Genomic DNA, 55906 nt, shown 5'->3' with positions numbered 1-55906 from the left:
GCCGAACTCTGCGAGCACCCGGGCGCCGAGGATCGGTCCGAGCCCGGGCTGGGACAGGACGATCTCAGCGGCCGGGTGCGCCCCAAAATGGGCCTCGACCTGCCCTTGCAGGGTGGTGATCTGCTGGTTCAAGACGGTCAGGACCGCCACCAGCGCGCGGGTCGAGGCGGCGTAGGCCGCAGTGACCACATCGGGCTGGCCGAGCTGCTCGGTGCGCAGCGCCGATTGAATGGGCCGGGGACGCATCGCCAGATCGCCGCGGCGGTGGGCGCGTTGGAGCGCGCCGCTGATCTGGCTGATGGTGAGCTTGGCGGCCTCGGCCGGACTCGCCGCCCGCTCCAGCAGATCGAGCGCTTCGGGGGCGTGCAGATCCTCGAACGCTGCCAGCGCGGCGGGGAAGTACTCACGCAGCGCGTGCCGCAGCCGCTGCCCGGTCCGGGTGCGTTCCCAGATCAGCGTCTTATGGGTGCGGGCCACCACCTTGATCGCCTCGGCCTGCGCGGAGTCCCCGGCGATGGGCCGCAACTGGTGGGAGTCGGTACGGACCATGTCGGCGAGCATGTGCGCGTCGGCGGCATCGCTCTTGGATCCCGACACCGCCAGGCGCTCGCGATAACGCGATGCCTGCAGCGGGTTCACCGCGAACACCGTGTATCCGGCCGCGACCAGCGCCAGTACCCATGGGCCACGGTCGACCTCGATACCGGCCAGCACTTCGACCTCGTCATCAGCGGCCTGGCCGATCTGCTCGGCAACCATCGCGTGCAACCGCGCCATCCCGGCCACGCCTTCCGGCAGCCGAGCCTTGGCCAGCGTGCGGCCGGCCTCGTCCATGATCTCCACATCGTGATGCGCCTCGGCCCAGTCATCCCCGACGAACAACCGCAACAGTCCTGCTCCCTAACCTGTCGAACGCCTTACAGCAGCCAGCGGGAGAACCATCGGCGACCTAATCAAGCAGTGCTCACACCATCACGGTGGGCAACGACATCCCAGCAGCGATCAACTCTCCCGGCCGATCCAGCAGGGGCACTTTCTTTCGCCAGGACTCAAAGCCCAGGAGGAACCGGGGTGCTCACCTGCAGGACGGCTACCAACCAGCGAGTCTGCCCTAAAGCGACCCGCTATGACTGATTAGGAGGACCAGAGATGAGACACAGCTCAGCAGCAGCAGCCGTGGTTGTCGCCGCGGTGGTCGCCGCCCCCTTAGGGGCGTCACCGGCTGCGGCGGACACACGGGCCGCCTCCCGGGAGGCCAGGGCGGCCTGGGTCACGTTCTGCGAGGACCGTTCCGGCAACGGCTACCCCTGCGGCGAGTGGCGGCTGATCATGCGCGACAGCCGTACCGTGATCGTGCGCGACGCCCTCACCCGGGCCGCGGAAGGCGACGGCGCGCCCCTCTACGGCGAGGCGCCGTTCGCCGTCAGCGCCGACGGACGCTGGATCGCCTACGTGCGCGCTAGTGACCACCGCATGGTGGTACGGCGGGCCGCCGGTGGGCCGGTCACCGTACTGCCCGCGTCGCTGACGCCGAAGTCGCGCGGAACCGGGGACATGACCCTGCGCCTGTCGCCGCGCGGCGACAGGCTCGTCATCGACCACACGACAGGCAGGCGGCCGGGCACGATCGTCACCGTCAAGACGGGAGCGACGGTGAACATCCCGGCCGGAGAGGTGCCGCAGACCTTCAGCGCCGACGGGGACGAGCTCCTGACCGCGCGCAGCCTCAGCGACAGCACCATGGTCCTGACCGTGCGCCACCTGGACGGCGGCGCCCCGGTCAAGCGGCGACCGCCGCAGGTCGTGGCCGCGGCGACCGTCTTCGCCCTGGCGGCAGACGGCAGGAACCTCGCCGCGCTCACGCCCGGGGACTACGACGGGGGCAGCCCGCCGCGCCTGCGGGAGTACGACCTGGTCAGCGGCGAACTCGGCCCCTCGCTCAAGGTGGCGGTGAAGCGCGGCTACCATCCGGCCGTCGCCCACTACCGGGCCGATGACCGGCTGGCCGTCCTTTCGTACGAGGACGAGAGCCCGGCGGGGCACGCCCAGCTGATCGATCTGGAGACCGCGACGGGGGCGGTCACCCAGCACGACCACTACCCGGTCAAGAAGAACAAGTACACCGTCCGGCTGGCGGGAGCGTGACGACGATGAGGACCCTCCGGCACGCGGCCGCTCTGACGGCCGCCTTGACGGCGCTCTCGCTGGCCACGGCTCCGGCGGCCCAGGCCGACGATCACCGCCACGGCGAGTCCGTCCGCTACGCCTCGGTGAAGGGCTGCCCGGACAAGAACCGCGAGAAGCGCCCCTGCGGCCCGTGGCGCCTGGTCATGCACAGCGGCGAGATGACCCTGCTCCGCGACGCCCAGACCGTGGCCAGGCACGCCGACGGCACCTCCTCCGGCTACCAGGTGGCGCCCATCGCCGTGAGCGGCGACGGCCGGCGCGTGGCCTACTTCACGAAGCAGGGCCGTGTCGCCGTCCGCACGCTGGGCGGCGGCGTCAAGCTCCTGGCCGCCGACGCCCTCCCCAGGGCCGGGCAGTACGAGAGGGTGTTCAACCTCTCCGACGACGGCGCCAAGCTCGCCGTGACCACGTACGGCAAGCAGACCCGTGTCTTCGACACCGCCACCGGCGCCCAGCTCGGCTCGGCCGGCCGGGACGAACCGGTCGAAGGCTTCAGCGGCGACGCCGACGAGATCCTCACCCTGGCCGACGGCGAGGATTCGGTGACCGACCTGGTCATCTACCGCGACACCGGCGAACAGGCGCGCCGCGTCACCCCGCCGCAGCTCGTGTCCGGCAACGGCCCCCACGCGCTGGCCGCCGACGGCACCACCATCGCCAACCTGGCGATGGGCAAGAAGCCCGCGCTGGTCCTGTACGACAGCGCGACCGACCAGGTCACCGCCACGCCCAGGGTGAAGCTGCCCGCCGGGGGCGTGCGGCGGATCGACTGGACGGGGGAGAACCAGGTGACCGTCCATCTCGCGCTGGAGCGTGACGGCAGGCCGACCCGGATGACGGTCGTCCAGATCAGCGTCCCGTCGGGCGCGGTCAAGGTCCGGGACCGCTACACCGTGCTGGCCGACTCCTACGTCTTCGCCTCCTGCGGCGGCTGACGGGGTGCCGAGGGACCGGGGTACGGCGGAGGCCGGGGGGCTCCGCCGTACCCCGTCGGGCGTCGCCGTCCGGGGCCGTACGCTGCAAGGGTGGAGGTCCACTCAACCAAGGCGATGGCGGCACGGGCGGTAGCTCTCTGCGAAGCCCTCCTGTGGGGTGAGCCGACCCCCGACTCGGTGGCCGGCGTCCTGCGCGCCCACGGTGAACGCGAACCGCTGCGCCTTTCCCCGGCGGACGTGCGCGCGATGCGCTCGGCGGCCACGGGCCTGGTGGAGGTTCTCGGGGCGGAGACCCCGGCCAAGGCCGCGCTCCTGCTCAACGCCATCCTGGCCGATGCCGCCCATCCGCCCCGGCTGACCGACCACGGCGGCGCCACCACCTGGCACCTTCACGTGGACCGTGCCGACGACGGCCCGTGGGCCGAGTGGTTCCTGGCCTCCTCGGCGATGGCCTTCGCGGTCCTCCTGGCCGACCACCAGCGCGTGCCCGGCGGGCTGTGCGCCTCCGCCTCCTGCGGCCGGCCCTTCCTCCACCTGGGCGGGGGCAGCCCGCGCCGCTACTGCACCGCCCGCTGCGCCACCCGCGAGCGCGTCGCCGCCCACCGCGCCACCCACACCTGACCCAGGGCGGTGTAACGTCTCTTTCATGTTATGGCGTTACATGGCGGGTGCGGCCGGAGCGCGGACCGGCGATGACATGTCCGGACCCGCCCTGCTCGTCGTAGGTCTGGCCGTCAGCGGGTCCCCTGCGGTGGCGGGATGGCTGCTGGCGGGGCTGACCGTGTCGGCCTCCGTGGGCGGGCCGGTGCTCGGCGTGCTGCTCGACCGGTCACGGCGGCCGGGGCGCCTGCTGGCCTGGTGCCTCGCCGGGTACTCGGGCGGCCTCATGCTGATCCTGGGCCTCCTCGGCAGGGCGCCCGACGGGCTGGTGATCGCCCTGGCCGTCCTGGCCGGACTGCTGGGCCCGGCGCTCAGCGGCGGCTGGACGGCCCAGATACCGCTGGCCGTACCCGCCGGGCTCCTTTCCCGCGCCACCGCCCTCGACTCGATCTCCTACAACGTCGCCGCCCTCCTCGGGCCCGCGCTCGCCGGGCTGGTCGCCACCCTGGGCGGCGGCTCCTGGCCGGTGATCGTCGCCGCCGCGCTGATCGCCGCCTCGCTGCCCATCGCGCTGACCCTCCCCGCCCGCCACGGCGACGGCACGAGCGCGGCGGGCGGCCCCTCGATCGCGGCCGAACTCGCCGCGGGGATGCGCGCGATCACGGGGAGCGTGCCGCTGCGCCGCGCCACGGCCACCTCGATGGTCTCCATGGCCGGGATCGCCATGCTGGTCGTGTGCACGCCCCTGCTCGGCGAACGGCTGGCGGGCGGCGCTGGCCACGGGACGTTGCTCCTCGCCGTGACCGCCGCGACCGCGCTGGCCGCCAACGCGGTGCTGGCCCGGCTGGCGCCCGCCGTACGCCCGACGGGCGGCTGGTGGCCCGACGGCGCGCTCGTGTGGGCGACGGCCCTGCTCGGAGCGGGGATCGGCCTGACCGCGCTGGCCGACGGCGTCGCCCTCGCCGTGGCGGGCGCGGCGATCGCGGGCGTCGGTGAGGGGCCGCAGCTCACGGCCCTGTTCACGGTACGGCATCGCGACGCCCCCGCCCGGCTGAGGAGTCAGATCTTCACCACCGGCGCCAGCTTGAAGATCACCTCGTTCGCCGCCGGGTCGGCGGTGGCCGGGCCGCTGGCCGGCTACTCGGTGCCGCTGGCACTCCTGGCCGGGGCGGGGCTGCAGGCCGTGGCGGTGCTGGTCTACTGGGGGTTGTCGCCGCGGCGGAGCCGTACCGGGGAGATCAGCGCACCCCGCGCGGACGGAACTGCACGCTGACGCGCGGCCCGCACGGCCGGGCGGTCTTGGGGACCGCGTGCTCCCAGGTGCGCTGGCAGCTGCCGCCCATCACGATGAGGTCGCCGTGGCCGAGGTCGCGGCGGATGGAGGGGCCGCCGCCGCGCGGGCGCAGCAGCAGGCTGCGCGGGGTGCCGAGGGACAGGATGGCGACCATGGTGTCCTCGCGGCCGCCCCGGCCGAGGTCGTCGCCGTGCCAGGCCACGCTGTCGCGGCCGTCGCGGTAGAGGCACAGGCCCGCGGTGACGAAGTGCTCGCCGAGCTCGCCGGCGTAGTGGGCGTTCAGGGCCGAACGGGTGTCGTCCAGGACCCGGTCGGGGAGCGGGTCGCGCTCGCCGTAGAACTTCAGCAGGCGGGGCACGTCCACCACCCGGTCGTACATGACGCGGCGCTCCGCCTTCCACGGGACCGCCGTCACGAGCCGGTCGAACAGCGCGTCGGCGCCGCGGAGCCAGCCCGGCAGCACGTCGATCCACGCGCCGTGGGACAAGGTGGTGCGCGTGGGCGTCAGCGGGCCGAGGGCGCACGGCTCGTCCACGTCCAGCAGTGAAGCCTGGAATGCCACAGTCATGTGTTCGAGTTTAGTCGATGGCCAGAAATTGAGTTCGAATCCCGGTAGGGTCGCCTCGACGTCGCCGCCCCATCCCAACGAAGGAGCACGCCATGCTGACCACCGCGTTCCTGCCGGGTACTCCCGCCTGGATCGACTACGGAAGCCCGGACGTCCCCGCCACCGTCGCCTTCTACACCGGGTTGTTCGGATGGGGGCACCAGACGATGCCGGGCGGCGGCGACTACGGCGCCTTCCAGCACGACGGCAAGACCGTCGCCGCGGTCGGCTCGCTCACCGAGGCGGGCGCGAGCCCGGCCTGGATCCTCTACTTCCGCAGCACCGACGCCGACGCCACCACCAAGGCGGTGGAGCAGGCCGGCGGCACCGTCCGCATGCCGCCGGGCGCGATCGGGCCCGAGGGCAGGATCGCGCAGTACTCCGACCCCGCCGGCGCCCAGTTCGCGATCTGGGAGCCGGGGCGGCTGACGGGGCTGGAGCTCGTCACCGAGCCCGGTTCCCTGTGCTGGGCCGAGCTCTACACCCCCGACGCGGCGGCCGGGCGGAGCTTCTACCGGTCGGTCTTCGACTGGCAGGCCGAGGACATGGCGATGGGTGAGCTGACCTACACCGTCATCACCCCGGCCACCGGTGCCGAGAACGACAGCATGGCCGGAATCGTCCCGCTGGCCTCGGGGCAGGCGCACTGGCTGCCGTACTTCGAGGTGCCCGACTGCGACGCGGCCGTGGGCAGGGCACAGGAGCTCGGCGGGGCCGTGCTCGAGCCCGCCCAGACGGTGCAGGGCGTCGGCCGCTTCGCCACCGTCGCCGACCCGCACGGGGCCCGCTTCGCCGTCATGGCCAGTTCGTCCTGACCGCCGCGGGCGGCATCCGCCCTTTCCGGGGCTGAGGCCGGCCGGGGCGCGGGTTGAGCGGCCTCGCGTCTCCGGCCGGTCTCTTGGGTGTGATCCCGGGCAGGCCGGTCTCTTGGGCGTGATGCCGGGGCCGGGTGCGGGGGTGAGCCGGTGCGGGATGGAGCGAAGGGCGGGGCTGGGGCGGCGGCTTGGGGCCGGGTCAGGGGCGGGTGAGGGTGAGGCGGGCCACGCGGCCCTGCTCGCCGGCGGCCCAGCAGCTCAGGTCGCGCGTGCAGGAGACCGTGTCGAAGGAGCCGGTGTCGAAGGTGTGCCAGGTCCGGCCGCCGGTGAAGGAGATGTCGCTGCCGGTCGGGCCCACGGCGATCGCGGCCAGGGGCAGGAGGGTCACGCCGGAGCGGTAGGCGGGCGGGGGCGTGCGGGAGGGGCGCCAGGTGGCGCCGCCGTCGCCGGAGTAGGCGCCCGCGTTCGGCGAGGGCTGGCCGTCGCGGAAGTCGCCGCCCACCGCGATGCCCTGGTGCGGGGTGCGGAAGGCCAGGGCGAAGACGCCACGGGCCGGGTCGCCGGCCGGGATCGGGGTGTCGGCGACGGTCCAGGTGCGGCCGCGGTCGCGGGAGTGGAAGACCCTCGCCCGCTCGGCGCCGCCGCTTGCCAGCCAGACGTCCCCGCCGCCCGAGGTGACCAGGCACTGCCCGCTGGCTGCGAACCCGGCCTCACCCGGGAGAGCGTCCGGCATGCCCGCGCTGGGGAGGACGGCCCAGGTGCGCCCGCCGTCCGAGGTCGACAGGATGCGGAACCTCCCGTCCACGGGGTCGCTCATCGCCAGGCCGTGACGGCGGTCGAAGAAGGCCATGCAGTCGTAGAAGGCGCGCGGCTCGTCGTTGCGGAAGGTCTCGGCCCAGGTACGGCCGGCGTCATCGGTCCGGTACACCCGCGAGTCGGTGCCCTCGCCGATCGACAACGCGACGGCGGAGTCGGGGCCGAACGCCTCGATGTCGCGGAACTGCAGGGTGGCGGTGCCGGGCGGGGAGACGTTCTGCCAGGTACGGCCGGCGTCGGTGGTCCTCAGCACGGTCCCGGCGCTGCCGGAGGCCCAGACGACGTTCCGGCTGACCGGCGCCAGGCCGCGCAGGCGGGCGGTGACGCCGGTGTCCTTGAGGTCCCAGCGGAGGAGGTCGCCTCCGGCCGGCCGGGTTTCCGTGAGGTCGCCGAGGCCCGGGGTGTCGGCCTGGGCGGGCAGGGGGGTGGTCAGCGCGCAGGCCGCGGCTACGGCCGTGATCGCGATACGTAACCTCATGCCGAGCACCGTAGGCGAGCCGATCATCCACCGTCCACCCGTCGGCCCGCGGTCGTGCCGGTAGCCGGCCGTCTACCCGCCAGTCCGCGGTCGTGCCGGTAGCCGGCCGTCCATCCGCCGGTCCGCGGGCCGGGCCCGCGGACCGGCAGCGCGGGTCAGTCGCCGGACTTCCACTGGGCGAGGAGCTTGTCGTAGTCCAGGGTTTCCGGCTTGCCGCGTTCGTCCGCCAGTTTGGGTGCGGGGGCGCCGGGCTGGTCGAGCCATTGCTGGGCCGGTTGCTCGGGGTTCAGTTTGGGGGCGCAGTTGCCGCCGTATCCGCGCCGCTCCAGCCGGGACAGGATGTCGTCCTGCTGCTTGGCCAGGTTGTCCATGGACTGCTGGGCGGTGGTCTCACCGGTGACGGCGGTGGCGACGTTCTGCCACCAGAGCTGCGCGAGCTTGGGATAGTCGGGCACGTTGGTCCCGGTGGGGGTCCACTGGACGCGGGCCGGGGAGCGGTAGAACTCGATCAGCCCACCGTACTTGGGCGCGTTCTCCGTGAAGTACTGGCTGCGGATGTCCGAGTCGCGGATGAACGTCAGCCCGGTGATGGACTTCTTCAGCGAAACCGTCTTCGAGGTGACGAACTGGGCATACAGCCAGGCGGCGGCCCGGCGCTCCGCGGGGGTGTTCTTCAGGAGCGTCCACGATCCGGCGTCCTGGTAGCCGAGTTTGTTGCCGTCCTTCCAGTACGCCCCGTGGGGGCTGGGGGCCATGCGCCACTTGGGGGTGCCGTCGGCGTTGACGACCGGGAGGCCGGGCTTGGTCAGGTCGGCGGTGAACGCGGTGTACCAGAAGATCTGCTGGGCGATGTTGCCCTGGGCGGGCACGGGCCCGGATTCGCTGAAGTTCATGCCGGCGGCTTCCTTGGGGGAGAAGCGCTTGAGCCAGTCGACGTACTTCGTGAGCGCGTAGACGGCGGCGGGGCCGTTGGTGTCGCCGCCGCGGGTGACCGAGGAGCCGACGGGGCGGCAGTTCTCGACGCGGATGCCCCAGTCGTCCACCGGCAGGCCGTTGGGCAGGCCGGGGTCGCCGTTGCCGGCCATGGAGAGCCAGGAGTCGGTGAAACGCCAGCCGAGCGAGGGGTCCTTGCGGCCGTAGTCCATATGGCCGTACACCTTCTTGCCGGCGATCTGCCCGTTCCCGTTGACCTTGTTCGTGAAAAAGTCGGCTATATCCTCATAAGCCGCCCAGTTCACCGGCACCCCCAGGTCGTACCCGTAGGCCGCCTTGAACTGCTTCTTGATCTCCGGATCGGTGAACCAGTCGTAGCGGAACCAGTAGAGGTTCGCGAACTGCTGGTCGGGCAGCTGGTAGATCTTCTTGTCCGGCCCGGTCGTGAAGCTGATCCCGATGAAGTCCTTGATGTCCAGCGTGGGCGAGGTGACGTTCTTGCCCTCCCCGGCCATGTAGTCCGACAGCGGCACCACGTAGTCGCCGCGCGCGTGGGTCCCGATGAGGTCGGAGTCGTTGACGTAGGCGTCGTAGATGTTCTGGTTGCCCTGGATCTGGGTCTGCAGCTTCTCGACGACGTCGCCTTCCTGGATGAGGTCGTGCTTGAGGCGGATCCCGGTGATCTCGCTGAATGCCTTGGCGAGCTTCTGAGACTCGTACTCGTGCGTGGTGATCGTCTCCGACACCACGTTGATCTCCATCCCACGGTACGGCGCGGCCGCCTTGATGAACCACTCCATCTCGGCCAGCTGCTGATCCTTGGCCAGCGTCGACGGCGTGAACTCGCTGTCCACCCACGTGCGGGCCGCGGCCCTGCCGTCCTCTTCGCGGAAGTCGCCGGCCGGCTTGCTCGCCGTCGAACATCCCGCCAGCACCAGGGCGAGAACGCTCAGCCAGGCCGCATGCCTCTTGAGTGTGCGTGACAACGTCCGACTCCTCTCGAGAGAGTCAACCCCAAATCCCGATCACCGCCGCGACGGCGAGCGCGCACGCGAGCGCGAGCACCATCGACAGGTCGGTGAGGGCGATCCACCCGGCGAGCACCACCGCCGCGCTGATCAGTCCGATGTAGAGCCGGTCGCCCCGGTCGGTCTCGATGCGCAGGAAGCCGCGCCGGGCCACCGGCGGGGACAGGCGCGCCCAGACGGCCATGACGACCAGGAGCAGGGCCAGCCCGGCGAAGACCAGGGCGGTGGGCGTCGTCCAGACCATCCACTCCAGCACGCGGTCACACCCTCCCCAGCGCGAAGCCCTTAGCCATGTAATTGCGCACGAACCAGATCACGATCGCCCCCGGGATGATCGTCAGCACCCCGGCCGCGGCCAGCAGCCCCCAGTCGATGCCGGCGGCGCTGACGGTGCGGGTCATGGTGGCGGCGATCGGTTTGGCGTTGACGGAGGTGATCGTCCGCGCGATCAGCAGTTCGACCCAGCTGAACATGAAGCAGAAGAACGCGGTGACGCCGATGGCCGAGCGGATCATCGGCAGGAAGATCTTGACGAAGAAGCGGGGCAGCGAATAGCCGTCGATGGCGGCGGTCTCGTCGATCTCGCGGGGGATCCCGGACATGAAGCCCTCGAGGATCCATACGGCCAGCGGCACGTTGAACAGCATGTGCGCGATGGCCACCCCCAGATGCGTATCAAACAACCCCACGCTCTGATAAATCTGGAAAAAGGGGAGCAGGAAGACCGCCGGCGGCGCCATCCGGTTCGTCAGCAACCAGAAGAACAGGTGCTTGTCCCCGGCGAAGCGGAACCGGGAGAAGGCGTACGCCGCGGGCAACGCCACGATCAGCGAGAACACTGTGTTCAACGAGGTGTAAACGATGGAGTTCAGATAACTCGAGTACCACGCCGAGTCGGTGAAGAACGTCTGGTAGTTCTCCAGCGTCACCGTCCGCGGAATGAGCGAGAACGCGCCCACGATCTCGTCGTTCGGCCGGATCGACATGCCGAACATCCACAGCAGCGGCAGCATGAGCGTCGCCGCGTACAGCCAGAACACCGTCCGCGCCCAGGGCAGCCGTCTCATCTCCCGCTCCTCGTCAGCACGGTGAAGAACACGTAGCAGGCGATCTGCACGATGAGGAAGTACAACAGCGAGAACGCCCCGGCCGGCCCCAGGTCGAACTGCCCCACCGCGATCTTCGACAGCAGGATGCTGAGGAAGGAGGTGGCGTTGCCCGGCCCGCCGCCGGTGACCACGAACGGCTCGGTGTAGATCATGAAGCTGTCCATGAACCGCAGCAGGATCGCGATCGTCAGCACCCCGCGCAGCCGCGGCAGCTGCACGTGCCGGAAGGTCGCCCACGCCGAGGCCCCGTCGATCTGCGCCGCCTGGAAGTACGGCTCGGGGATCGAGCGCAACCCGGCGTAGGCCAGCAGCGCCACCAGCGGCGTCCAGTGCCACACGTCCATGACCAGGACGGTGATCCAGGCGTCGGTGGAGTCGAGCGTGTAGTTGAAGTTGATCCCGAGCACGTTGTTGATCACCCAGCCGCCCAGCCCGATGTCGCCGCGGGCGAAGATCTGCCAGATGGTGCCGACCACGTTCCACGGGATGAGCAGTGGCAGCGCCACCACGACCAGCGCCACCGAGACCCACGCGCCACGCCGCGGCATGCACACCGCCAGCAGCACGCCCAGCGGGATCTCGATGATCAGGACCTGCGCCGAGAACAGCAGCGTGCGCAGGAACGCCCCCCGCACCTCCGGATCCCGCGTGACCGACCGGAACCAGTCCAGCCCCACGAAGATCCGGTCGGTCGGGGTGAAGACGTCCTGCACCGAGAAGTTGACCACGGTCATCAGCGGGATGACCGCGGTGAAGGCCACCGAGACCACGACCGGCAGCACCAGCCACCAGGCGCGGTTGTTCTTCGGCTTGAGCTCCCTCGGCGCCTCGTCCGGCGGTACGGCGGGCGGCGCGACGATCTCGCCCGCCACCTGCGAGCCCGCCACCTGCGAGCCCGCCACCTGCGAGCCCGCCACCTGCGAGCCGGCCACCTGGGAGCCCGCTACCTGGGAGCCCGGCACCTGGGATCCGGCGGCGCCGTCCGGGACGTCGCGGGTGGTCATGGGCCGGTCCCTTCCAGAGCCGCGAGAGTGCCGCACCTGACCTCGTCCCGGAAGAGGTAGGCCCGCTCGAAATGGAAGTGCCCGGTTCCTTCGGCGAGGCCGCCGGGTTCGGTCTTGGCGACCAGCGTGCCGCCCTCCGCCCTGGCGCGCACGAGGTGGTAGGAACCCATCCGGTCCACGCCGGTCACCTGCGCGCTCAGCCCGGGGGAGCGGGGGACCGGGACGACCCTGACGAACTCGGGCCGCACGCCCAGCCGTACCGGGCCATCGGAAAGGGGGCGACCGGCCGGAGCGTCGTCGTCGGCGATCGCGAGGCCGGCCGGGATGCCGCCCACCCGCACGACGCCGCGCTCGATCGCGGCGTCGAGCACGTTCATGCCGGGTGAGCCGATGAAGTGGCCGACGAACTCGTGCGCGGGCGACAGGAACAGCTCGGCCGGCTCGCCGCTCTGCACGATCGCGCCGTCCTTCAGCACGACCACCTCGTCGGCGAAGGTCAGCGCCTCGGTCTGGTCGTGGGTGACGTAGATGAGCGTGTGCCGGGTGTCGCGGTGGATCTCCTTGAGCTTGCTGCGCAACGTCCACTTCAGCGCCGGGTCGATCACGGTCAGCGGCTCGTCCAGCAGGACCGCGGCCACCTCGGGCCGGACCAGCCCGCGCCCGAGGCTGACGATCTGCTGGCGGCCGGGGTCGAGGCGGCGGGAGCGGCGGCCGAGCACCTCCTCCAGGCCGAGCAGCCGGGCGACCGTGCGGACCCGCTGGTCGACCTCGGCCTTGGGGTAGCGGCGGTTGCGCAGCGGGAAGGCCAGGTTGTCGTAGACCGACATCTCCTCATAGAGCACCGGGAACTGGAAGACCTGCGCGATGTTGCGCCCGGCGGGCGGGATCCCGGTGACGTCGCGCCCGCCCAGGTGCACCCGCCCGCTGGAGGGGGTCAGCAGGCCGGAGATGATGTTGAGCAGCGTCGTCTTGCCGCAGCCGCTGGGCCCGAGCAGCGCGTAGGCGCGGCCGTCGGACCAGGTCCAGGTCATGGGCGCCAGGGCGTGGGTGCGGCCGCCGTCGTAGCTGTGGCCGACGTCGTCCAGGTGGATGTCAGCCATGCAGATCGACCTCCGCCGCGGAGCCGGCCAGCAACTCGCCGCCGGGCTCGGTGAAGACCAGGACGTGCCCGGGGTCCACGTAGGCGGTGGCCGCCTCGCCCGGGGTGAACACCTGCGTGCCGGGTAACTGGGCCACCAGATGGCGCCGGTCCGGCAGCAGCAGGTGCAGGAAGGTCAGGCTGCCGGTCACCTCCGCCAGCCGTATCTCGGCGGGGAAGGCCAGCTGGCCGGGCGCGGCCCGCGCGATGGTGACCTGGTGCGGCCGGATGCCGAGCACGACCCGCAGGCCGGAGGCGTGCGCGCCCGGCGCGGGCAGGGAGGCGCCCAGGCAGGTGATGCGGCCGTCCTCCACGACGCCGGGCAGCAGGTTGAGCGGCGGGTCGGACAGCGTGGCGGCCACGGCCAGCGACGGCGGCCGGTCGTACATCGCGGCCACGTCGCCGGCGTGCTGGACCCGGCCCTCGCCCAGCACGACGGCCGGCGCGGCGAAGCTCAGCGCCTCGGCCGGATCGGAGGTGGAGTACAGCACGACGCCCGGCGAGCCGCTGAACATCGCCTTCAGGTCGGCCCGTAACTGCTCGCGGAGTTTGTAGTCGAGGTTGGCGAGCGGTTCGTCCAGCAGCAGGACGTCGACCGGGCGGGCAAGCGCGCGGGCGATCGCGGTGCGCTGCTGCTGGCCGCCGGAGAGCTCGTCGGGGCGGCGCTCCAGCAGGCCGTCGAGGCCCATGAGCTCGGCGACCTCGCGCACCCGGCCGTCGACGTCCTTGCGCGGGAAGCCGGCCGCCAGGCGCAGGGGCGAGGCGATGTTCTCGTAGACGCTCAGCGAGGGGTAGTTGATGAACTGCTGGTAGACGAAGGCCACCGACCGCTTGCGGACCGGGACGGCGGTGACGTCGGCGCCGTTGACGACGACCCGCCCGGCGTCCGGGCGGTGCAGCCCCGCGATCACCCGCATCAGCGTGGTCTTGCCTGCCGCCAGCGGCCCGATGAGGGTCGTCAGGCCGCTGGAGAGTTCGAGGTCGATGTCGTCGAGCCACACTTCACCGCGTTGCCGTACGCGGACGCCATCAAGTATCAGCGCCACATTTCCTCCGGCGGTAGGCGAGTGGGCTGTCCTGAACCAACGAGCACTTCCATCTAACATCGCCATCAACTCTGCGCAAACAGCCAGGTGGTTCAGGAAAGCAGTCCCAGCTCGTATCCCACCGCCAGTGCTTCGGCCCTATTTCGGACATCTAGCTTGCTGAACAGGCGTGACTGAATGTTCTCCACCGTTTTCGTGGTAATCGCCAAAGCTTGGGCGGTCTGCCGGACAGAATGTCCCGTTGCGATGGAGCGCAAAATCTGCAACTCGCGGTCGGTGATCGCCGACCGCACCGCCGCCCGCCTGCTCATTTCCGGGTGTACGGCCCGGCCGAGCTCTCCGATGGGCACCACGGCGTCGGGCTCGGGGGAGCTGACCACCTGACCGAACCCGGTCTCGGTGACCACGACCACCCGGGCGCCGAGCGACTGCATGTGGTGCCAGGCCCCCGACTCGTCGATGATCACCGCCACGAGCGGGCGGCGGACCATGAGCGTGTCGTCCTCGTGGGTCCAGCGGTCACCGACGACGAAGACGGGGATGCGCTGGCGGATGAGGACCTCCACGACGGCGTCGCGGCAACTGCCGGGGCCGCCGAAGACCGCGGCGACCGGGACCCGGCGCGGCTGCGTGCCGTCCCGCCACAGCAGCCCGAGCCGGGCGGCCAGCGAGACCAGGTTGACCCGGTTGTGCACCTCGGTCTTGGCGAAGATGCGGCGCATGTGGTTCTCGACCGTGGCGGGGGCGATGCCGAGCATGCGGGCGGTCTCCTGCACGCTGTGCCCGGAGGCGGCCAGGGAGAGGATCTCCAGGTCGCGGTCCGTCAGGACGGCCGGGCGGATCGAGCGGGAGCGGGGCTCGAACGGGCATCGGCCGACGGCTTCGAGCAGTGCGGCCAGCCCCCGGGAGTAGGGCACGAGCACCAGGCCCGCGCTCACCGCCCGCACGACGTCACGCACGTCCATGCTGGCGTAGGTGAGCACGAGGCCACGCCCGCGTAATCCCGGGAGCTTGGCCATCACCTCCTCGAAGTCGCCGGCCACGTCGATGACGGCGACGTCGACTGGCCGGATCCGGCACAGCCGTTCGAGATCGGAGAGGTACTGGGTGAGTCCGGACATGCTCAGGCCGGGCTGTCCGGTCAGGGCGGTGGCGAGCGCTTCGCGTTGCAGCCTGTTGGCGGAGTGCACGGCCACGTGTATGGCCACACACCGAATGTACAAAAAACAACCTTTCTTGTCTGTAAACCGCCCTTACCCGAGTTGTCAGAAGTCACTGTCCGCGGCTGGCCGGGTCCACTTGCGCGAAGCGCAGCAGGTCAACCATGGTGAAGGTGCCCGCGGACCGGCTGGGCAGAGTTGGCACCCAGCTCGGATTGACCGTGAGGTAGGAGTTCGGATCCTTCTGCAGGAGCCCGATGAAGACCTCGCCGATCAGCCGCGCCCCGACCCCGACCAGCTGGACCCCGTCGCCCAAATCCTTGCCTTCCTTGAGGACGTAGTACCAGAGCGGCGCGTTGGTGGCGAAGCCGAAGGGCTCCAGCTCGGTGGTCTCCACCTGCGGGATGCCCATCGCGGTGGCCAGGCGCTGGCCCGAGGGCAGCGACCAGGTCAGGTGGCGCAGCAGGTTGCGCGTGGCCAGCGAGATCGGCGGGTCGTTGCTCGGGATCGTGGAGAGGGGGAGCTGGAACAGCGGCGTGGAGAGCGTGGTGTCCATGCGCTTGTTCGGCCTCAGCTGGCCGTCGTTGAAGTTGAAGAACGTCTGCCAGCCGATGAAGCGCCGCGGCGCCCGCCGGCCGCCGCGCAGGTCGACGGGGTCGGCCTGGCCCTCGGCCACCGGGTCGAAGATGAAGCCGAAGAACGGCTGGCCGTTGTCGCCGGCCAGGTTCGCCCGATACGACGGCCGGATCATGCTGTGGCCGAAGCGGTAGGCGATCTGGAACTCCACCGGGATGAACGGCGCCCCCGCCGGCCGGTAGAACTGGCGGCCGAAGGCGAGGATGTGGTCGACGAGCGGCCGGCCGATGATCTGTGGCAGGAACTCGTTCAGGATGATCCACTGATAGTGCCAGGTCACCGTACGGCGGGCCGTGGCGAACAGCTGGCTGGGCGGGGTGCCCTGCTCGCGCAGCCGTGCGACGACCCGGTTGTGGAAGAGCAGGAAGGCCACATGAAGCCCGGAGATCATCATGTTCTCGTCGTTGCGGTCGTCGCCGATGATCGCGCTGCCGTTGGCGTTGCGCGGCAGGTCCTCGAACTGGCCGCCGCTCTCGACCCGCATCGTGATCCGGTCGGCGTTGTAGAGCTGCGGGCTGCCGGTGGGGCCGCCGCCGTACACCGTGTCCAGGTCGAAGACCGGTGTGCGCTCGTTGGGGGAGATCTCCGGCCGGGTCGGCACGCCCAGGGGCGAGCGGTTGTCGAAGGTCATGTCGTGGTCGAGGAACTGACCGAGGAAGGTCGTCCCCGCGGTGTTGAAGGGGTTGTCGCGGTTGCCCGGGCTGAGCTCCGGGTTGGTGATCAGCCGGATCGGGCCTTCGTGGAGCGGGTCCTTGGCGTCCATGATGCCGCCAAGCTTGCCCATCTCGGTTAACGCGGCCCTGGTCTGGGCCGTCGCCGAGGCGAACGCGGGCAGGTTGAACACGCGGCCGAAGTTGTTGACCAGGGTGCCTTCCGCCTCGGCGCGGGCCGAGGCGGCGAAGGCGGCGTCGAGGTCGAGCGCGACGATGGCCGCGCCGGCCCCGACTCCGCCGATGAAGGCTCGTCTTGTGAACGAAGAGGTCAGGGGGTTGTCGGTGGTTTCCCGTTCTCGGCGCATCAGCTTCCTCCTCGTGCATGGGGGGTTCGGCGGGAAGCTCGCTGGTCGGACTGTGTGCTTGGCCCGAACCGGGCGCAATGGCCCTAGGGGCTACCGGCTTTCCCAAGGGCTTCGCCCCCTCCCAGGGGAGAAAGACGCCCCCAAGGGGTTTGGTGTCTTCCTAGGGAAATGACTGGTAGATCCGCATTTGTCGAGTTATCTTCGGGCTCCCCGGACCACACCCCCCGACATGAGGAGTGGCATGAGAAGACGTCTGCTCGCCGTACTCGCCACGCTCGCCCTGGTCTTAGCCGGCGGCCTGAACGCCGTGACCCCCGCGGCCGCGCTCGCCCCGCCCGACATCTCCCTGGCCAACGTCAAGGCCCACCTGACGCAACTGCAGAGCATCGCCACCGCCAACGGCGGCAACCGCGCCCACGGCCGCCCCGGCTACCTGGCCTCCGCCAACTACGTCAAGGGCCGCCTGGACGCCGCCGGATTCACCACCACGCTCCAGTCCTTCACCTACAACGGCGCCACCGGCTACAACGTCATCGCCGACTGGCCGGGCGGCAACCCCGACGACATCCTCATGGTCGGCGCCCACCTCGACAGCGTCACCGCCGGTCCCGGCATCAACGACAACGGCTCCGGCAGCGCGGCCGTCCTGGAGACCGCGCTGGAGGTCTCCCGGCAGGCGCTGCAGCCCACCAAGCACCTGCGCTTCGCCTGGTGGGGCGCTGAGGAGCTCGGGCTGCGCGGCTCGGCGTTCTATGTGAGCAACCTGCCCGCCGCCGAACGCGCCAGGATCAAGGCGTATCTGAACTTCGACATGGTCGGCTCGCCCAACGCCGGCTACTTCATCTACGACGGCGACGACTCCGACGGCACCGGCTCCGGCCCCGGCCCCGCCGGGTCGGCCCAGCTGGAGCGCGTCCTGCAGGACTACTTCGCCTCCATCGGCGTCCCCACGCGCGGCACCGACTTCGACGGCCGCTCCGACTACGGGCCGTTCATCTCCCGCGGCATCGCCGCCGGCGGCACGTTCACCGGCGCCGAGGGCATCAAGTCCAGCGCCCAGGCCCAGCTCTGGGGCGGCACCGCCGGGCAGGCGTTCGACGTCTGCTACCACCGCTCCTGCGACACCACGTCCAACATCAACGACAACGCCCTGAACCGCAACGCCGACGCCGTGGCCTACGCCGTGTGGACGATCGGCGCCGCCGTACCGCCGACCGTGGTGTGGGAGGACACCTTCGAGACCGACCGCGGCTGGACCCGCCTGTCCGGCACCGCGACCACCGGCCTGTGGGAGCGCGGCGACCCCGAGGCCACCACCTCCAGCGGCGCCAAGCAGCTCGGCACCACCACGAGCGGCGCCAACGACCTGGTCACCGGCCGGCTGGCCGGGGCGGCCGCCGGCGATCACGACATCGACGGCGGCGTCACCTCGATGCAGTCACCCGCCGTGACGCTGCCCAGCGGCACGGTGCAGCTGTCGTTCGCCTGGTACCTGGCCCACGGCAGCAACGCCAGCAACGCCGACTACCTCCGGATCAAGGTCGCGGGCACCACCACCGCCACGGTCTTCGAGCAACTCGGCGCGGCAGCCAACCGCAACGGCGCCTGGAACACCGCCACCGTGAACGTCTCCGCCTTCGCCGGGCAGAGCGTGCGCATCGTGGTCGAAGCCGCCGACGCCTCCGGCGCCAGCCTCGTCGAGGCGGGCGTGGACGACGTGAAGATCCTTCGATAGCCCCGGGTACGGCACAGCCCCAGGCCGACCGGCGGCCTGGGGCTGCTTGCTGGTGGACGATACTGGGATTGAACCAGTGACCTCTTCCGTGTCAGGGAAGCGCTCTCCCGCTGAGCTAATCGTCCGCGTATGCCGTTAGAGGTGGAGACGGGATTTGAACCCGTGTGGACGGCTTTGCAGGCCGCTGCCTCGCCTCTCGGCCACTCCACCGAGCGAGGCCCCAACGAAGCGGCCTCTCCGAGCGGAAGACGGGATTCGAACCCGCGACCCTCACCTTGGCAAGGTGATGCTCTACCACTGAGCCACTTCCGCGTGCGCCGCTTGTGTGCGGCGACACAGCAACTCTAGCGGGTTTTTCGAGTGGTTGCTCACTTGCGCAGCTGGCGGGCCACGCTGCGTTCCGTCGCGGGCAGGCCGAGGAAGATCTCCAGGATGCGGGTCAGGCGGTGCACCTCGATCCGGTGGAAGGCGGGGCCGTCGCCTCTGGCCAGCATCAACGTCAGCGCCAGCGGCGGCAGCGGCGCGTGGATCACGTGCAGGCCGGACTCCAGCGTGGCCGCGACCGGCCGGGGCGGGGTCTCGGCCGGGAACACGATGTCCTGGGGCGCCCGCCAGCTCGCGTACACCGTCGTGCCGGCGCCGGCCGCCGCGGCCCAGTCGGCGCTGAACAACACCGGCAGCGAGTCGATGAGCGTGGTCAGCGCCCGCTCGCCGGCGGTGGTGATGTACTTCAGGATCTCCAGCTCGGGATAGGTGCCCGGCGCCTCGCGCGTGGCCCAGACGCCATCGACGCGCACGCCGGGCACGCTCGACAGGCCCTTGGCCAGGGTCTCCTTGGGGGTGCCGTCCGGGCAGAACACCGTGATGTCGTCCACCGCGAGCCCGCCGCCGCGCTCCAGCACGGTCAGCTGCGTGATGTCGGCGCCGCTCGCGCCCAGCACCTGCGTCACCTGGCTCAGGGATCCCGGCCGGTCGGGCAGCACGAGTCGTAGTCGCAGCAGCATCCGTCGCCTCCCATGCTTCCCGGATCACAGCCTATCGGCCGCATCGCGTGAACCCCGCCCGCGCCGGGACCGTCGTTGTCGATGAGGCGCTCGCGAGGAGGGACATGGGACAGTACACGAAGACGGCGGCCCTGGCGCTGATCGCGGCGTCGCTGACCGCCTGCGCGGCGCCGGCCGCCCCGGGAGCCACCGCGCCGCCCGGTCCCGGTGGCGGCGCGGTCTACGCCTGCCATGACCGCCCGGTGCCGCTGGACGCCCTCACCGCGGGCCGGCCCGCGACGGAGCTGGGGCCCGACGGGCTCGCGGCGCTGAAGGGCGAGGAGGTCCGCCGCCCGCGCGATCTGGAGCGGTGGCGCATCGTCGAGGAGGGGCCGGAGCGCGTGGCGCTGATCGCCGGACGGGATCCGGACGCGCGGTACGCGCACCCCGCCCCCTACCGCTACCTGCTCATCGAGCGGTTCGGACCGCCGGGCCCGGACGGCCGGCCGGGCTGGCACCTGCGCTCGTCCGGCGGCTGCGACCTGCGCCGCGAACTGGACGGCCTGGGCAAGGCCACCCTGGCCCTGGGAAAGGTGTCGGGGAGGACCGTCGAGCTCCTGGTCAACGAGCTGGCCTGCGCGGGCGGCGCCGCCGCGACCGGCCGGATCCGGGTCGTGACGCTGGAGGAGGACGAACGGGAGGTGCGGGTGGTGATCGGCGTGGCGCCCAGGTCGGGGCAGGCGATGACCTGCCAGGCCAACCCGCCGACGCCGTTCACCGTCGAACTGGCCGCGCCGCTGGGCGGGCGCCCGGTGATGGACGCCGGGGTCCATCCCGTCAGGCGGGTCAGCCCGCCTCGATGATCGCCAGCCGGTCCTTCGCCCACAGCAGGGCGGCGTCGGGGTCTACGGTGCCGAGGACGGTCAGCCCGCCGGGGCCGGGGTTCTCCACGAGGTCGGCCAGCGCCGGGGTGCCCACCACGCTGGCGTAGCCGACGCACCACGCGGCGATCTCGGCCTCGCGCTCGGCCCAGAACGCGTGCACGATCTCCAGCGCGCCCTTCTCGGGGGCCTCGCGCCGGCTCTGGTCCACGACGACGGCGAAGCGCTGGTTCGCGGCCCGCGCCCGGGCCAGCACCTCGACCATGCCGGCGTTCAGCTCGTGGGCCTCCTCGACGGTGAGGCGCCCGTTCTGGGAGGCGGTGACCAGAGGCCACTGGCCGAGGTCGACAAGCTTGCCCATGGTGAAAGTGCTCCTTAGCCCATCAAGCATTGCAAAACCGCTAAAACCTATCGCATCCACATATGTGGTGATATTAGGTGAGGCTAACCTAAACACTCTGGTTGGAGGAAGAGCATGAGGCCACGCATCCCCGCCCGGCCACCCGCCGGCACGGTCTACGCCGCGGCTGACGAGGTGTGCTTCGGGTACGGCGGGGCCGAGGTGCTGCGCGGCGTCACGCTGAGCGTCGTCACCGGAGAGGTGCTGGCCCTCGTCGGGCCCAACGGCTCCGGCAAGTCCACGCTGCTGTCCCTGCTGGCGGGCGATGCCCGGCCCCACGCGGGAGCCGTACACCTGGACGGGCGGCCCATCGGCGACTGGAGCGCGCGGGAACTGGCGCTGCGGCGGGCGGTGCTGCCGCAGCAGCTCACCCTCGCCTTCCCCTTCAGCGTCCGGGAGGTCGTGGCCATGGGCCGGGCGCCCTGGGCGCGCACCGCGGCCGAGCAGGACGACGACGCGGTGGTCGCGGCAGAGCTGGAGCGGACCGAGACCGCCGGCCTGCGGCACCGGCCCTTCCAGGAGCTGTCGGGCGGCGAACGGGCACGGGCGGGACTGGCCAGAGTGCTCGCCCAGCGCACGCCGATGGTCCTGCTCGACGAGCCGACCGCGGCACTGGACATCCGCCACCAGGAGGCGGTGCTCGGCCTGGCCAGGGGACGGGCCGGTGCGGGGGACGCCGTCGTGGTCGTCCTGCACGACCTCGCCCTGGCCGCGGCCTGCGCCGACCGGGTGGCCGTGCTGTCCGGCGGAGTGGTGCGGGCGTGCGGCCGGCCCGCGGAGGTGCTGCGAGAAGAACTGCTCGGCGAGGTGTACCGGCATCCGGTGGAGGTGCTGCCGCACCCGCGCACCGGGGTGCCGATGGTGCTGGCCAGGCGGTGAGTTTCACCGTTGAGGCGGATGTGGGCTACAACTGAACGGGTGAAGATTGGGCCGATAGGGGTGTGGCCGCCGGTCGTGCTGGCGCCGATGGCGGGGATCACCAACGCGCCGTTCCGCGTGCTCTGCCGTGAGCAGGGCGCCGGGTTGTTCGTGTGCGAGATGATCACCACGCGGGCGCTGGTCGAGCGCAACCCCAAGACGCTCAGGATGATCAGGTTCGCCGATGCGGAGAAGCCGCGCAGCATCCAGCTCTACGGCGTCGACCCGGAGACCGTCGGCCGCGCGGTCAAGATGATCGCCGCCGAGGATCTGGCCGACCACGTCGACCTCAACTTCGGCTGCCCGGTGCCCAAGGTGACCCGGCGCGGGGGCGGCTCCGCCCTGCCGTACAAGCGCAACCTGCTGCGGCGGATCCTGCGTGAGGCCGTGCGCAACGCCGGGTCGCTGCCCGTGACCATGAAGATGCGCAAGGGCATCGACGACGAGCACCTCACCTACCTCGAGGCCGGGCGCATCGCGGTCGAGGAGGGCGTGGCCGCGATCGCGCTGCACGCGCGCACCGCCAGGCAGCACTACGGCGGCACGGCCGACTGGGCGGCGATCAAGCGGCTCAAGGAGGCGGTGCCGGAGATCCCGGTGCTCGGCAACGGCGACATCTGGAGCGCGGACGACGCGCTGCGCATGATCGCCGAGACCGGCTGCGACGGCGTGGTCGTCGGGCGCGGCTGCCTCGGCAGGCCGTGGTTGTTCCGCGATCTGGAGAACGCCTTCAACGGCGATCCCGCCCGCTGCCGGCCCTCGCTGGGCGAGGTGGCCGAGGTGATGGTACGGCACGCCGAAGGGCTGGCCGCCTGCTTCGACACCGAGCGGTACGCGGTGGCCGACTTCCGCAAGCACGTCAGCTGGTACCTCAAGGGGTTCACCGTCGGCGCCGAGCTGCGCAGGGCGCTGACCACGGCCGAGTCGCTGGAGCAGCTGCGCGCGGCCGCGGCCCGGCTGGAGCGCGACCAGCCGTGGCCGCCCAACACCGACACCCCGCGCGGCAAGTCGGGCGAGCGGCAGCGGGTGCACCTGCCGGACGGCTGGCTGGACGACCCGTGGGACTGCGACGTGCCCGACGACGCCGAATCCGACATCTCCGGCGGTTAGTGCGGGCCGGATAGGTCCGTCGTGCCGCACGGGCCGCCTCCGGTGGCGGCGGGCAGCGGGTGGGGCGCGCCGGACATCGTCATGGTCGGGTAGTAGGCGGCGATGCGCTCGGCGGAGCGGCCCGCGTAGTGGCAGATGAAGCTGCGCCGGAAGCGGTCGGCCGTGGTGTTCGGCCCGGAACCGTGCACGAGGCTGCCGTTGAAGAACAGCACGTCGCCCGGCTCCATGTCCACCGGCACCCGCTCCAGGCCGGGCGGCGGCGGCACGTACTCGCGGGTGAAGGAGATCGACGGGTCGGCGTCCTCCGGGCAGAACAGGTCCATCCGGTGCGTGCCGGGCACCACCTCCAGGCCGCCGTTGGCCCGGTCGACCTTGTCCACGGCGATCCAGGCGGCCACGCAGGTGCCCGGTTCGACCCGCAGGTAGAAGTTGTCCTGGTGCAGCGCCTGGCCGCGCGCGCCGGGCGGCTTGAAGTAGAACATGCTCTGGGCTGCTATCGGCTCCTCGCCGAGCAGCTCGCGCAGGACCGCGGCGAGCCGGTCGTCCAGGAGGTAGCGCCGCGCCACGTCGTTGATCCGGTGCGGGTGCATGACGCGCGGGAAGGCCCGCAGGAGGTCCCGGTGCCCGGGCTCCGGCGCGAAGTGACCGGCCACTGGGCCGCCGGCGTGCAGCCGCATGAACTCCTCGCGCAGCAGGTCCGCCTCGTGCGGGGCGAGCAGGCCGCGGGCGATGACGTAACCGAGCGTGTGGAAGTCGCTGAGGTTCATGCCTTCGAGCCTAGGAAGGCGGGGTGTGAGACGGTATGCCGGTGAGCGTCGCAGACCTGTCCGTTCCTGCTGCCGAACTCGTCATCGTGGGCCACTACGACAAAGGACCCGGCTATGCCACGCGGCGCGCCTCCGGCTCGGCGAGCTGGCTGCTCATGTTCACCCAGGACGGCGCCGGGCTGGTCGAGCAGGGTGGGACCGTGCTCACCGCCGGGCCGGGCGACCTCGTGGTGCTGGCCGCCCGGACGGCCCACCACTACCGCACGGCGGGGGCGCGCTGGCGGTTCTGGTGGGTGCACTTCCAGCCCCGTCCCGCCTGGGCGGCCTGGCTGCGCCCCTTCGGGCCCGCACCCGGCTGCCACCTGGTGCCCGGCTGCCCGCCCTTGGAACCCGCCTTCCGGCGCGCCCACGCCTACGCCCGCTGGAACGGCCGGGGCTCGCCGCCCGCGCCCGCAGATCCGGTACGGCCGGCGGTGGCCACGGCCGGGCGGGCGGGTGAACTCGTCCTGGGGGCGGTGGAGGAGGTGCTGCTACTGGCCACGGCGCCGCGGCAGACACCCGGGGCGGGGATGGACGAGCGGGTGGAGCGCGTGCTGGAGCTCATCTCCGCCGAGCCCGCCGCCCCGCACACCGTCGCCTCGCTGGCCGGGGCGGTGGCGCTGTCGCCGTCCCGGCTGGCCCACCTGTTCGCCGAGCGCACCGGCCGCACCCCGATGCGCGCGGTGCGGGCCGCCCGGCTGGCGCACGCCGCCCGGCTGCTGGAGGTCACCGACCTGGACGTCGGCCAGGTGGGCGCCGCCTCGGGGTTCGTCAGCGCCTTCCACTTCAGCCGCACGTTCGCCAAGGAGTACGGCCTGCCGCCCCGCGAGTACCGGCGGCGGCTCGGCTGACCCGGCCGCGCCGTACCGGGAAGCCGTGGGCACGCGCCTGGTCCGCAACCGCTAGAGGCTGACCGGCCCGCCGCTGCGCCAGTAGACGTTGTCCTCGCGGCTCAGCAGATCGGCGTCGATCAGGTACCGGCGCAGGGCCGCGTAGTCGTCGTGGAAGGCGCGCAGCGCGACGTTCACCTCCTTCTCCGGATACCGAACCCCCGGCTCGAACACCTGTGTGATGTACCGCAGCACCACCATGCGCTTCTCGTGCTTCATGGGCATCGACTTCAGCCGCCCCTCGACCAGGAACGCCCGCAGCACCTTCTCCTCGTCGCTCACCTGCGCCGGCGGCTCGGCCAGCGCCTTCAGCAGCTCACGGAACCGTTCCGGCCGCGCCTGCCACCGTCCCTCGTCATCGCGTACGGCCAGGCCGCCCGCCCGCAGCTTCTCCAGCGCCTTGGGCGCGGCGTCACCGGCCCCGCCCAGCACCAGCGCGGAAAAGGCGCGCAGGGTGTCGTCCTGGGCCAGCAACCCGAGAACCCGCTTGACGTTTTCGTCGCTCATTCCCCCTATTTTGCGGCATCCCGGACCACGCGTATCGCACTATGTCTCGATCTTGAGACATTGTCATGACACGACGGGGAACTCGTGATCCGACACTGAGGGAAGAGGCGTGTGCCGGGGCGCCCTTGCCAGTCCGTCCCGGCACACGACTTACGCCTTGGGCGTGTACACGAGCACGACGATCCCCGAGCCGAACTGCGTGGTCCGCACCAGCTGAAGGTGCGCGAGATCCAGCTGGTCGCCCAGGTGCTCGCCCTTCCCGGCCAGGACCGGAAAAATCCAGAAGTGGTACTCGTCGACCAGCTTGTGCTCCAGGAGCGTGCGGTCGAGTTCGCCGGTGCCGTACTTGAGGATGTTCTTGCCCGACGCGGCCTTGAGCCTGGCCACCTCCTCGGCCACGTCGCCCTCGATGAGCGTGGCGTTCCACGTGGTCTCCTTGAGCGTGCGCGAGGCGACGTACTTGGGCCGCTGGTTCATCTGGGCGGCGAACTCGTCGCCGCCCGCCTCCATCGCCGGCCAGGCCACGGCGAACGCCTCGTAGGTGACCCGGCCCAGCAGCAGCGAGTCGGTGTCGGAGAACAGGGCGGCGGAGTAGGCGGTGTGCTCGTCGTCCCAGTACGGCGAGCCCCAGCGCTCCGGCGAGCTGATCACGCCGTCGACGGTCACGAAGGTGGACTCGATGAGCTTGCGCATTTTTCTGCTCCCTTGTCGTCAGGTTGTGGCTCAAGCCTGCCGCAAGGCGATTACCGGATTCTTACCGTGGCGTTCTCACAGCCGGTTCAGGCCCTGGACGTGCAGGACGGCGCGGCCCTCCTCGTCGGAGGCGGCCAGGTCCACCTGGGCGTCGATGCCCCAGTCGCCGTCCCCGGCCGGGTCCTTGACCGTCTGGCGCACCTTCCAGAAGCCGCTCTCCTCCTCGATGCGCAGCAGGGCCGGGCCCCTGGCGCCGGCGTCGGTGAGGACCTCCTCGTGGTCGTCGTAGTAGGCGTCGAGCATCGCCGGCCAGTCGAGGTCGGGAGCCAGCTCGGCCAGCTCCTCCTCCTTCTCCAGCGCGCACAGCTCGACCAGGCGGAACATCGCGTTGCGCACCAGCACCCGGAAGGCGCGCACGTTCGCGGTCACCGGGCGGACCTTCGTCTCCAGCTGCTGCTGCGCCTCCAGCGCCTCGGCCGGGTTGGCCAGCTTCTCCCACTCGTCGATCAGCGAGGAGTCGACCTGGCGCACCAGCTCGCCGAGCCATTCGATGAGGTCCACCAGGTCCTCGGTCTTCAGGTGCTCGGGGACCGTGCGCGAGAGCGTGCGATAGGCGTCGGCCAGATAGCGCAGGACCGTGCCCTCGGAGCGGGCCAGCTCGTAGAACTGGATGTACTCGCTGAACGTCATCGCCCGCTCGTACATGTCACGCACCACCGCCTTGGGACTGACGGTGTAGTCGCCCACCCACGGGTGGCCGCGCCGGTAGGTCTCGTAGGCGCCGAGCAGCAGCGTCTCCAGCGGCATCGGGTACATGACCTCTGCGAGGGCGTCCATGCGCTCCTCGTACTCCATGCCGTCGGCCTTCATCTGCGCGACCGCCTCGCCGCGGGCCTTCTTGAGCTGGGCCGACAGGATCTGGCGCGGGTCGTCGAGGATGGACTCCACGATGGAGACCATGTCGAGGGCGTAGCTCGGGGACTCCTTGTCGAGCAGGTCGAAGGCGGCCAGCGCGAACGTGGACAGCGCCTGGTTGAGGGCGAAGTCCTCCTGCAGCTCGATCGTCAGCCGGGCGCGGCGGCCCTGCTCGTCGGGCTCCTTCAGCTGCTCGACGATGCCGCCCGCCAGCAGCGAGCGGTAGATGGCGATGGCCTGGCTGATGTGCCGGCGCTGCCACTTGCGGTCCTCGTGGTTGTCGGTGAGCAGGTGCTTCATCGCGGCGAAGCAGTCACCCGGCCGGTTGATGACGGCCAGCAGCATCGCGTTGCTCACCTTGAAGCGGGAGTTGAGCGGCTCCGGCTCGGCCGTCTGCAGCTTCTCGAAGGTCTCCTCGCTCCAGCCGACGAAGCCCTCCGGCGGCTTCTTGCGGGCGTAGCCGCGCCGCCGCTTCGGGTCGTCGCCGATCTTGGCCAGCGCCTTGGCGTTCTCGATGTCGTGCTCGGGCGCCTGGCAGGCCACGTAGCCGATCGTGTCGAACCCGGCCCGCCCGGCGCGGCCGGCGATCTGGTGGAACTCGCGGGCGCGCAGCCTGCGCACCTTGTTGCCGTCGTACTTCGACAGGGCGGTGAACAACACCGTGCGGATGGGCACGTTGACGCCGACGCCGAGGGTGTCGGTGCCGCAGATGACCTTGAGCAGGCCGGCCTGGGCCAGGCGCTCCACCAGCCTCCGGTACTTGGGCAGCATGCCGGCGTGGTGCACGCCGATGCCGTGCCGTACCAGCCGGGACAGCGCGCGGCCGAACCGGGTGGTGAAGCGGAAGCCGCCGATCATGGCGGAGATGGCCTCCTTCTCCGCCTTCGTCGCCATGTTGAGCGACATCAGCGACTGGGCCCGCTCCATCGCGGCGGCCTGGGTGAAGTGCACGACGTAGACCGGGGCCTGGCCGGTGGAGAGCATCTCCTCCAGCGTCTCGTGCAGCGGCGTCATCCGGTAGGAGTACACCAGCGGGACCGGGCGCTCGGCGTGCTTGACCACCGAGGTCGGGCGATCGGTGCGCCGGGTCAGATCGCGCTCGAACATCGACACGTCGCCCAGCGTCGCCGACATCAGGATGAACTGGGTCTTGGGCAGTTCCAGCAGCGGCACCTGCCAGGCCCAGCCGCGGTCGGGCTCGGCGTAGAAGTGGAACTCGTCCATGACGACCTGGCCCACGTCGGCCGCCGCGCCGTCACGCAGCGCGAGGTTGGCCAGGATCTCGGCGGTGCAGCAGATGATCGGGGCGCCCGGGTTGACGCTGGCGTCGCCGGTCATCATGCCGACGTTCTCGACGCCGAAGACCTCGCACAGGTCGAAGAACTTCTCCGAGACCAGCGCCTTGATCGGGGCGGTGTAGAACGTCCTCAGGTCCCTGGTCAGCGCGGCGAAGTGGGCGCCGGCCGCCACCAGCGACTTGCCCGAGCCGGTGGGGGTGGCGAGGATCAGGTTGCTGCCCGAGACGACCTCGATCAGCGCCTCCTCCTGGGCGGGGTAGAGCGTGAGCCCGCGTTCGGCGTTCCAGCTCACGAACGCGTCGAAGATCTCATCGGGCTCGGCGTCGATCTCGTCCGGCAGACGGTCTACAAGGAGGCTCACCCTCCCTATCCTGCCGAATCCTGCGCCATGGTCGGACCTTGCCGCCCGGATACGTCACGCTCCGATGAAGATGATTACATTGTGTTATGAAGCGCGCACTCTTGGTGTCTGGTGTCCTGGCGGTCGCGTTGAGCGGGTGCGGGATCACGCCGCTGCCCGGCGTGGTCGCGGTGAAGGCGTCTCCCGCGTCGCCGGGCCCGTCCGCGGCGGCGTTCGTCCCCGTCTATGAGACGCCGGAGAACAAGGACCTGACCGCCGCCGAGAAGCTGCTGCGCGACAATCGCCTCGTGCAGCGCTGGGCCGAGGCGGCCAACCAGGGCTTCGTCCCGCCGCGGAACGTCTCCGTGACCGCCAGGCAGTGCGACGAGATCAACGCGTTCTACAACTCCGAGGACCCGTCGATCACCATGTGTTACGAAATGGTGGACTATCTGCGGAAGTTGTTCGCAACCCCGGAGAAGGGCGCGCCCAGGCCCGATGTCAAGGAGGTGGACGAGAGCGCCCTCGGCGCCATGAGCGGCATCTACTTCCACGAACTCGGCCACGCCCTCATCGACCTCTACGACCTGCCCGCCACCGGGCGCGAAGAAGACGCCGTGGACCAGCTCTCCGCCCTCGTGCTCATCACCACCGCCGAGAAGCAGAAGGACTACTCCCAGATCATCAGCACGATCGAGACCTGGGGCCGCATCTCGCAGGAGGAAGCCAAACTGCCCCTGGACCAGCGGGACTTCGCCGACGACCACTCCCTGAGCCGCCAGCGCTACTACAACATGATGTGCTACCTCTACGGCTCCAACCACAACGCGTTCCTGCCGCTGGTGTCCGAGGGCGAACTGCCCGTCGCACGGGCCGCGCGCTGCGAAGAGGAATACGCGAAGATGTCCAGGGCCTGGACCCGCCTCCTGGAACCACACCTGCGCACCGACCTGCCCTCCCCGTCACCGGGTACGGCCCGGCCCAGCTAGCCGTTCCGGCCACTGGCAGGAGGCTCGGTGCTTCCCGGAATCCCTCACAGGCGGACCTTCGGCGCCGTCAGCAGCAGGCCGCCGGCGATGGCCAGCGTGCCCAGGACCGGCGCGATCCCCGGGGCGAAGCCGAAGACCATGAGCAGCACCAGCCCGCCGCCCACCAGCGCCGCCGCCGGGCCCGCGGTGCGCCAGGACGGCCGGCCGTACGGCAGGGCGGGCGGCTCCTCGAAGCGGGCGAACCCCCGCAGCAGCGGCCACATGACCAGCGCCAGCAGCCCGAACCAGACCGGCCACCCGGCCAGCCACCAGAAACCGCCCGGCGCCGGCGTGTCGATGCCCAGGCCCACCACGACCACGCCGGTCACCGCGAACAACGCCGGCATGTGCCACAGGTAGACGGTCATGATGCGCGGCCCGGCCCAGGTCAGCAGGCGCTCGGCGGGAAGGCGGGTCAGCCACGGGCGCAGCAGCATCGCCAGCCCGATCTGGCCGAACGACACCGCCAGCATCGCCAGCGTGGGCGGGGCCATGTTCGACACCGCGGCGCCCGGCAGGCCGATCATGCTGCCCGGGTAGGGGCCGAAGGCCACCAACAGCGCCGCCGCCCCGAACCCGGCGGCCGCCATGAGCGCCGGCCTGCGCAGCCGCCCCTCGGCGTAGAAGAAACCGAGCTGGTGCACCGCCAGCCAGACGAAGACCACGTTGGCGAACCCCAGCGCCTCGACGCCCGAGCCGAACCGGACCACGTCGCTCACCACGGCCCCCGCGGCCAGCACGGCCACGACCCGCCAGCCGTACCTCTGGTGCAGGCGCGTCATCGCCGGCGTCGCCGTCACTGCGATCAGGTACACGGCCAGGAACCACAGAAGCTGCCCGGTCAGCCGCGCCCCCGTTTCGAGCGGCTGACCGGGCACCCCCAGGGCGGCCAGCGCCTGCGGCAGCGGGATCCACACCGCGGCCAGCGGCAGCAGCGGCCAGGCCAGGCGGCGCAGCCGTACGTTCAGCCACTGCGGCGCCGAGGCGCGGGTGCGGCCGAAACTGATCGCGTTCGCGGCGCCGCCGGCGAAGAACACCAGCGGCATCACCTGACTGATCCACGTGACCACCCACACGCCCGGCGTGGCCAGCGCGTTGCCGGTGGCCAGGCGCGCCCCGTCGTAGCTGAGCACCGGGATCGTCCAGTGCTGCAGCACCACGAGCGCCATGCCGAAGACCCGCAGCAGGTCGATGAAGGTGTCGCGGCTCGGCGGAGCTTGGGCCGCCCGCCTGGGAGGGAGGTCGAGCAGCGCGGTCATGGGGGCCTCGATTCAGTGGGAAACGCGATGAACCAAGGCTTCCGCGCAGGCTCGCGCGGCACAGTGACGTGCGCCGCCCTCTTCGGCTCGAGGCCGCACCACCACGGATGGTAGGGCTGGCCCTACCCCCATGGACGGGCACGCCAGGTCGTGTGCGCGGCGCCGGGGCCGTAGCGTTGTCGCCATGCGTTCCCTGATTCGGCGCGTCCTGCTTGACTCGCGCTACACCATCGTCGGCTTCCCCACCGCGGTGATCGCCTTTGTGCTCATGGTGGCCGGTTTCGCCGCGGGCCTGGGCACCGCGGTGGTGTGGATCGGCCTGCCGATTCTGGCCGGAACGCTGATGCTGGCCCGCGCCTTCGCAGAAGGCGAGCGCGGCTGGCTCTCGGACGTGCTGGGACGGCCCCCCGTGCGCCCCCGCTACAAGCCCGCCCCCGAGGGCGCGGGCCGGATCCGCCGCATGGTCCACCCGATCACCACCGGCCAGTCCTGGCTGGACCTGCTGCACGGCATTCTGAACTTCCCGCTCGCGATCCTGTCGTTCGTGATCACGGTCGTCTTCTGGTTCCTGCCGATCGCCGGGCTGACCTATCCGATCTACGGGGTCATCACCTCGAACATCCCCAACTCCCAGGAGCTCCCGGAACTCCTCGGCCTCGGCAAGGGCTACCTCATCAACTCGATCTTCTACGTCGGCGTCGGGCTCGCCGGCGTGGTCCTGCTGCCGTTCATGACCCGGGTCGCCGCGCTGCTGCGGGCCGCGCTCGGCCGCGTGCTGCTGACCGGCGTGGCCGAGCTGCAGGAACGCATCGAGGACCTGTCGCAGTCGCGCTCGGCCGCCGTCTCGGCCGAGGCCACCGCCCTGCGCAAGCTCGAGCGCGACATCCACGACGGGCCGCAGCAGCGGCTCGTCTCCCTGGCCATGGAGCTGTCCCGGGCCCAGCGCCAGATGCAGAAGGACCCCGCGGCGGCCGAGGTCACCATCAAGGAGGCCATCAGCGCCACCCGCGAGACCCTCGACGAGCTGCGCGCCCTCTCGCGCGGCATCGCCCCGCCGATCCTGTCCGACCGCGGCCTCGCCCCCGCGCTGGCGGCGCTGGCCGGACGCTGCACCGTCCCCGTCGACCTCGACGTGCAGACCGCCGAGCGCTACCAGGCCGCCGTCGAGAACGCGATCTACTTCGTCTGCGCCGAGACCCTCACCAACGTCGCCAAGCACAGCCGCGCCCAGAGCTGCACCATCCAGCTCGTCCGGACCGGTGACACGCTCATGTTGATCATCGGCGATGATGGGGTGGGCGGCGCACACGTCGCCAAGGGACACGGTCTCGCCGGGCTGGCCGACCGGCTGCGCGCGGTGGACGGCGAGCTGACGGTTCAGTCGCCGGACGGCGGGCCGACATTGATCGTGGCGGAGGTTCCGTGCGGGTAGTTGTCGCCGATGACGCGGTGCTGATCAGGGAGGGCCTGGTCAGGCTCCTGGAGGAGTTCGGCTTCGAGGTGGTGGCCACCGTGGGCGACGGCGAGGCGCTCATCGAGGCCATCGCCACCCACAAGCCGGACGTATCGGTCGTGGACGTGCGCATGCCGCCGTCCTTCACCGACGAAGGTCTGCGCTCGGCCGTCGAGGCGCGGCGCCGGGTGCCGGGGGCGCCGGTGCTCATCCTGTCGCAGTACGTCGAGGTCTCCTACGCCGACGACCTGCTCGCCGACGCCCGCGGGGCCGTGGGCTACCTGCTGAAGGACCGGGTCGTCGACGTGGACGAGTTCCTCGAGGGCCTGCGGCGCGTGGCCGCGGGCGGAACGGTGTTCGATCCGCAGGTGGTGTCCCAGTTGATGGTGCGAAGGCGTAAGGACGACCCGCTGGCCCAGCTGACCCCGCGGGAGCGGGAGGTGCTGGGGCTGATGGCCGAGGGCAAGTCGAACCCGGCGATCGGGCGGCAGCTCGTCATCAGCGACGGGGCGGTGGAGAAGCACATCCGCAGCATCTTCGCCAAGCTCGGGCTGTACGCCGAGGACGGCGACCAGCATCGCCGCGTGCTCGCGGTGCTCGCCTACCTGCGCTCGTAGCGGGCTCCGCCGCGGTTGCTCGCGGCTCCGTACGTTGCGGGCTCCGCCGCGGGTGCTCGCGGCTCCGTGCGTTGCGGGGGTGCTTCTGCGGGTGCTCGTGGCTTCGTGCGTTGCGGGCGCTTCTGCGGCCTGCGTTTCACGGGCTGGCCTGCTCCTGCGCGGGGCGCTCTTCGTGGCGCCCTGCGGCGAGGCGGGGAGGGGGCCGTGAGCGGGCGGGTGCTCACGGGGCGCGCACGCTTTCAGCAGGCGCATGTTTCCGGCAGGCGTGTGTTTCCCGCAGGCGGCAAGTGCGTGGACGGCCTGCACGGGGCTTACGCGGCACCCGCGGGCCTGGATCCCGGCTGCGGACGCATGTACGGCCTGCAGGGGCGGACCGGTCCGCTGATGACCGGCAAGGGGCCGGCCGGTCCGCGCGGCGCTCCGCGCGGACCCAGGCGGCTCGGCAGGTCAGCCGAGCGCGTCGACCAGCTTCTTGCGCTGCTGGGCGCCCAGGCCGCCGAGGCGGCGCTTCTCGTCCACGCCCGCCTCCTCCATCAGCGCCGTCGCCTTGGCCGGGCCGACGCCCTTGACCGCGCGCAGCGCCTGGGAGACCTTGATCTTCTTGGCGATGTCGTCGTCACGCTCCAGCAGCTGCGCGAACGTCAGTTCACCGGCCTTGACCTTGGCGAGCAGGGCGGTGCGGGCGGCGCGAGCCTCCGCTGCCTTCTCCAGCGCGGCCTTGCGCTGCTCAGGGGTAAGGGTAGGAAGTGCCATCGGAATCTCTTCTCCTCGGGATTTACGGACAGTTACCCGTCGTGCAGTGGCTAATCATGGCGGATACCAGCGGTTCTTGTTGCGGAAAGCGCCCGCTCAACCGGTCCGCCAGACCTCGGCGGCCGCTTCGGCGCAAGCCACGTCCTGCGCGACCGTCCCTCCGCTGACCCCTATGCCGCCGACCACGCGTTCCCCCTCACCGTAGTCCGCCCACAGGGGGATGCCACCTCCGAAACAGATGAACCGGTCTCCGGCCAGCCCGGAGAGCTCTTTTCCCGGAGCGGTCAGCCGGCCGAGCTCCGCGGTGGTCCTCCGGTGGGCCACGGATGTGTACGCCTTGCCCGGCGCAAGCACGGGACCTGCGATTTCAGCGCCCTCCATGCGCTGGAACGTGACCAGGTGCCCGCCCGCGTCGACCACCGCGACGGAGATCAACGCCCCCTCCCGCCCCGCCTGCTTCAACGCCGCCTCACACATCCGCAGTGCGATCTCCAGGTTCACGCGACTCTCCCCAAGTCCCGATATCTCATCTTCTCGGCAGATCCATGTGTACGGCTCGCGCGGACGCCTGTGCAAGATCGTCGATCAGGTGTTCGGAAGTGTGGTTTATGCCTTCTCGGTGGTTTTCATCACATCGCACATCTCGGGCGTGTCGTAATGGGCGACACTGTCTCCCCACACTAAATTTTTTTAGTATCATCGCAACATGTCACTTCGCATGGCCCTGCTGACCCTGCTGGCGGGGGCGCCGCGCAGCGGGTACGACATCGGGCAGGAATTCGACGGCGTGCTCAAGTTCGTCTGGCACGCCAAGCCGACCCAGGTCTACCCCGAGCTGAAGCGCCTGGCCGCAGACAGGCTCATCCGGGAACAGGACGAGGGATCACGGGGCCGCCGGCCGTACGAGATCACCGACGAGGGGATGCGCGTCCTGCGCACCTGGCTGCTCACCAGCGACACCGACCACTCGCAGCGCAACGAGACCGTGCTGCGTTCCTTCGCGCTGTGGGTGGTCTCGCCGCAGGAGGCGGCCGGGTACCTGCGGGAGGAACGGGAGTACCACCGGGCGCGGCTGCGCGGCATGCGCGCCCTCAAGAACGGCCTCGACCTGCGCCTCGCCCCCGACCGCGCGGCACTGCTCGGCGTGGAGGCCGGGATCAGGCGCCTGGAGGCCATGGTGTCGTGGGCCGACTGGGCGATCGAGACCGTCTCCACCTGGCCCACGGGCATGGCGGGCACCGGGCGAGTGGCCTCGGGAGGGGCTGACGGCCGGGGCCGGAACCCGGGGATCCGGCCTAGGTGAGGGAGGCGCGACGGGGCGGAGGAGCGGGGAAGGGGTGCGAGGTACACGGAGCCCGGGAGCCTCCGGGCCGGGGCGGGGTGCTCAGAGCGCGGGGAGCCGGTGGGCCCGGGAGGTGTGGTGAGTGGGTTCGGGGCGGGGGAGCCACGGAGGGTGTGAGCAGGGGGGCGCGGTGGGTGGGTTCGGGATGCGGGAGTCCGTGGAGGGTGTGAGCGAGAAGGCGTGGAGGGCGTGAGTACGAAGGCGTGGAGGGTGTGAGCCGGTCGGCGCGGTGGGTGGGTTCGGGATGCGGGAGTCCGTGGAGGGTGTGAGCGAGAAGGCGTGGAGGGTGTGAGCAGGAGGGCGCGGTGGGCGTGAGCAGGAGGGCCGGTGGGTGGGTTCGGGGTGCGGGAGGTCGTGGGTTCGGGGTGCGGGAGGTCGTGGGTTGTGGGTGCGGGAGGTCGAGGGTTGTGGGTGAGGGAGGCGTGGTGAGCGGGGAGCCGATGGGTGGGGGAGATGGCGTGCAGGGGCTTGGGGCTCGGGAAGCCGGGGAGCCGGTTCGGGAGGGTGGCGTGGTCGGTGGGCTCGGGGTGCGGGAGTTCGGGGTGCCGGGTGGCATGCCGGTGTTGTTCGTGCACGGGTATGCCTCCTCGGGCTGGGCGGCGGGGTGGACGCTGTGCGGGGAGGTGCTGCGGCGCGAGGGTGTGCGGGTGATCGCTGTGGATCGGCCCGGGTATGGGGGCACGCCGCCCGGGGCGCCGTGGCTGGAGCTGGTGGCGGCGCTGGTTGAGCCGGTGGGGCCGGTGGTGGTGGCGGGGGTGTCCATGGGGGCCTCGGCGGCGCTGGGGCTGGCCGTGGCACGGCCGGATCTGGTGGCGGGGGTGGCGGTGTTGTCGGGGATGGCGCCGGCTCCGGCGGGCAAGTGGGCACCGGCCAGCCGGGAGGACGCCTTCTACTGGCGGCTGGCCCGGTCCGCGCCGTGGCTGCTGCGGCGGTTGTGCGCGGTGTCGGCCGGTGCGATGTCCAAGGGGGCGCGCGGGGACGCGGCGAAGCTGATGGCCCGGGTTGAGCGGGCTCTTCCCGCGGCCGATCTGGAGGTGTTCAGGGAGCGGATGGGTACGGGGCGGGCCGCCTTCCTGGCCGACGTGGCGGAGAGCTCCCGGCAGGGCGGCGCCGCGATGGCCGACGACCTGGTGCGCCACCTCCGGCCCTGGGCGGCCGACCCGGCCGCGGTGAAGGTGCCGGTGCGGCTCCTGCACGGAGTGGAGGATCCGAAGGTCCCGGTCAAGCTGGCCAGGAGCCTGGCCGACCGGCTGCCGGACGTCCGGGCCGCCTACCTGCCCGGCGGCCACTTCGCACCCTTCGCCGACCAGGAGGCCCTGGTCGGGACCCTCCTCGATCTCGGGCGCGCCAAGAGCTGACCCAGAAACACCGCGCCGCGGCCTCGGGGCCCGGGCTGCCCGTGGTGTGGCCGGCCTCGCGGACCCGGCCCGGGGCGTCTGTGGTGTGGCCGGCCTCGCGGGCCCGGCCCGGGGGCGTCCGTGCCGTTCAGTCCGGGGCGCGCCAGGTGGTGAGGCCGGCGGGGGTGAGGAAGGCGTCGAAGACCGACTCCATCGCTCCCCGCAGTGCCCCGCCCCACGCCAGTTCCGAGGCGGCCAGCTCCGGCGGGTGGTCGCCGCGGATCGTCATCAGGCCGCCCAGGAACGCCTCCTCCAGCACCTGACGGCCCTGGGCGTGCAACTCCACTCCGAGCCCGGACAGCGTCACGATCTCGGGGTCGTGCGCGTTGACCAGCGCGGCGATGCCCCGGCCCAGGGCGCGGGCCCCGGACAGGACGGCCTCCTGCGCCGCCGGGTCCCCTTGCGCGGACTTCGCGAGGATGGCCCGCGCCTGGTCGCGGCCCCGGCCGCCGCCCGCGGCCAGCCCCAGGTGGCGCAGCAGCGCGTAGGAACCCACGTCCATGCCCCAGCAGCCGCGCGCGCCGCACGCGCACGGCGCCGTCCCCCCGGTCAGCGGCATGTGCCCGAACTCGGCGCCTGCGCCGCTCGCCCCGCCCAGGGGGCGTCCGCCGACCACCAGCACGCCGCCCAGGTCGAAGTCCACGTGCAGGTGCAGGCCCACGTGTACCCCGGCCAGGCGGCCGCGCCGCGCCTCGGCCAGGGCCGCGTAGGCGGTGTCGTTGCCCACGTGCAGCGGCAGGCCGCCTTCCATGAGCAGCGCGGGGGCGTCCACGGCCCGCCAGCCCAGGTGGGACACGTCCACCAGCCGCCCCTCGCGCACCGGGCCGGGCACCGCGAGGCCGATGCCGACGGCGCGGGAGCCGTACCGCTGGAGGTGGGTGGCGAGCGTGTGCCCGAGCGGGCCGAACGCGCCGTCCGGGGTGCCGTCGTGCGCGCGGGCGGCCAGGAGCGTGGTGCGTCCGCCGAGTTCGCCGGCGGCGAGGTCCCAGCCGTCCTCGCGCAGGTCCACGGCGAGCGCGATGGGACCGCGGGGGTGTGGACCCGGGATCTGGGTGGGGCGGCCGCGGCCGTGTTCTGCGGCGGGTCCTTCGTGCAGCAGGCCGTCCGCGACCAGGCCCCCGACCAGCACGGATGCCGCGCCGCGGGAGAGGCCGAGGTCTTTGGTGAGCTGCGATCGGGTACGGCCGGCGCCCCCGTCGTGCACGGTGCGCAGGAGCCGGGCCCGGTTGTGGGCACGGAGTTCGGCGCTCGTTGTGGCCCCGGTCACGATCGGCATCTCGTCATTGTGGCAACCTCATGCCGCTTATTATGCTCTCGGCGTGAACAAAAGTGTGGCACGTCGTGCGCGACAGGGTGTGTTCGGCTTCTTCTTCCTCAGCGGCTTCGTGATGGGCGTGTGGGCCGCGGGACTCCCCTCCCTCAACGAACGCCTGGACCTGGGCCCCGCCAGGCTGGGCACCGCGCTGCTGCTCATCTCCGGCGGCGCGCTGGTCTCCATGCTCGCGGCGGGCCCCCTCGTGGACCGCTGGAGCAGCCGCCGCGTGTGCTGGGTCGCCGGTCCGCTGTCGGCCGTGGTGCTGCTCGGCCCGGCATTGGCGCCGTCATACGGGTGGCTGGCCGTTCTGGCCGTGGTGTTCGGCATGGGCCTCGGCGTGGTCGAGGTCGCGATGAACGCCCACTCCGTCGAGGTCGAGCGGGTGTACGGCCGGCCGATCATCTCCGCGTTCCACGGCACCTGGAGCCTGGGCGGGGCCACCGCGGGCATCCTGACGTCGCTGGTGCTCCAGTTGGGCGTGGAGGGTCAGGCGCTGCTGGTGGCCGCCGGGATCGTCGTGCCCTTCCTCTACCTGCCCGCGGCCCTGCGCCTGCTGCCCGCCCCGCCCGCGGACGCCGAAGGTGCGCCGGAGGCGTCCGGCAAGGTCGTCGGCCTGCGGTGGGGGCTGATCGCGCTGCTCGGGCTGGCGGCGTTCGCCGGGCATCTGAGCGAGGGCGCCGCCATCGACTGGGCCGCCCTGCACGCACGCTGGATCCTCGGCACCGACCCGGCCGCCGCGCCCCTCGCCTACACCGTCTTCGCCGTGGCCATGACGACCGTCCGCCTGCTCGGCGACCCGATCCGGGCCAGGCTCGGCTCCGTGCGCACCATCCGGCTGGCCGGTCTGCTCGCCACCCTCGGTTACGTCCTGGTCCTGCTCTCGCCTCTGGCCGGGGACGGCCCGCGCGTGGTGGTCGCCTGGACGGGCTGGGCGCTCGCGGGTGTCGGCCTGGCCACGGTGGTCCCGGTCATCTTCAGCGCCGTCGGCGCGGCCGGCGGCCCGGTGGGCAAGGCGCTGGCGCTGGTCACGGCGTTCGGCTACTCGGGGATGCTGGTGGGGCCCGCGGTGCTGGGGTTCGTGGCGGAGTCGTCCTCGCTGCCGGTCGCGCTCGTCATCCCGGCCGTGCTGGCCGCCGTGGTGGCGCTGGCGGGCAGCCCGTCCATCCGCGCGCTCACCGCCCGCCCGGCCCCGGAACCGGTGGCCGCCCGCGACTCGTGATCACGGAGGGTGGCTTTCCCTATCAACAAGCATGACAAATCGTAAAAAGCACCTGAACTGGTGTTATTCTATCGTGACTTGACCCTAAGGTTGCATACGGGTTTCATGAGGCGTGCTCCGGTAAACGTTTACAGATGGCTGTCTGTCACCGTTTGCCCTCATGGAAGGACAGCCTTGGCCGACGGACCCACGATCAACACGATCGCCGAGCGCGCGGGCGTATCCATCGCCTCCGTCTCGCGGGTGCTCAACGGCCTGCCGACCCGCCAGGAGACGGTCCGCAAGGTCATGGCCGCCGCCGAGGAACTGGGTTACGTGCGCAACGCCGTGGCCCGCAGCCTCAAGTCGCGCCGCACCAACCAGGTCGCCTTCGCCATGGCCGACATCGGCAACCCCGTCTACCTCGCCATGGTCCGCCAGATCCAGCCCGTGCTCAAGGCCGCCGGCTACCGCCTCGTGCTGCACTCCACCGACGCCATCGCCGCCGACGAGATCGACGTGCTGCACAGCCTCGGCGAGCGCTACGTCGACGGGCTGATCATGAGCCCGCTGCGCGTCACCGCCGCGCACCTCGACACGCTCAAGGCCGCCCGCGCCCCCGTCGTCATCATCGGCCAGGTGCCCGAGGGCACCCGCGTGGACAACGTCCGCGCCGACTCGCGCACCGGCGTCAAGCTCGCCCTCGACCACCTGCACGCGCTCGGCCGCCGCCGCATCGCGCTGGTCAACGGCCCCCTCGACACCGTGCCCGGCGCCGCCCGCGCCGCCGCCTACGCCGAGGCCCTGGACGCGCTCGGCCTGCCGTACGACGAGGAGCTCGTCGAGATCGGCGACTTCTACCGGCCCGACGGCGCCCGGGCGGTGGCCGCCCTGCTGGCGCGCAGGCCCGACGTGGACGCGCTCATGTGCGCCAACGACCTCATCGCCCTCGGCGCGCTCGACGTGCTGCGCGCCTCCGGCCGGCGGGTGCCCGCGGACGTGGCCGTGGTCGGCATGGACGACACCGACCTGGCCGCCGCCTCCTGGCCCTCGCTGACCAGCGTCTCGCTCGGCTCGGCCGAACGCGGCAAGGCCGCCGCCGAACTGCTGCTCGACCGGCTGCAGCACGGCGAGCGGGAGCCGCGCCTGGTCACGGTCGCGCCCCACCTCGTGGTGCGGGCCTCCACCTCCGGCCGGGAACCCGCCCTGCCGTACGACACCCCACAGGAGGGAGGCGGCCGATGACGGCGACCGCGACCCGACCGGCGCCACCCGCGCCGCGCGTCCGGCGCGCCCGCGGGGGCTCGCGCCGCGCGCGCGAGATGTGGCTGCTGATGCTGCCCGCACTGGTGCCGGTCCTGCTGTTCAGCGTGGGCCCATTGCTGTACGGCGTGGGCCTGGCCTTCACCGACGCCCGCGCGACGCGCAACCGCGACATTTCTTTTACCGGTCTGGAAAACGTTTACGAACTGCTCGGCGACGCCGACTTCTGGTCCTCGTTCAAGATCGGCATGATCTGGGCGATCTCGGTGACGCTGCTGCAGTTCCTGGCCGCGCTCGGCCTCGCGCTGCTGCTCAACCAGAACCTGAGGTTCCGGGGCGTGGCCAGGGTGCTGGCGGTGGTGCCGTGGGCGATGCCGCCCGTGGTCATCGGCCTCATGTGGAAGCTCGTCTACCACCCCGACGCCGGAATCCTCAACAGCATGCTCGGCACGGACGTCAACTGGCTGGCCGACTTCTCGCTCGCGCTGCCCGCGATCATCGTGGTCGGCGTCTGGACCGGCATGCCGCAGACCACCGTGGTGCTGCTGGCCGGGCTCCAGGGCGTGCCCAAGGAGTTGTACGAGGCGGTCGAAGTGGACGGCGCGGGCCGCTGGCGGCGCTTCTGGAACATCACGCTGCCCCAGCTCCGCCCGGTCATCGTGGCCATCACCTCGCTCGACTTCGTGTGGAACATCAACCAGTTCGGCCTGGTCTACGTGCTCACCGCCGGCGGGCCCGGCGGCCAGACGCGGCTGCCCATGCTGTTCGCCTACGAAGAGGCATTCCGCTACCGCTTCTTCGGCTACGCCTCCATGCTCGGCATCGCCTTCGCGATCGTCGTGCTCGCGGTGCTCGGGTTGTACCTGTGGCGGCAGATGAAGGAGGCCAAGTGAGGCGCCTGCCCAGCTACGCGGCCCTGCTTGCCTACGTCCTCTTCCTCGCCTTCCCGCTGGTCTGGCTGCTGTCCACCGCGCTGAAGACGCCGCAGGAGATGGCGCAGCTGGACCCCACCTGGATCCCGCGGAACCCGACGCTGGCCAACTTCGCCGACGCCTTCGGGGAGCAGGACCTCACCGGCGCCGCCGCGCGCAGCCTGGTCGTGGCCCTGTTCAGCAGCGTCATCACCGTGCTGATCTCGCTGCCGGCCGCCTACGCCATGGCGCGCTACCGCAGCCTGGTCAACCGGATCGCGATCGGGTGGGTGCTGGTCAGCCAGGTCTTCCCGTTCATCCTGATCATCATCCCGCTGTTCATGGTGCTGCGGGAGATGGAGCTGGTGAACACCCTGCCCGGCCTCGTCGTGGTGCACGTGACGTTCACGCTGCCGTTCGCGCTGTGGATGCTCCAGGGGTACGTGCGGGCCGTGCCGCCGGAGCTGGAGGAGGCCGCCTCGGTGGACGGCGCCGGCCGCCTGCGCGCCCTGGCCAGCGTCGTCGCGCCCCTGCTCGCCCCCGGTGTGGTGGCGACCCTGCTCTTCTCGTTCATCTCCTCATGGAACGAGTTCCTCTTCGCGCTCGTGATCCTCCAGGACCCCGACGTGATGACCCTCCCGCTGACGCTGGTGCGCTTCACCGGCCCGGAGGGGGTGGCCAGGCTCGGCCCGCTGGCCGCGGCGTCGCTCATGGCGACGATCCCGAGCCTGATCTTCTTCGCAATCATTCAGCGGCGCTTGAAGTCCGGCCTCATGGCCGGCGCCGTGAAGGGCTAGGAGGCTCATATGCGAATCAGGTCCGCTTTCGCGGTGACGGCGCTGCTCGCCGTCGCCGTGACCGCCTGCGGCAGCGGCGGCGGCGACAAGGGCGAAGCCGCCAAGCCCGGTGAGCCGGTCAAGCTGAACTTCCTCAGCCTCGCCTGGCAGAAGGAGTCCCTCGCGGCGAACAAGGAACTCGTCGAGGAGTGGAACAAGGCCAACCCCGCCATCCAGGTCACCTACGTCCAGGGCAGCTGGGACAACGTCAACGACCAGCTCGTCACCCAGTTCGCCGGCGGCACCGCCCCCGACGTCATCCACAACGACTCCCCGGCCCTTTCCGGCTTCGCCGCCGACGGCTACCTGCTCGACCTCAAGGACAAGATCCCGGCCGAGCTGAAGAGCGACATCCCGCAGGCCGCCTGGGACACCACCACCTTCGACGACGGCAAGGGCAACCAGGGCGTGTACGGCGTGCCGTTCCTGCAGGAGTCGCAGGTCATCATCGCCAACAAGAAGCTCCTCGACGCGGCCAAGGTGCGCATCCCCACCACGGACAACCCGTGGACCTGGGAGGAGTTCTCCGCGGCGGCCAAGAAGATGACCAAGGACGGCGGCTTCGGCGTCGCCTGGCCGATGAAGTCGCCGGTCAACAAGACGCTCAACCTGGCGCTGAACTTCGGCGGCAAGTTCTTCGAGACCGGCGCCGACGGCAAGACCACGGTCAAGGTCGGCCCCGAGGAGCGCGAGGTGCTCCAGCGCATCCACGACCAGCTCTGGAAGGACAAGTCCGCCGACCCGGCCGCGCTCGGCCAGGGCACCGCCGACCCGCTGCCGGCCTTCTACAAGGGCAAGTTCGCCCTGCTGCCCGTGGGCGTCTACCTGCGCCAGCAGGTCGTCGAGCAGGCGCCCGACGGCTTCGAGTGGGTGACGCTGCCCGGCCCTAAGGGCACCACCACCGAGCAGGGCGCCGTCTCCCAGACGCTCTCGGTCGCCCAGGACAGCAAGCACGCCGACGAGGCGCTCAAGTTCATCTCGTTCTTCCTCAACGGCAAGAACCAGGCCAAGCTCGCCAAGGGCGACTGGCTGCTGCCCACCTCGCAGGCCGCCGCGGCCGACCCGTCGATGACCACCCAGGAGAACGGCTGGGACGTGGCCACCGCCTCCGGCAAGAGCCTCGTCGTCGCCCCGTTCCTCAAGGTGAAGGGCTTCGACGAGTGGAAGAGCAAGGTCGCCACGCCGGTGCTCCAGCAGTACTACGCCAACAAGATCAGCCTCGACGAGGCGGCGAACAAGCTGGTCACCGAGGGCAACGCGGTGCTGGAGCGGTACCAGAAGTGACCTATCGCGACAGGGCCCGGGGGTGTCTGCTCGGCCTGGCGGCCGGCGACGCCCTCGGGGCGCCCGCCGAGAACCTCACGCCGGAGGAGATCACCCGGCGCTGGGGACGGCTGACCGAGATCGAGGGAGGCGGCACCGACGACACCGAGTACGCCATCTTCGCCGCCTCCCTTCTGGTGCGGCACGGGCACGGCCTGAGCGCCGCCGACGTGGCCGCCGCCTACCGGAACGAGATCATTCCGCTGGTGACCGGGCCGATGCGCGGTGCGGGATTCTCCGAGCTGGGAACGATACAGGCGCTGCGGCGCGGGCTCACGCCGCCGCTCACCGGGCTGGTGCACTCCCACGGGTGGTCGGACGGGCTGGCCATGCGGGCCGCGCCGTACGGGATCTTCTGCCCGGGGGATCCGGCCGAGGCCGCCCGGCTGGCCGAGCAGGATGGGCTGGTCAGCGGCTCGGGTGAGGGCATCCTCGGCGGCCGGGCCGTGGCGGCGGGCGTGGCGGCCGCCATGGGCGGGGCCGCCCCGGCGGCCGTGGCCGACGCGGCGCTGGCCGCCGTCCCCTCCGACTCCTGGACCGCGCGCAATCTGGCGCGGGCGCGGGAGGCGCTGGCCGGCCCCGCGCAGGAACTGGGCAGGCGGCTGCATGACGCCGTCGTCATCCGGCACTACCCGTGGACCGACCTCGCCCCCGAGGCGGTGGCCCTGGCCTTCGCCGCCTTCCTGGCCGGGGACGGCGAGGTGGAGGCGTCGGTGACCTTCGGCGTCGGGCTGGGCAGGGACGCGGACACGATCGGCGCCATCGCGGGGGCCCTTGCCGGGGCTTCCCAAGGAGAAGGCGGGGTGCCCGCGCGGTGGAAAGCGCGCATCGGGCCCGCCACGGGCAAATGCCTGCCGATCGTGGCGGGCAGACACGTGCTGGACGTCGCCGACGAGCTGGCGAGAGGACTCTGAGCAGGATGTCGGGGGACAAGATCAAGGGGGCCTTCATCGGCCTCGCCGTGGGGGACGCCGCCGGGTGGCCCGCGGCACGGCACCGGGCGGCGCTGCACGCCCCGTGGAGCCGGCGGCTGCACCGGGAACTGGACCTGTTCGCCGAGGAACACCGGCTCACCACGCTGCCGGTGCCGTTCGCGCTCAACCAGCCGACCGCGCCGCTGGCCATCGGGCCTTCCGACGACGCCGAATGGCTGGCTTGGACCGTTCTCACGCTGGAGCGCCCGCGGGCCGAGGCGTTCGGGGAACTGGCCGGGCGCGACGACATCCGGGTCCGGATCTCCGTCGCCGCCGCGCTGGACAACCTGGCCAAGGGCGTGGAACCGCCGGCCAGCGGGCACGACAACCCGCACTTCTTCGACGACGCCGCCGCCGTCCGGGCGGTGGCCTTCGGGGCCCTGGGGCGCGACCCCGCCCCGGACGCGCAGGTCACCAACGCCGGGGACGGCGTCCTGGGGGCGATGGCCGTCGCCGCCGCGGTGCGCGCCGCCGTCTCCGGCGCCGCGGTGGCGGAAGCCGTCGAGGCGGCGCTGGCCGTGCTGCCGGAGGACACCGCGATCGGGCACAACGCCCGCCTCGCCGTACAGATCGCACGCGAGGCCGGCGAGCCGTTCGCCGCGGTGCCGGCGCTCGACTCGGCCTTGATCGATCACGTTTACAGTTACGCGGTCGGTGCGGCGCAGACCGTGCCGATCGCGCTGGCGCTGGCCGAGGCGGCGGGCGGCGCCCTCGCGACGGCCGTGCCGGCGGCGGCCTGCCTGGCCGCCACCGCGGACTCCGCGCCCGCGCTCACGGGCGCGATCACCGGCGCGTGCGGGGGGTACGGCGCGATCCCGGAGGGGTGGATCACGCCGGTTCGCACGCTCGCCGGATGCTGCCTGCCGGAACTGGCGGGCACCGATCTCCTGGAACTCACGGAAGGACTGTCATGACGCCGCTTGAGGACAAGGCCATCGGCTGCGTGGCGGGGGCGGCGGTGGGTGACGCTCTGGGCGGCGCCACCGAGGGCTGGACTCCCGAGCAGATCACCGCCAGGTACGGCGGCGCCGTCGAGGGCATCGTGCCCCCGTACCACGAGGACTGGCGCAACGCCCGGCCGATCGCCCCCTACCACAAGGGCGACGGCCACATCACCGACGACACCCTGATGACCCACGCGCTGATCCGCGTCTACGAGAAGACCGGCGCCCACCTGGACGCCTACGCGATGGCCGAGCACTTCGTGCCCGAGCTGATGGGGGAGCGGCGGTGGATCCCCGAGCTGGAGGCCGAGGCGCTGCCGCTGCAGCGGGTCTTCCTGGCCGAGAAGTGGATCGTGGCCCGCCTGCACTACGGCCACGCCGACCCGCGCGAGGCGGGCGTCGGGAACATCGTGAACTGCGGCGCCGCCATGTACGTGGCGCCGGTCGGCGTCGTCAACGCGGGCGACCCGGACGCCGCCTACGCCGAGGCGATCGACCTGACCGGGGCGCACCAGTCCAGCTACGGGCGGGAGGCGGCCGGGGTGATGGCCGCGGCGGTGGCCGAGGCCATGCGGCCGGGCGCCACCGTGGACAGCGTGATCGCCACCTGCCTGCGCCTGGCCAAGGACGGCAGCCGGGCGGCCATCGAGGCCGTGTGCGGCGCCGCCGCCGGCCTCGGGCACTGGGAGGGCTCGTTCGGCACGCTGCGGGCGGCCATGCGGCCCTTCGACACCGTCGCCGACACCTACCGCGACCAGGGGCTCGGGGCGCGGCGGCCGAGCCGCGTGCACAGCATCGAGGAACTGCCGCTGGCGCTGGCCTTCCTCGTCGTGGCCAAGGGCGACTACCGGGAGACCGTGCTCGGCGGCGTCAACTACGGGCGCGACGCCGACTCGATCGCCTCGATGGGCGGCGCCATCGCGGGCGCGCTCGGCGGCTCCGCCGGCGTCCCGTCCGCGTGGGTGGATGCGGTGGGTACGGCCAGCCGTACCGACCTCGTCGAGCCGGGGCGCGTGATCGCCCGGGCGGCGCTGCGCGTGCACGCCGGCGACCTGGCCCGCCGGCGCGCCCACGAGGCGGCCTTCACCCAGCTGGCCGGCGAATGATCCGCCTCACCTGGGTTCAGCCGGAGGACCTGATCGGGCACGAGCTGCGCCAGGCGGCCGAGGACGGCCGGGCCGCCGCCTTCGCCGCCGAGCTCGGCGAGATCACCGGCCGCTGGCACGCGGCCGGCGGCCATGACGCCCCGCCGCGCGCGGGAGCCTCCGACGGCGCCGCCGCCCGGCTGCGCGGGCTGGCCGAGGACCTGCTGGACGAGCTGGCGGTCCTGCCGTCGCCGCTGGAGGAGCCGACCGGCCTGGCGGACATCGTCGCCGCCTGCCCCGCCTGGCCCGGCCCCTCCTCCGGCGCGGCCCCCGATCCCGGCCGGGTGCTGGCGGCGTGGCAGGGGCGGGTGGCCGGGTGCGTGCTGGGCAAGCCGGTGGAGAAGATCCCGCGCGAGGGCATCAGGCAGATCGCCGAGGCCACCGGGAACTGGCCGATCCGGGGCTGGTTCACCGCCCGGGGGCTGCCGGGCGAGGTGGCCGCGCGGTGGCCGTGGAACCGGCGCAGCGCCGTCAACTCACTGGCCGAGAACATCGACGGCATCCCCGAGGACGACGACCTCAACTACCCGCTGCTGGCGCTGAGCGTCCTGGAGCGGCACGGGCGGGAGTTCACCACGGCCGACGTGGCCAAGCTGTGGCTGGACGAGCTGCCCGCCGGGCGCACGTTCACCGCCGAGCGCGTCGCCTACCGCAACCTGCTCGACGGCATGGAGCCCCCGGACACCGCCGCGCACCGCAACCCGTTCCGTGAGTGGATCGGCGCCTTCATCCGCGCCGACGTCTACGGCTGGGTCAACCCGGGCGATCCGGCCACGGCCGCCGAGTTCGCCTGGCGTGACGCCCGCCTGACCCACACGGCCAACGGCGTCTACGGCGCGATGTTCGTGGCCGCGATGTGCGCCCAGGCCCTCGCCGGTGCCGATGCCGGCGCCGTGGAGATCGTGGAGGCGGGACTGTCCGTGGTGCCCGCGAAGTCCCGCCTCCATCACGCGGTACGGCAGGCCGTCGAGGACGCCCTGGCCCTCGAGGGCTTCGAAGACGTCGTGGACCGCCTCTACCGGCGCCACGGGACCCTGCACTGGGTCCACACGATCAACAACGCCGCCCTGACCGCAGCCGCGCTGGTCCACGGCCGGGGCGACGTCACCCGCGCCATCGCCGGCGCCGTGGCCGGCGGCTGGGACACCGACTCGGCCGGCGCCACCGCGGGCTCGATCGCCGGCGCGCTGGCCGGGGCGGTGCCCGGGCAGTGGCTCGTCGAGGGCGGGCTGGCCAGCAGCTTGACGGGCTTCGACGGGGTGGGGCTGGATGAGCTGGCCCGCCGTACGCAGGAGATGATGAAGGCATGATCTCGGTCTTCGGCAGCGCGAACATGGATCTGGTCGCGTATGTCTCGCAGGCGCCCAAGCTCGGTGAGACGGTCACCGGGCGCAGCTTCCGCACGATTCCCGGGGGCAAGGGCGCCAACCAGGCCATCGCCGCGGCGCGGGCCGGCGGTCAGGTGGCGTTCCTGGGCGCGGTCGGCGCCGACGGGTTCGGCGCCGAGATGCGGGCCACGCTGGCCGCGGCCGGAGTGGACGTGAAGGGCCTGCGCGAGGTGCCTGGTTCCAGCGGCATCGCGCACATCGTGGTGGACGACGACGGGGGCAACTCGATCATCGTGGTGCCCGGGGCGAACGGCACGGTCACGGGGCCGTCCGGCGACGACCTCGCGATGATCGCGGGCTCGCAGGCGCTCCTGCTGCAGCTGGAGCTGCCGATGGCGGCCGTGATCGGGGCGGCGCAGGCGGCGCGGGTGTCCGGGGCGCCGGTCATCCTCACCCCGGCGCCCGCGCGGCCGCTTCCGGACGAGCTGCTGGAGGCGGTCACCCTCATCGTGCCGAACGAGCACGAGGCCGCGGCCATCACCGGGGTGAGCGGGGCCGAGGGCGCGCTCGACGCGCTGCTGGCCAGGGTGCCCGAGGCGGTCATCACGCTGGGCGGCGACGGCGCGCTGTACGGGTCGCGCTCCGGCGAGCGGCTGCGGGTGCCGGCCGTGCCCGTGAAGGCCGTGGACACGACGGCGGCCGGCGACACGTTCGTGGGAGCGCTGGCCGTGGCGCGCAGCGAGGGGCTGGCGCCGGCGGCGGCGCTGCGGTTCGCCTCGGCCGCGGCGGCGCTGTCGGTGCAGCGGGAGGGCGCCAGCACCTCGATGCCGCTCCGGGCCGAGATCGACGCCGCCCTGGCCGGCTGACGCGGCTCACCTGCTCCCGCCGGCGGGGCTGCCGGCCCCGAGGCGCTGGGCGGTCCAGGCGGCCACCTCCTCGACGAGTCCGGCGTCGACCGGCTCGCCGTACTGCCGGCCGTACGTGCGCTGGGTGGCCGGGCCGGGGTCGCGGCGCAGTAGGTGCGTGAGGTCGGGCACCCGGCGCGTCTCGGCCGGGCCCGGCACCACGTCCGCGATGGTTTCGAGGTCGGCCGGGTCGACCTGCACGTCCTTGGCGCCCGTGAGGGCCAGCAGCGGCACCCGGACCTCGGACAGGTCCTTCTTGGGGTCGTAGACCAGGAACTCCCGCATGGACCGCGCCCCGAGCCTGACTCCGTACAGGCGGGCCACGTCGCCCTTGGTCGCCTTGAGCTTCGCGGCCATCTTGGCGGCCAGGCCGCGCATGGTGCTCCGCCCCAGCAGCAGAGCCACCAGCTTCAGGGGCCAGGACAGGCCCTCGGCGTCCTTGCCCGCCGCCCACCACAGGAGGGTCTCCTCACCGGTCTTGGCGTGTCCGGAGATCATCACCACGGCCGCCGCGCCCTCGCGCGCGCCGAGAGCCGCCGCGTGCAGGGCGCCCTCGCTGTAGCCGATGGCGCCGACCGGGCCGATGCCGGGGAGTTTCGCGAGCTCGCGCAGCGCCGTGGCCGCGTCCTGGCGATGCTCGTGGAAGCCCGTGGCCATCCAGTCGCCGGGGGTGGCGCCGACGCCGCGGCGGTCGTAGCGGTAGGCGGCCACGCCGCGCTCGGCCAGGGCCGTGGCCAGGGCGGGGCCCAGGTCGATGCGGCCTTTGCCGAGGTTGCCGTCGCGGTCGAGCTTGCCGGGCATGAGGATGAGCGCGGCCGGGTGCGGGCCCTCGCCCGGGGGCGTGGTCAGGGTGCCGTGAAGGCGACCATCAAGAATCAGTTCTTTTCGCGATATGTCGGGTCGCATGGCCGTCACGTTATCGCCCACTGCGAACGTTCGCAAGTGATGCGAACGTTCGCATGACGTGAGATAATAGGGGGATGGATGCCTTGGAACTCTTCGCCCACCCGGTACGGCTGCGCATCGTGCACGCCATGGCCGGTCAGCGGGTCGTCACCACCGCCCAGCTCGCCGAGCTGATCTCCGACGTCTCCAAGGCCACCGTCTACCGGCAGGTGAGCGTCCTGGCCGACGCCGGAGTCCTGGAGATCGACGGCGAGGAGCGCATCAGGGGCGCCGTGGAACGCAGGTACCGCCTGCGCCGCGACCGCGCCTTCGTCGACACCTCCGCCATGGCCGGGCTGAGCCCCGACGACCAGCGCCGCGTGTTCACCGCCGCCATCGCCACGCTGCTCGCCGAGTTCAGCGCCTACGTCGGCCGCGACGGCGCCGACCCGGTCGCCGACGCGGTCGGCTACCGCCAGCACGCCCTCTGGCTCACCCCGGAGGAGCTCGACGAGCTCATCGCCGGGCTCCGCGCCGCCATCCTCCCCGTGATCCGCAACGCCGCCACCCCGGACCGGCGCCGCTACCTGCTCAGCCCCATCCACTTCCCCCTCGAGACGTGACGGCGCCCCCGCCGTCACGGCGGGGGCGCACCTCGGCCGATCAGCAGGTCAGGTTCCCGCCGGGGCTCACGCCGAGGATCTGGGTGAAGCGCTGGTAGGCGTTGACCCGGCTCTGGACCTGGCCGGGGTTGCCGCCGTTGCATTCCAGGCTGCCGTTGATGCTGCGGATGGTCTCGCCGAAGCCGCGGCTGTTGACCATCGCGTTGTGGGCCGTCATGGTGCCGGGGCCGTTCTGGGTCATCCAGTACCACAGCGCCGTCTTCCAGGCCACGGCCGCGTCCTGCTGCACCAGCCACGGGTTGGTCAGCAGCGGCAGCCCGAGCGCGTCGCCGGCCGCCTTGTAGTTGAAGTTCCAGCTCAGCTGGATGGGACCGCGCCCGTAGTAGGCCGCCTGCCCGGCGGGGCAGCCGTAGGACTGGCTCCGGTCGCAGTAGTGCGGGTAGTTGGCGGTGTTCTGCTCGACGATGTGCACCAGGCCGCCGGTCTCGTGGTTGACGTTGGCCAGGAACGCGGCCGCCTCCTGCTTCCTGATCGTGTCGCTGCCCGTCTTGGCGAAGGCGGGGAAGGCGCCCATGGCCGTGGTCAGGCCGCTGTAGGTGTAGAAGGAATTCCGGCTCGGGAACATCTGGTTGAACTGAGCCTCGCTCACCACGAAGCCCGACGGGTCGGGCGGGTCGGTGGGGCCGCCGCCGCAGGTGTACGGGTCCCAGTACCAGTGGCTGATCACCGGGTCGTATCCCGGGTTCTCGTGGACGGCGAGGTAATAGGCGCCGTCGGTGTACCGGACGATGCTGCCGGCCGGGTACCACTGCCCGGCGGCCCAGTTCGGATAATCGCAGGACGTTCCACCGCCGCCACCTCCACCGCAGCTGCCCTGGTCGGCCCAGACGCCGGCGTTGCCCGGGGTCTCGTTCTGGGTCCACCACTTGGCGGACCAGTTGTGCCCGTTGTGGGAGACGACCGCGCCGCCGTTGTAGACGGCCGAGGCGCTCCACGGGGTCGCGCACGCGGCCGCGCCGGCGGCGGCCGGCACGACCACGGCCAGTGCCCCCGCCGCCACCAGGAGGGCGAGCAATGGGGCCAGGAGTCGTTGCACGTGTACCACTTCCTCGCATCTGGGGGGAAATGCTTAGGAAAGTTTCCTAAGAATTAACCGCTGTGCGGGAAGTGCGCAAGACCCAAAGTCAGGACGCTACTGGCCCGACAGGTGGTGGGCGCACTCGTCGCGGTAGCGCAGCACCGTCTCCCGGATCCTGGTGGGGTCGAGGGTCGCGGCCCGCGAGACCGACGGGATGACCGCCTGCCGTACCGGGGCGAACAGGCGGGCCAGATCGGCCGGGGTGGCGCCCTGGGCGCCGAGGCCGGGAGCCAGGATGGGTCCGTTCAGGCGGGACAGGTCGTACTCCGGGTCCGCGACCGTGGCGCCCACCAGGACGCCGATCGAGCCGAGGGGCGTCTGGGCCCGGTTGGCCGCGGCGACGGTGCCGAAGATCTGGGCGGCGACCTGCCGCTGGAGGTGCGCGGCCTGCGGATTGGAGGTGCGGGCCAGGATGAACAGGCCGGCGTCGTGCAGGCGGGCGTGGTCGATCGCGGGGGCGAGGGCCTCGGTACCGAGGTACGGGCTCACGGTCAGGGCGTCGGCCGCCATGGGACTGCCGGGGTCCAGGTATGCCTCGGCGTAGGCGGCCATCGTATGCTCCACGTCGCCGCGTTTGGCGTCCAGGATGACCAGCGGGCCGGCGGCTCTGAGGTCCTCGATCGTGTGCTCCAGGATCGCGATGCCCCGGCTGCCCCAGCGTTCGTAGAACGCGGACTGCGGCTTGGCCACCCCGGCGATGTCGGCGATCTCCTCCACCACGGTACGGCTGAAGCGTTCCAGTCCGGCGGGTGAATCGTCGAGCCCCCACGCGTGCAGGAGCCCCGGGCTCGGGTCGATGCCGACGCACAACGGCCCGTATTTATCCAGCTGGGTGCGCAGACGTGCACCGAACGTCTCTTCTCTCATGGTGATCCCCCCTTACGCGCGGCAGCCTAACCGCTTCACGGGGCGTGAAGCATGGATTCAGTCCGAGGGGGTATGGACACCAGCCGCGGATGGGCCTATGGCGTGGGGTCAAGTCTCTTGACCGTGCCAGTCTTCCGGCTGGTGGGTGATGGGTAGATCGCAGGCATGTACGAGATCGCCAGTCGCACGCTCACGCTGCGTACCCTGCCGCCCCGGGAGGTGACGATCACCATCGGCCTGCCGTACGAGGAGCCGACGGGCGAGTGGTCGTGCCCGTACCGCATCGACGGGCTGGACGGGTGGGAGCACGAGCGGAAGGTCACCGGGTCCGACGCGGTGCAGGTGGTGGAGCTCGTGCTGAGCATGTTGCGCAGCGCCGTGGCCGGCTCGCCCGAGGGGCGGGAGGGGCTGCTGTCGTGGGACGAGGAGGACGACGGGCCGCGGACCGTGTACGTCACCCTGGACAGGGACGTCAACGCCGCCTATATCGCGATGAAGCGGGAGGTCGCCCCCGGCGAGGCGGTACGGCAGGCCGTGGCCGACGACGTGGTCCTGGACTTCGCCGCGACGGGTGAACTGCTGGGCGTCGAACTCCTGGACGCCGAGACCCGGCTGCCCTCCGAGATGCGCGCCTGACCCGGCTCAGCGTCCGGCCGCGTCCTGGGCGGCCAGCACCTCGTCGGCATGGTCGGCGGCCCACTGCCCGAAGGACTCGATGGGGCCCAGGAGGCTGCGGCCCAGCTCGGTCAGTGAGTACTCGGCCCGCCCCGGCCTGCTGTCACGGGCCACCAGCCCGTTGAACTCCAGGCGGCGCAAGGTCTCGTTGAGCACCTTCGCGCTGATCCCGCCCACCTCGGCCCGCAACCGGGACGGCCGCCGCGGCCCATGGCGCAACGACCAGAGCAGCACGGCGTTCCATGTGTTGCCCAGCAGGTCGAAGGCCAGCCGAGCCTGGCAGTCAGCGAGGAACACGCTACGCCCTCCCCGGGCACCGAATGGTTAGTGGTCGTCTCTCTAGCTTCTTCCTATCGGAAAGAGGAAGGGGACGCGCGATGCGCATCGGAATCCTGGGGGCGGGCAACATGGCCGACGCCCTCGGCACCCGCTGGATCGAGGCCGGGCACGCGGTCATGATCAGCGGCCGCGATCCGGAGAAGACCCGCGCCAGGGCGGCGGGCATGGGCGCGGCGGCCGGGACGTTCCGGGAGGCCGCGGAGTTCGGGGAGGTCGTGCTGCTGGCCGTCCTCCACGACGCGGCCGACGAGGTGCTCGAGGGCCTGCCGCTGCGCGGCCGGACGCTGGTGGACTGCACGAACGCCGTCGAGGACGGCAGGCTGCTCCGTGACATGGCCGCGCACATCGCCCGCGACACCGGTGCGCACGTGGTCAAGGCGTTCAACCTGTGCCACGTGGACGTGTGGCGGATGACGCCGCCGGTGTTCGGCGGCCGGCCGCTCGCCGTACCCCTGTCGGGGGACGACGAGGGAGCCGTGGCCGCGGTGCGCGGGCTGGTCGGCGACCTGGGCTGCGTGCCCGTCGACGGCGGCGGGCTGGAGCGCGCGGCGCTGGCCGAGGCGACGATGGCGTTCATGGTCGGCTTGTGGGCGACGGGGGCGGACGCGCAGGCGATCGTGCCGCCGCTGGAGTACGTGACGGGAGGGTAGCGGCGTACGCCCTGGGGCGTAGTGGCGGGCGCGACGGCGGGCGGATGCCCGGTTTCGCCCGCCGCGCCAGGCTGGGGGCGCAGCCGAGATCGAAGGAGACATCCGTGGTAACCCAGCAGCGCGGCGGGCTCAGCACCGCCTTCAGGGTCGCGATCGTGGTCAACGCGCTGGCGGTGCTGGCGCAGGCGGTGACGGCCGGGCAGCTTCTGAGCGGCGCCGGCACGGCGGCGCACGGCATGGGCGCGGGCGTCGTGCACGTGGCCGGTCTGCTGCTGGCCGTCACCGGGGTGCTGGCCTGGCGGCCGGGCGGCGGGGCGGGCTGGCCGGCGCTGGCCGGGCTCGCGGTCCTGCTGCTGGGTTTCGGGCAGTCCATGACGGGCGGCTCGGGCGCCACGGCGGTGCACGTGCCGCTGGGCGTGAGCATTTTCGGGCTCAGCGTCTGGCTCCTGGTGTGGTCATTCTCCCCTCGCGTGTCCCGTATATGAACAAGTACTGTCGAACCCGTGAGTGAAGTGCGGGTACTCGTGGGGCCGGGTGTCGTCGCCGATCCCGCGCTGTTGTCGGAGATCGCCGAGCGTGAGTTCGCGGCGCTCGGCGCGGCCGGGACCGTGACGTACGCCCGTACGGCCGGCGAACTGCTTGCGGGCGGGCCGGGCGACGGCGTGCCGGTGGTCATCCCGGGGCCGGAGCCCGCGGCGCGGGCGCTGATGGCGGAGTTCGCCGGCCCGGTGGTGTGGCTGGACCTCACCCGCGCCGACGACGTGTGCGTCGGCGCGGAGGCGCGCCACCTGCACGGCCGGGGCGTCGAGGGGCTGGCGTGGGCGATCAGGCACGCCGTGCACCGGTCACGGCACCCCGCCCGGCGGGTCGCGTACGGCGCGCATGCCGACCAGTGGGCCGAGCTCTACCTGCCGAAGGACCTCGCGGCGGCGAGCGTGCCGGTGATCGTCCTGGTGCACGGTGGCTACTGGCGCTCGATCTGGGCGGCCGACCTCATGGAGCCGCTGGCCGCCGACCTGGTCGGGCGCGGGTTCGCGGTGTGGAACCTCGAGTACCGCCGCCCCGACCTGCACGGCTGGGAGGCCACGACGGCCGACGTCGCGGCCGGGGTCGGCGCTCTGGCCGAGGCCGGCGAGGAGCGCCTGGACCTGGACCGCGTGGCGGTCGCGGGCCACTCGGCGGGCGCGCAGCTGGCGTTGCGGGCGGCGGCCGACGGCGCCCGGGTGGCGCTGGCGGTCTCGCTGGCCGGCGTCCTGGACCTGGTCGAGGGCGATCGCCGCTGGCTGAGCTCGGGCGCGGTGGCCGCCGCCCTCGGCGGGGACGCCGAGGTGTACGGCGCGGCCAGCCCGCTGGCCAGGCTGCCGCTGAAGGTGCGCCAGCTCGTGGTCCAGGGCCGGGGCGACGACCTGGACCTGATCGACTTCAGCCGCCGCTACGCCAGGGCGGCCAAGGAATCCGGCGACGACCTGACATATCTGGAAATGTCGGGCGACCACTTCGCGGTCATCGACCCCGGCACCCCCCTCTGGCGCACCACCGCCGTGGCCATCGCCAACGCCCTGCGCTGACCCTGTGCTGAAGCACAGAAGACACGCCGTGGCCATGGGCCGGACTGGTGCGGGCGGCGCACCCGGACGGACACTGAACCCATGCTGTCCTACTCCAGCGCCACAGCGCAGACCCCGCTGCTCGGCGAGACGATCGGTGCGAACTTCGAGCGTACGGTGGCCCGTTTCGGCGGTCGCGAGGCTCTGGTGGACGTGCCCGCCGGTCGCAGGTGGACCTACGCCGAGCTCGACGCCGAGGTGAACCGGCTGGCCGCCGCTCTGATCGCCCGGGGTGTGGCCAAGGGTGACCGGGTGGGCATCTGGGCGCCCAACTGCGCGGAATGGGTGATCGTCCAGTACGCCACCGCGAAGATCGGCGCGATCCTGGTCAACGTCAACCCCGCCTACCGCGCCCACGAGCTCGCCTACGTGGTCAGGCAGTCGGGCCTGCGGCTGCTCATCAGCGCGCTGGCGCACAAGGGCAGCGACTACCGGGCCATGGCCGAGGAGATCGGGTTCGCCGACGTGATCTACCTCGGCGACCCGAGCTGGGAGGACCTGCTGGCCCTGCCCGCGGACCCGGCCGCGGTCCGGGCCCGGATGGCGTCGCTGAGCGCCGACGATCCGATCAACATCCAGTACACCTCGGGCACGACCGGTTTCCCCAAGGGTGCGACGCTGTCGCATCACAACATCCTCAACAACGGCTTCTTCGTCGGTGAACTGCTGGGCTACACCGAGGCCGACCGGGTCTGCCTGCCGGTGCCCTTCTACCACTGCTTCGGCATGGTCATGGGCAATCTGGGCGCCGCCTCGCACGGGGCGTGCGTGGTGATCCCCGCCGCCGGGTTCGCGCCGGAGGCGACGCTGCAGGCCGTGCAGCAGGAGAGGTGCACCGCGCTGTACGGCGT

The 55906-nt window shown here is 71.8% G+C and carries 56 protein-coding genes and 3 tRNA genes (1 of these 59 cut by a window edge); 31 read left to right on the top strand and 28 right to left on the bottom strand.

Features of this window, described 5'->3' with window-relative positions; translation table 11 throughout:
• Positions 1-888: the 5' portion of an IS110 family RNA-guided transposase gene (locus FVE25_RS06805; RefSeq protein ID WP_157245598.1), read on the bottom strand. The gene continues 339 nt to the left of window position 1, outside the view; the window shows 888 of its 1227 coding nt (coding positions 1-888); the start codon lies at positions 886-888; the stop codon falls past the left edge of the window.
• Positions 889-1149: 261 nt separating this feature from the next.
• On the opposite strand from FVE25_RS06805, the gene FVE25_RS06800 reads away from it, so the two are divergent.
• The 4 genes from FVE25_RS06800 to FVE25_RS06785 all read left to right on the top strand — a co-directional run bounded on the left by FVE25_RS06800 (position 1150) and on the right by FVE25_RS06785 (position 4995).
• Positions 1150-2145, top strand: coding sequence for a TolB family protein (locus tag FVE25_RS06800; RefSeq protein ID WP_157245597.1), 996 nt, complete (start codon positions 1150-1152; stop codon positions 2143-2145).
• A 5-nt stretch (positions 2146-2150) separates the two neighbouring features.
• Positions 2151-3122, top strand: a complete 972-nt coding sequence (locus FVE25_RS06795; RefSeq protein ID WP_157245596.1) for a hypothetical protein — start codon at positions 2151-2153, stop codon at positions 3120-3122.
• 90 nt (positions 3123-3212) lie between these two features.
• Entirely contained in the window at positions 3213-3743 is a 531-nt protein-coding gene (locus tag FVE25_RS06790; RefSeq protein WP_246266737.1) for a CGNR zinc finger domain-containing protein, read from the top strand.
• A 25-nt stretch (positions 3744-3768) separates the two neighbouring features.
• On the top strand, positions 3769-4995 hold the full coding sequence (locus FVE25_RS06785) for an MFS transporter (protein ID WP_157245595.1): 1227 nt from the start codon (positions 3769-3771) through the stop codon (positions 4993-4995).
• On the opposite strand, the gene FVE25_RS06780 is transcribed toward FVE25_RS06785, so the two are convergent.
• Positions 4961-5584 carry an alpha-ketoglutarate-dependent dioxygenase AlkB gene (locus FVE25_RS06780; RefSeq protein ID WP_157245594.1) on the bottom strand — a complete coding sequence of 208 codons (624 nt, stop codon included), beginning with the start codon at positions 5582-5584 and terminating at the stop codon, positions 4961-4963. The two genes, FVE25_RS06785 and FVE25_RS06780, sit on opposite strands and share 35 nt — an antisense overlap.
• Before the next feature lie 92 nt (positions 5585-5676).
• Between FVE25_RS06780 and FVE25_RS06775 the strand changes: the two genes are divergently transcribed.
• Entirely contained in the window at positions 5677-6438 is a 762-nt protein-coding gene (locus FVE25_RS06775; protein WP_157245593.1) for a VOC family protein, read from the top strand.
• Positions 6439-6637: 199 nt separating this feature from the next.
• Here FVE25_RS06775 and FVE25_RS06770 read toward each other — a convergent pair whose 3' ends face one another.
• The 9 genes from FVE25_RS06770 to FVE25_RS06730 form a co-directional block, all read right to left on the bottom strand.
• A complete protein-coding gene (locus FVE25_RS06770; protein ID WP_157245592.1) occupies positions 6638-7732 on the bottom strand; it encodes a WD40/YVTN/BNR-like repeat-containing protein in 1095 nt (364 codons plus the stop codon).
• A gap of 155 nt (positions 7733-7887) precedes the next feature.
• Complete coding sequence (locus FVE25_RS06765) at positions 7888-9651, bottom strand: ABC transporter substrate-binding protein (protein ID WP_219825360.1); 1764 nt, start codon at positions 9649-9651, stop codon at positions 7888-7890.
• A 22-nt stretch (positions 9652-9673) separates the two neighbouring features.
• Positions 9674-9949 (bottom strand): DUF2160 domain-containing protein, encoded by a 276-nt coding sequence (locus FVE25_RS06760; RefSeq protein WP_219825359.1) that lies wholly within the window; start codon positions 9947-9949, stop codon positions 9674-9676.
• A 4-nt stretch (positions 9950-9953) separates the two neighbouring features.
• Positions 9954-10760: a carbohydrate ABC transporter permease gene (locus FVE25_RS06755; RefSeq protein ID WP_157245591.1), complete on the bottom strand. Its 807-nt coding sequence runs from the start codon at positions 10758-10760 to the stop codon at positions 9954-9956.
• Positions 10757-11806, bottom strand: a complete 1050-nt coding sequence (locus tag FVE25_RS06750) for a carbohydrate ABC transporter permease (RefSeq protein WP_219825358.1) — start codon at positions 11804-11806, stop codon at positions 10757-10759. Before FVE25_RS06750 ends, FVE25_RS06755 begins: the two co-directional genes overlap by 4 nt.
• Positions 11803-12906: an ABC transporter ATP-binding protein gene (locus tag FVE25_RS06745; protein ID WP_157245590.1), complete on the bottom strand. Its 1104-nt coding sequence runs from the start codon at positions 12904-12906 to the stop codon at positions 11803-11805. Before FVE25_RS06745 ends, FVE25_RS06750 begins: the two co-directional genes overlap by 4 nt.
• Positions 12899-13990 (bottom strand): ABC transporter ATP-binding protein, encoded by a 1092-nt coding sequence (locus FVE25_RS06740; RefSeq protein ID WP_219825357.1) that lies wholly within the window; start codon positions 13988-13990, stop codon positions 12899-12901. The genes FVE25_RS06745 and FVE25_RS06740 overlap by 8 nt, the downstream gene beginning before the upstream one ends.
• Positions 13991-14082: 92 nt before the next feature.
• Entirely contained in the window at positions 14083-15198 is a 1116-nt protein-coding gene (locus tag FVE25_RS06735; RefSeq protein ID WP_157245588.1) for a response regulator transcription factor, read from the bottom strand.
• Between the two features lie 64 nt (positions 15199-15262).
• Positions 15263-16804: a peroxidase family protein gene (locus FVE25_RS06730; protein WP_157245587.1), complete on the bottom strand. Its 1542-nt coding sequence runs from the start codon at positions 16802-16804 to the stop codon at positions 15263-15265.
• Positions 16805-17045: 241 nt separating this feature from the next.
• Between FVE25_RS06730 and FVE25_RS06725 the strand changes: the two genes are divergently transcribed.
• Positions 17046-18539, top strand: coding sequence for a M28 family peptidase (locus tag FVE25_RS06725; protein WP_157245586.1), 1494 nt, complete (start codon positions 17046-17048; stop codon positions 18537-18539).
• A gap of 50 nt (positions 18540-18589) precedes the next feature.
• On the opposite strand, the gene FVE25_RS06720 is transcribed toward FVE25_RS06725, so the two are convergent.
• The 4 genes from FVE25_RS06720 to FVE25_RS06705 all read right to left on the bottom strand — a co-directional run bounded on the left by FVE25_RS06720 (position 18590) and on the right by FVE25_RS06705 (position 19543).
• Positions 18590-18664 (bottom strand) — tRNA-Val (locus FVE25_RS06720).
• 14 nt (positions 18665-18678) lie between these two features.
• Positions 18679-18749 (bottom strand) — tRNA-Cys (locus FVE25_RS06715).
• 30 nt (positions 18750-18779) lie between these two features.
• Positions 18780-18851: transfer RNA gene (locus tag FVE25_RS06710), tRNA-Gly, on the bottom strand.
• Between the two features lie 56 nt (positions 18852-18907).
• Entirely contained in the window at positions 18908-19543 is a 636-nt protein-coding gene (locus FVE25_RS06705; protein WP_157245585.1) for an ACT domain-containing protein, read from the bottom strand.
• 104 nt (positions 19544-19647) lie between these two features.
• Here FVE25_RS06705 and FVE25_RS06700 point away from each other — a divergent pair, with 104 nt between their 5' ends.
• Positions 19648-20385: a hypothetical protein gene (locus FVE25_RS06700; RefSeq protein WP_157245584.1), complete on the top strand. Its 738-nt coding sequence runs from the start codon at positions 19648-19650 to the stop codon at positions 20383-20385.
• On the opposite strand, the gene FVE25_RS06695 is transcribed toward FVE25_RS06700, so the two are convergent.
• Positions 20369-20764 carry a hypothetical protein gene (locus FVE25_RS06695; RefSeq protein ID WP_157245583.1) on the bottom strand — a complete coding sequence of 132 codons (396 nt, stop codon included), beginning with the start codon at positions 20762-20764 and terminating at the stop codon, positions 20369-20371. The genes FVE25_RS06700 and FVE25_RS06695 overlap by 17 nt on opposite strands.
• A gap of 114 nt (positions 20765-20878) precedes the next feature.
• Between FVE25_RS06695 and FVE25_RS06690 the strand changes: the two genes are divergently transcribed.
• Both FVE25_RS06690 and dusB read left to right on the top strand, forming a co-directional pair.
• The gene (locus FVE25_RS06690) at positions 20879-21682 is read left to right on the top strand and encodes a heme ABC transporter ATP-binding protein (RefSeq protein WP_157245582.1); all 804 of its coding nucleotides are present in this window, start codon (positions 20879-20881) and stop codon (positions 21680-21682) included.
• A 39-nt stretch (positions 21683-21721) separates the two neighbouring features.
• On the top strand, positions 21722-22831 hold the full coding sequence (gene dusB, locus FVE25_RS06685; protein WP_246266735.1) for a tRNA dihydrouridine synthase DusB: 1110 nt from the start codon (positions 21722-21724) through the stop codon (positions 22829-22831).
• Here dusB and FVE25_RS06680 read toward each other — a convergent pair.
• A complete protein-coding gene (locus FVE25_RS06680; protein WP_157245580.1) occupies positions 22828-23598 on the bottom strand; it encodes a phytanoyl-CoA dioxygenase family protein in 771 nt (256 codons plus the stop codon). The two genes, dusB and FVE25_RS06680, sit on opposite strands and share 4 nt — an antisense overlap.
• Before the next feature lie 41 nt (positions 23599-23639).
• On the opposite strand from FVE25_RS06680, the gene FVE25_RS06675 reads away from it, so the two are divergent.
• Complete coding sequence (locus FVE25_RS06675; protein WP_219825356.1) at positions 23640-24488, top strand: helix-turn-helix domain-containing protein; 849 nt, start codon at positions 23640-23642, stop codon at positions 24486-24488.
• A 51-nt stretch (positions 24489-24539) separates the two neighbouring features.
• On the opposite strand, the gene FVE25_RS56190 is transcribed toward FVE25_RS06675, so the two are convergent.
• The 3 genes from FVE25_RS56190 to FVE25_RS06660 form a co-directional block, all read right to left on the bottom strand.
• Positions 24540-25034: a DUF2087 domain-containing protein gene (locus FVE25_RS56190; RefSeq protein WP_181019486.1), complete on the bottom strand. Its 495-nt coding sequence runs from the start codon at positions 25032-25034 to the stop codon at positions 24540-24542.
• 150 nt (positions 25035-25184) lie between these two features.
• Positions 25185-25727, bottom strand: coding sequence for a dihydrofolate reductase family protein (locus tag FVE25_RS06665; protein ID WP_157245578.1), 543 nt, complete (start codon positions 25725-25727; stop codon positions 25185-25187).
• 75 nt (positions 25728-25802) lie between these two features.
• Positions 25803-28301: a DEAD/DEAH box helicase gene (locus tag FVE25_RS06660; protein ID WP_425489476.1), complete on the bottom strand. Its 2499-nt coding sequence runs from the start codon at positions 28299-28301 to the stop codon at positions 25803-25805.
• A gap of 86 nt (positions 28302-28387) precedes the next feature.
• Between FVE25_RS06660 and FVE25_RS06655 the strand changes: the two genes are divergently transcribed.
• Positions 28388-29269 carry a DUF4344 domain-containing metallopeptidase gene (locus FVE25_RS06655; RefSeq protein ID WP_157245577.1) on the top strand — a complete coding sequence of 294 codons (882 nt, stop codon included), beginning with the start codon at positions 28388-28390 and terminating at the stop codon, positions 29267-29269.
• 44 nt (positions 29270-29313) lie between these two features.
• On the opposite strand, the gene FVE25_RS06650 is transcribed toward FVE25_RS06655, so the two are convergent.
• A complete protein-coding gene (locus FVE25_RS06650; RefSeq protein WP_157245576.1) occupies positions 29314-30567 on the bottom strand; it encodes an acyltransferase family protein in 1254 nt (417 codons plus the stop codon).
• 184 nt (positions 30568-30751) lie between these two features.
• Between FVE25_RS06650 and FVE25_RS06645 the strand changes: the two genes are divergently transcribed.
• Entirely contained in the window at positions 30752-31999 is a 1248-nt protein-coding gene (locus FVE25_RS06645; protein WP_157245575.1) for a sensor histidine kinase, read from the top strand.
• Positions 31990-32637 carry a response regulator gene (locus tag FVE25_RS06640; RefSeq protein WP_157245574.1) on the top strand — a complete coding sequence of 216 codons (648 nt, stop codon included), beginning with the start codon at positions 31990-31992 and terminating at the stop codon, positions 32635-32637. Before FVE25_RS06645 ends, FVE25_RS06640 begins: the two co-directional genes overlap by 10 nt.
• A gap of 447 nt (positions 32638-33084) precedes the next feature.
• Here the strand turns inward: FVE25_RS06640 and mihF are convergent, their stop codons facing one another.
• The gene (mihF, locus tag FVE25_RS06635) at positions 33085-33390 is read right to left on the bottom strand and encodes an integration host factor, actinobacterial type (protein ID WP_157245573.1); all 306 of its coding nucleotides are present in this window, start codon (positions 33388-33390) and stop codon (positions 33085-33087) included.
• 96 nt (positions 33391-33486) lie between these two features.
• Positions 33487-33891, bottom strand: coding sequence for a GlcG/HbpS family heme-binding protein (locus FVE25_RS06630; protein ID WP_157245572.1), 405 nt, complete (start codon positions 33889-33891; stop codon positions 33487-33489).
• 205 nt (positions 33892-34096) lie between these two features.
• Between FVE25_RS06630 and FVE25_RS06625 the strand changes: the two genes are divergently transcribed.
• Positions 34097-34693, top strand: a complete 597-nt coding sequence (locus FVE25_RS06625) for a PadR family transcriptional regulator (protein ID WP_157245571.1) — start codon at positions 34097-34099, stop codon at positions 34691-34693.
• Positions 34694-35241: 548 nt separating this feature from the next.
• The gene (locus FVE25_RS06620; protein ID WP_157245570.1) at positions 35242-36090 is read left to right on the top strand and encodes an alpha/beta fold hydrolase; all 849 of its coding nucleotides are present in this window, start codon (positions 35242-35244) and stop codon (positions 36088-36090) included.
• Positions 36091-36217: 127 nt separating this feature from the next.
• Here the strand turns inward: FVE25_RS06620 and FVE25_RS06615 are convergent, their stop codons facing one another.
• Complete coding sequence (locus FVE25_RS06615; RefSeq protein ID WP_246266733.1) at positions 36218-37405, bottom strand: ROK family transcriptional regulator; 1188 nt, start codon at positions 37403-37405, stop codon at positions 36218-36220.
• A 43-nt stretch (positions 37406-37448) separates the two neighbouring features.
• Between FVE25_RS06615 and FVE25_RS06610 the strand changes: the two genes are divergently transcribed.
• From FVE25_RS06610 to rbsK, 10 genes are all read left to right on the top strand, one after another.
• The gene (locus tag FVE25_RS06610; RefSeq protein ID WP_246266731.1) at positions 37449-38663 is read left to right on the top strand and encodes an MFS transporter; all 1215 of its coding nucleotides are present in this window, start codon (positions 37449-37451) and stop codon (positions 38661-38663) included.
• 174 nt (positions 38664-38837) lie between these two features.
• Positions 38838-39887 carry a LacI family DNA-binding transcriptional regulator gene (locus FVE25_RS06605; protein ID WP_157245569.1) on the top strand — a complete coding sequence of 350 codons (1050 nt, stop codon included), beginning with the start codon at positions 38838-38840 and terminating at the stop codon, positions 39885-39887.
• On the top strand, positions 39884-40798 hold the full coding sequence (locus tag FVE25_RS06600; protein ID WP_157245568.1) for a carbohydrate ABC transporter permease: 915 nt from the start codon (positions 39884-39886) through the stop codon (positions 40796-40798). The genes FVE25_RS06605 and FVE25_RS06600 overlap by 4 nt, the downstream gene beginning before the upstream one ends.
• Positions 40795-41613: a carbohydrate ABC transporter permease gene (locus FVE25_RS06595; RefSeq protein WP_157245567.1), complete on the top strand. Its 819-nt coding sequence runs from the start codon at positions 40795-40797 to the stop codon at positions 41611-41613. Before FVE25_RS06600 ends, FVE25_RS06595 begins: the two co-directional genes overlap by 4 nt.
• A 9-nt stretch (positions 41614-41622) precedes the next feature.
• A complete protein-coding gene (locus FVE25_RS06590; protein WP_157245566.1) occupies positions 41623-42936 on the top strand; it encodes an ABC transporter substrate-binding protein in 1314 nt (437 codons plus the stop codon).
• Entirely contained in the window at positions 42933-43889 is a 957-nt protein-coding gene (locus FVE25_RS06585; protein WP_157245565.1) for an ADP-ribosylglycohydrolase family protein, read from the top strand. The genes FVE25_RS06590 and FVE25_RS06585 overlap by 4 nt, the downstream gene beginning before the upstream one ends.
• Before the next feature lie 5 nt (positions 43890-43894).
• Entirely contained in the window at positions 43895-44863 is a 969-nt protein-coding gene (locus FVE25_RS06580; RefSeq protein ID WP_246266729.1) for an ADP-ribosylglycohydrolase family protein, read from the top strand.
• Positions 44860-45999 (top strand): ADP-ribosylglycohydrolase family protein, encoded by a 1140-nt coding sequence (locus FVE25_RS06575; protein WP_157245563.1) that lies wholly within the window; start codon positions 44860-44862, stop codon positions 45997-45999. Before FVE25_RS06580 ends, FVE25_RS06575 begins: the two co-directional genes overlap by 4 nt.
• Entirely contained in the window at positions 45996-47348 is a 1353-nt protein-coding gene (locus FVE25_RS06570; protein ID WP_157245562.1) for an ADP-ribosylglycohydrolase family protein, read from the top strand. Before FVE25_RS06575 ends, FVE25_RS06570 begins: the two co-directional genes overlap by 4 nt.
• A complete protein-coding gene (gene rbsK / locus FVE25_RS06565) occupies positions 47345-48232 on the top strand; it encodes a ribokinase (RefSeq protein WP_157245561.1) in 888 nt (295 codons plus the stop codon). The genes FVE25_RS06570 and rbsK overlap by 4 nt, the downstream gene beginning before the upstream one ends.
• 6 nt (positions 48233-48238) lie before the next feature.
• Here the strand turns inward: rbsK and FVE25_RS06560 are convergent, their stop codons facing one another.
• Entirely contained in the window at positions 48239-49177 is a 939-nt protein-coding gene (locus FVE25_RS06560) for an alpha/beta hydrolase family protein (RefSeq protein WP_157245560.1), read from the bottom strand.
• A 74-nt stretch (positions 49178-49251) separates the two neighbouring features.
• On the opposite strand from FVE25_RS06560, the gene FVE25_RS06555 reads away from it, so the two are divergent.
• Entirely contained in the window at positions 49252-49779 is a 528-nt protein-coding gene (locus FVE25_RS06555) for a helix-turn-helix domain-containing protein (protein ID WP_157245559.1), read from the top strand.
• Positions 49780-49819: 40 nt separating this feature from the next.
• Here FVE25_RS06555 and FVE25_RS06550 read toward each other — a convergent pair whose 3' ends face one another.
• Together FVE25_RS06550 and pyrF are read right to left on the bottom strand one after the other, a co-directional pair.
• A complete protein-coding gene (locus FVE25_RS06550) occupies positions 49820-50875 on the bottom strand; it encodes a glycoside hydrolase family 19 protein (RefSeq protein ID WP_246266727.1) in 1056 nt (351 codons plus the stop codon).
• 96 nt (positions 50876-50971) lie between these two features.
• The gene (gene pyrF / locus FVE25_RS06545) at positions 50972-51784 is read right to left on the bottom strand and encodes an orotidine-5'-phosphate decarboxylase (protein ID WP_157245558.1); all 813 of its coding nucleotides are present in this window, start codon (positions 51782-51784) and stop codon (positions 50972-50974) included.
• Between the two features lie 165 nt (positions 51785-51949).
• Here pyrF and FVE25_RS06540 point away from each other — a divergent pair, with 165 nt between their 5' ends.
• Entirely contained in the window at positions 51950-52420 is a 471-nt protein-coding gene (locus FVE25_RS06540; RefSeq protein WP_157245557.1) for a DUF2283 domain-containing protein, read from the top strand.
• A 6-nt stretch (positions 52421-52426) separates the two neighbouring features.
• Here FVE25_RS06540 and FVE25_RS06535 read toward each other — a convergent pair whose 3' ends face one another.
• A complete protein-coding gene (locus FVE25_RS06535) occupies positions 52427-52756 on the bottom strand; it encodes a winged helix-turn-helix transcriptional regulator (protein ID WP_157245556.1) in 330 nt (109 codons plus the stop codon).
• Between the two features lie 80 nt (positions 52757-52836).
• Between FVE25_RS06535 and FVE25_RS06530 the strand changes: the two genes are divergently transcribed.
• The 4 genes from FVE25_RS06530 to FVE25_RS06515 all read left to right on the top strand — a co-directional run.
• Positions 52837-53448 (top strand): NADPH-dependent F420 reductase, encoded by a 612-nt coding sequence (locus FVE25_RS06530; protein ID WP_157245555.1) that lies wholly within the window; start codon positions 52837-52839, stop codon positions 53446-53448.
• Between the two features lie 104 nt (positions 53449-53552).
• Positions 53553-53933, top strand: coding sequence for a hypothetical protein (locus tag FVE25_RS06525; protein ID WP_157245554.1), 381 nt, complete (start codon positions 53553-53555; stop codon positions 53931-53933).
• Between the two features lie 18 nt (positions 53934-53951).
• Positions 53952-55016 carry an alpha/beta hydrolase gene (locus tag FVE25_RS06520; RefSeq protein WP_157245553.1) on the top strand — a complete coding sequence of 355 codons (1065 nt, stop codon included), beginning with the start codon at positions 53952-53954 and terminating at the stop codon, positions 55014-55016.
• An 81-nt stretch (positions 55017-55097) separates the two neighbouring features.
• Positions 55098-55906, top strand: an 809-nt coding sequence (locus FVE25_RS06515) for an AMP-binding protein (protein ID WP_157245552.1), incomplete at its 3' end; no start/stop codon positions are given.

Origin of the sequence: Nonomuraea typhae (assembly GCF_009760925.1) — a bacterium.
Taxonomy (GTDB): domain Bacteria; phylum Actinomycetota; class Actinomycetes; order Streptosporangiales; family Streptosporangiaceae; genus Nonomuraea; species Nonomuraea typhae.
Note: the sequence above shows the minus strand (reverse complement) of the source record. Positions and strands in the feature narration are given on the sequence as shown.

Bases quoted from the DNA above. Each gene is read 5' to 3' on its own strand.
- FVE25_RS06800 (WP_157245597.1), top strand. From the start codon at position 1,150: ATGAGACACAGCTCAGCAGCAGCAGCCGTGGTTGTCGCCGCGGTGGTC.
- FVE25_RS06795 (WP_157245596.1), top strand. From the start codon at position 2,151: ATGAGGACCCTCCGGCACGCGGCCGCTCTGACGGCCGCCTTGACGGCG.
- FVE25_RS06785 (WP_157245595.1), top strand. From the start codon at position 3,769: ATGTTATGGCGTTACATGGCGGGTGCGGCCGGAGCGCGGACCGGCGAT.
- FVE25_RS06780 (WP_157245594.1), bottom strand. From the start codon at position 5,584: ATGACTGTGGCATTCCAGGCTTCACTGCTGGACGTGGACGAGCCGTGC.
- FVE25_RS06775 (WP_157245593.1), top strand. From the start codon at position 5,677: ATGCTGACCACCGCGTTCCTGCCGGGTACTCCCGCCTGGATCGACTAC.
- FVE25_RS06770 (WP_157245592.1), bottom strand. From the start codon at position 7,732: ATGAGGTTACGTATCGCGATCACGGCCGTAGCCGCGGCCTGCGCGCTG.
- FVE25_RS06755 (WP_157245591.1), bottom strand. From the start codon at position 10,760: ATGAGACGGCTGCCCTGGGCGCGGACGGTGTTCTGGCTGTACGCGGCG.
- FVE25_RS06750 (WP_219825358.1), bottom strand. From the start codon at position 11,806: ATGACCACCCGCGACGTCCCGGACGGCGCCGCCGGATCCCAGGTGCCG.
- FVE25_RS06745 (WP_157245590.1), bottom strand. From the start codon at position 12,906: ATGGCTGACATCCACCTGGACGACGTCGGCCACAGCTACGACGGCGGC.
- FVE25_RS06730 (WP_157245587.1), bottom strand. From the start codon at position 16,804: ATGCGCCGAGAACGGGAAACCACCGACAACCCCCTGACCTCTTCGTTC.
- FVE25_RS06725 (WP_157245586.1), top strand. From the start codon at position 17,046: ATGAGAAGACGTCTGCTCGCCGTACTCGCCACGCTCGCCCTGGTCTTA.
- FVE25_RS06705 (WP_157245585.1), bottom strand. From the start codon at position 19,543: ATGCTGCTGCGACTACGACTCGTGCTGCCCGACCGGCCGGGATCCCTG.
- FVE25_RS06700 (WP_157245584.1), top strand. From the start codon at position 19,648: ATGGGACAGTACACGAAGACGGCGGCCCTGGCGCTGATCGCGGCGTCG.
- FVE25_RS06695 (WP_157245583.1), bottom strand. From the start codon at position 20,764: ATGGGCAAGCTTGTCGACCTCGGCCAGTGGCCTCTGGTCACCGCCTCC.
- FVE25_RS06690 (WP_157245582.1), top strand. From the start codon at position 20,879: ATGAGGCCACGCATCCCCGCCCGGCCACCCGCCGGCACGGTCTACGCC.
- FVE25_RS06680 (WP_157245580.1), bottom strand. From the start codon at position 23,598: ATGAACCTCAGCGACTTCCACACGCTCGGTTACGTCATCGCCCGCGGC.
- FVE25_RS56190 (WP_181019486.1), bottom strand. From the start codon at position 25,034: ATGAGCGACGAAAACGTCAAGCGGGTTCTCGGGTTGCTGGCCCAGGAC.
- FVE25_RS06665 (WP_157245578.1), bottom strand. From the start codon at position 25,727: ATGCGCAAGCTCATCGAGTCCACCTTCGTGACCGTCGACGGCGTGATC.
- FVE25_RS06655 (WP_157245577.1), top strand. From the start codon at position 28,388: ATGAAGCGCGCACTCTTGGTGTCTGGTGTCCTGGCGGTCGCGTTGAGC.
- FVE25_RS06650 (WP_157245576.1), bottom strand. From the start codon at position 30,567: ATGACCGCGCTGCTCGACCTCCCTCCCAGGCGGGCGGCCCAAGCTCCG.
- FVE25_RS06645 (WP_157245575.1), top strand. From the start codon at position 30,752: ATGCGTTCCCTGATTCGGCGCGTCCTGCTTGACTCGCGCTACACCATC.
- mihF (WP_157245573.1), bottom strand. From the start codon at position 33,390: ATGGCACTTCCTACCCTTACCCCTGAGCAGCGCAAGGCCGCGCTGGAG.
- FVE25_RS06625 (WP_157245571.1), top strand. From the start codon at position 34,097: ATGTCACTTCGCATGGCCCTGCTGACCCTGCTGGCGGGGGCGCCGCGC.
- FVE25_RS06615 (WP_246266733.1), bottom strand. From the start codon at position 37,405: ATGCCGATCGTGACCGGGGCCACAACGAGCGCCGAACTCCGTGCCCAC.
- FVE25_RS06600 (WP_157245568.1), top strand. From the start codon at position 39,884: ATGACGGCGACCGCGACCCGACCGGCGCCACCCGCGCCGCGCGTCCGG.
- FVE25_RS06590 (WP_157245566.1), top strand. From the start codon at position 41,623: ATGCGAATCAGGTCCGCTTTCGCGGTGACGGCGCTGCTCGCCGTCGCC.
- FVE25_RS06580 (WP_246266729.1), top strand. From the start codon at position 43,895: ATGTCGGGGGACAAGATCAAGGGGGCCTTCATCGGCCTCGCCGTGGGG.
- FVE25_RS06575 (WP_157245563.1), top strand. From the start codon at position 44,860: ATGACGCCGCTTGAGGACAAGGCCATCGGCTGCGTGGCGGGGGCGGCG.
- FVE25_RS06570 (WP_157245562.1), top strand. From the start codon at position 45,996: ATGATCCGCCTCACCTGGGTTCAGCCGGAGGACCTGATCGGGCACGAG.
- rbsK (WP_157245561.1), top strand. From the start codon at position 47,345: ATGATCTCGGTCTTCGGCAGCGCGAACATGGATCTGGTCGCGTATGTC.
- FVE25_RS06560 (WP_157245560.1), bottom strand. From the start codon at position 49,177: ATGCGACCCGACATATCGCGAAAAGAACTGATTCTTGATGGTCGCCTT.
- FVE25_RS06555 (WP_157245559.1), top strand. From the start codon at position 49,252: ATGGATGCCTTGGAACTCTTCGCCCACCCGGTACGGCTGCGCATCGTG.
- pyrF (WP_157245558.1), bottom strand. From the start codon at position 51,784: ATGAGAGAAGAGACGTTCGGTGCACGTCTGCGCACCCAGCTGGATAAA.
- FVE25_RS06540 (WP_157245557.1), top strand. From the start codon at position 51,950: ATGTACGAGATCGCCAGTCGCACGCTCACGCTGCGTACCCTGCCGCCC.
- FVE25_RS06530 (WP_157245555.1), top strand. From the start codon at position 52,837: ATGCGCATCGGAATCCTGGGGGCGGGCAACATGGCCGACGCCCTCGGC.